This window comes from Sporosarcina sp. NPDC096371, from assembly GCF_044762865.1.
Classification (GTDB): Bacteria; Bacillota; Bacilli; order Bacillales_A; family Planococcaceae; genus Sporosarcina.
This window is the reverse complement of record NZ_JBIWFE010000001.1, coordinates 1,087,454-1,145,124: the sequence shown is the minus strand read 5'-3', so window position 1 is coordinate 1,145,124 and position 57,671 is coordinate 1,087,454. Positions and strand designations below refer to the sequence as shown.

The following is a 57,671-nucleotide window of genomic DNA, read 5'->3' as shown; positions in this document are numbered from 1 at the left end:
CCAGGTGCATCACTTGTATAACGGTCCTCTAATAATCCATTTAATACATTAAGATAAAATGGAAGAGCGTCATCAATACTTCTAACAGCAATTCCAACGTGATCTAAAACATAATCCAATTTAGTTCCTCCGTTCGATATTATTATCCTTCACCCTCAAATGAGTCATGCTGTTCCACTAATCTCCCTATTACTAATCTACGTGAGTTGTTAGATTTCACAGGAATGAACAACCGCAATGATTATTAAATCATGAATTTTGTAAGCCATGCTACATACTTGGCACCGGGTATAAATAATACCTGTGCAAGTAAAGTTCCAAATAGTCTCGAAGTAATCATCATTAAAGAAATACTCTTAAGCTTGAGGTAGCTTCCCCTCTGATTAACTACATCGTCAGCAAGAACAGAAATTTTTGGATCAATAAATATTACTAGAAGAATAGTGGCAACACCATTTATAAGTCCAGATGCCATAATGGCTGTTGAAGCTCTATCAGGTGCCAATAATGATGCGTATAATGCAGATAGTACCCCGATTGTATATATCGCTGTAATTATCATATTTACTAAAAATAATTTAAGAGGGATTTCTTTTACGCTAATATCTTTCAAATAACTTATTTTGGGTAAACTAAAATGCTTTATTCCACGCTTTATATATTCAAAGGATAGTCCCTTTTTAACTAGACTAGGAATCGAGCCTCTTTCTTCAGATAAATGGATTATAGCTCTTGAAAATAATGCAATAAAAGTGGGAAGTAAAAGGATGCCAACTAATGTTCCAAATGTTGAAGCACCAATAAGAAATCTATATTGGTTTTCTACAAAATCTAAAGCATTTTCTGGAGGCGCAGTATCAATGAGACTTCCTGTAAAAGGTTGTTGCATCATATTAGCTAATCTTGAGATGATAACCATTAGATTAAATAAAGATAAAGCAGAAGCAATTAATTTTACCCTTGCACCCGACAGCCTAACAGCATAAGCAAGGGTTTCTATTGAGTGAATGATAAAAATGAACAAAAATATAAACAATAATTTTTCTGAAATAAGCTCCAAATTAATTCCCCTACTTCGGCTTTTGTAATAACTCAATAGTATCATGTGATTAAATGCTCACTTGTTAAACTAAGCTACCCCTTGTTCAAAATTATTAATTGAAAATAGATTCAGCGAGTATACGTTTAATATCCCTATATCCACTGATGTCTCTATATAACCAACTATCTGATCAAACGTAAATACATTAAGTTTTTAACGCATAACTTTCTTATCGTACTCCATATCGCCGAGGACATACGGAATGAATTTTTCAACAACTGCGGATTTAACCTCTTGCAAATCAACGATTGTAGGAGGATAACTGAGCATTTCCCTAATTTCATCTGTAAACACGTAGTATTCTAATATTTTTCCATTCAGTAATCGAAAATCATTATGGTATACATTAAGCATTTCTTTATTTGCTTCCATTCTATTTTTCAACCAAGGAAGATAAAAACCTTTCAGCCATATGTCATCGGCGATTAAATGTGTAAAGTACCCCAATATATAATGATTTTCTACGTGCGAGCTATATTTAAGTAAAAATCCTTTATAATCAACACTTCTTGAATAATCTTGAACCTCAACTTTAAAGAAATGCGATAAGTCCTTAGTTGAAATAGCATCTGGGGCATTGACGCCAAGTAAAAATGATTTTCGCTAATCAAATGCATAATTCTTGAACCCCTAATTCCCATCGCTCCACTCTTCTTCATTTTCAAGTAAGCCTCTCGTTAGCCATACAAGAAACGCACGCCACAATGTCGGTAGAAACAGGTTATTGGATACTGCCTTTTATGAAAACTCAGGTACTATAGAGGCCATCAGTTAGTCTGTTCTCAACGGGCACGGTACATCTTTCAAACAACATCTTAAATCATAACCAGTCTTTCACATAAAAAATTAATCCAGAAATCGCACCTAGTATCAATCCAGTCGATACATAATAACGTGTTTTGATTTCTTTAATACTCCATTTTTCATTCTTATCCTTCATAATTATCCCCTTCGTTATTAATCATTCCATTGATTAATTCCTCCTACCATACATGTTAGGAGGACACTAATTTCCCTTGTCTTTCTCCCTGTCACTTTTTAACAAGCTGTAGACAACTAAATTATGTAAATCTCCATTCAAATAGTAATGATCACGCAAAATGCCTTCCTTAATAAAACCCAATTTTTCAGGTAAGGCCCTACTTCTAACATTATCTTCTGCACAACTAATTTCAATACGATTTAGGTCTAATTTATAGAAGGCATACTTTATTAATTCATTTACACATCTTATGACGATGCCTTTTCCTTCAAATTCAGGCGAAAGCCAATAGCCAAAGCTTGTCTTTTTTCCCTGCCAATCTATTTCAGGAAAAGCTACCATCCCTACAAGTTGTCCTTTAAAGAAGATTCCTGCATTTATTGCTTTATCGGCTATGTATTTATTTCCCCATCTTTCGATTGAATCTTGAACATCTTCAACGGACTTTTTACTATCAATCCACGGAAGCCATTCTCTCAAAAAATCACGATTTTTATTTATAATAGTAAATAGTTCAGTAGTATTATGCTGCGTTAACAACTTTAGTGTAAGATCCTCATCAACATTACAATAAAACATTTGTGTCGGCCCCCAGTCCTTGTTCTTTTCTTGAAGCTACTTCACATACTAGAAATTCTATCCTAGTTTTATATCGAAGCCACTTAATTCAACTTCAAAGTGAGGCTGAAAAAGAGGATGACTAAAATAATCGGAAAGGCTATCCCTATAAGGCTGCAAGTCACACCTGCTATAGCAATACTTCGCCCCTGTCGCTTCATTCTTTTTATTTCACTTAAAGCCAATACACCATATATAAGGCCGATAATACCAAGTACGATGCCTATTATTGCTATTACTGATAACACTAAAGAAAGAATACCTAGAATCAGAGCGATGGTTGCCTTTATATTTTTGTCAGATTGACCAAGATTCTCATGACCTGTTACAGTACGCATTAACTATCTCCTCCATTTTCACCAATATTAAACTCCGCTTTCAGAAGATAAACAACATCATACTTGTCTAACTCACCCATATGCCCCTCAACATCATTATAAAAATCATTGGAAAGACTGCTCATGCCACTGTCATCACTTGAATAACAGATACTCGCCAATACTAATTCTCCTTCAATTGACTTGTTCTCTTCTAGAAAATCGCCCCACACACTTGACATTTTATCTAAACCGGTCAAGTTTTCAATAAGGTTACTTGATGAACCCGTGCTACCATTACTGCTTATTCCAATATTAAATGCTTGGTGTTTTACACTGCCATCCCATTTCGAGGTTGCAAAAACAATAGAGCCACTTGTCTCTACTGGTGTAATGATAGAATTTATTTTATCATCAACCAATTTTCCGAATTCATATTTTTCAACCCAGACAGATAGCTCTTTATATTCGCTATCAATATCGAAATCAAAAACGAATGATTTATCCGAAGTAATTGTCAATATAGCATTTTCTCTTTCTGTTAGCTCAACAGTTGAAATAGTATTTGATTGCGAATCGTTATTCGCACAAGCACTTAATACCAACACCGACAGGGCTACGAATAAAAAAAGTTTTTTCATTTCATTTCCTCCCAAATAATCTCTGGAATATCCTCGTTAACAATTCTTTTTATAAAATCAACAATGTCTTGTTTGAGCAATCCTCTTTGATATACATTCGTCATTTGGACTGTAAAATTCTCCATGTCAAATACTTCATAGGCTGTACTCATTTCACTTGCAAACATCTTAGTGAAACGGGTAATTTCCTCATAGTTCTTACCTTCATCTTCGATTAGGTAAATATAATTTGTTTGTTCGTCATTTTGAATATCTGTAAATAAAACAAGATATCCCAATACTTCTATCATCCTACCATCCCAATATTCACTAAAATTCTGTGCTTCATTTATTCCACGAATAAAGAAGAACTCTAAACTCGGGGTTCTCACCAAGCGAGTAAATGAGTAGGTTTCAAAACTATTCCTTTTAAATTGTTCATAATCATTCATTCTAAACCTCTCCCCATTAGTAGAAGCACGAGACTATTATTCATCAAAGAAATCACTGCTTATAATCCATCACTAAAATGATAGACACCATGCGTTATATACTTATACGTAGTCATACCATCAAAGGAACTTGGTGGCAGTATTTGATCTACGGAAGGATCTTTACCATTCCTACATATTGCAATTCCCCTGATTGAATGGAATACAGCACCAAAATTAAAATAGATGACATCTTTATCTACCAAATCATAGCCATATACGCCAGCAGACCGTTCTAGTTTCTCCATTTTCCCCATAATTTCTTTACTAGAATAATGCTCTCCAACTGATACTTTACCATCATCGTACGCTTGGAAAATTGCATCTGAAACATCAAAAAAATCGTTTTGATACAGTTTGAATTTCCCCTCTGATTTTAATGACGGTACAAAAACAATGATAATTGTCATCGTCAAGGAAAATACAATCGCACGAACGATTTTTTCACTACCTTTTCCTCCATTACTTTTCACCACAATAGTGATAAACCAAATTACTGGAATTCCAAGCAGAATCATCGCAGGAAGATAAAGAAAAAACGTTGAGGTCGAGTCACCCACTACAAATTTTGCATACAGAAGCAAGAAATCGCCTACCCATAAAACAAGTAATGGAATAATTATGCCCTCGATATTCTCTTTCCCACAAATCAATAGCACCGTTGCTCCAAGTAATAATGATATAATAATAACGATAGCTAAAACCATATCTTTCACCTCATAAAATGGTAATAAGGATTGGTTCATTTTATTAAAATACTGAAAAATAAACAGCCAACGAACCCATAACACCCGATAAGTATTAGGGATTAATAATTATTTTCTTTGTCATTTTGCACGCCCGTTATCCAAAAATCATATTCTTAACAAGAATCAGCAAAAATAGAACCCAAATAATCGCTACACTTCTAAATAAATATTTTTTTAAGCGTGGGCAATCCTCGTCAAAGGTTCCAAACCATTCCCCAAATAATACAAAAACAAACATGAAAAACACATATACCATTAATTTGGTCATTTGTGCATCTTGTTGTGGTGTATAAAAGTCATTAGAAAAATATGAAATATTTAATAGGACGAATATCAAAAAATTGGCACCCAATAAAATCAGACGACCTTTTCGAGTTTTCACTGTACCCCTCCAATTATATATTTCACTATTCCGCTAGTCGAAGAAGTTATCAAAAACAGTATATTCCAAGTCAATTCAATAGATACTCCTTCACCTGATATCATGCATTCTTCAAAATTAAAATAGCATAGAAAAAGCCTAATTAAAATTCAATATAAAATGGCTGCATTTCGTCATTTAGACAGTATTCAATTCTCTGCCTAAAATTTTTCCAAGTAACCATTTCCAATGCTGTTTCAATTGGGAAATAACCTACCTCCAGACTCTCAGTACTGGTTGTTGGTTCTCCTCCAATCGGCGTAGCCAAAAATAATGTACTGATTGTGCCACTTACATTTTGAGATATTCCACAAAACTTTATTATTTCAATATCGATTCCCGATTCTTCTTTAGTTTCCCTAATCGCAGCATCCTTCAACGTTTCTCCTTCTTCAACCTGTCCACCAGGCATCCCCCAACCTCTCCTGGGTCCTTTAATCAATAAAATTTCGTTTCGATCGTTTAGTACAATAGTTGCTGCTGAAACACTATGTTTTGGTTGTGTCATTCTCTCAATCTCCATTTCCATGCTTATTTTCTAATCGAACGAACTACTTGATTTTTTCACAACAAAAAGAGCTTTTTGATGGTTCATATTCCATCAAACTCATCGTGATAGCGCTAAGACAACTTCCCCTTTAAAACTCCTTACTTTTGTGCAAAGTTCTATTCTATAATGCACTTACATGCTTAAAAGTTCTGTTTCGTATTGTTCAAGCTTTTCAAAAACAGCATTAACCCATTGTTGTTCATGCCATAATTTTGGATTATCAAGTTTTCTATCCGCAGGATGGCCTGTTACAATGGTATCTACACCATCTTTGTTTCCAAAATACACATCAACAATTTTTAATGACTTGTATTCAGATTGAACCAACATTTTACAACCCCATCCAGACCCTTGGTAAGAAAAAGGTAGAGTTAGGTAGTAAAGATTCTCATCCATTTTCTTGAACTCTACATCCTTAAATTCGTTTTTCAGACCAAAACTTACACCAATGCCACCCTTTAATTCCTTCTTTTTCTCTAATTCCAACATTTTATTTGTAAATTTAAGTAGGTTTTCATTTGAAATATAATTTTTAAATGATACTGTTTCTTGTTCTGCAACTGCTCCGCTATAAAGATTTACGAAAGCTTTTCCAAAGTTTACAATGGTTTCGGATGCATCACTCATCTGATCTTCTTCAATTGAAAATTCCTGATTAGCTAAGTCACGTAATATTTCTGCTGATGATTTCTCTAATGGTTCAGGAGAATTTTCCACATTTGATATTTGTTCTGTCTTATTTTCTTTTATTTCTGTTTCATTCGAGTTATTCTCTTTTGGTGAACAACCCATAAGAATAATAAGTACGAATCCTACTATTCCTAATGTAGATTTATTCAACTTTTTGTTGTACAAAAGTTAAACCTCCCCCGTATATTAGATTTCAAAATCTTTCGCTTTCCGATCAATCTCGGATACTAGCTGTTCTTTTCCTTTAATGTACGATTCAATATCATAAGGAAAGCGTTGAGACAACTCCACCTTTACATCCCCATATTTTCGCGCAACTTCCGGATGTGCTCGTAAATATTCTCGAAATGCAAGATGTCGTTTAATTTCTGAATCACCTTGTGCATACATATGGACATGGTGAGTTCGATGATCTCCGCCTTTTTGGAAATAGCGACGTCCAACTATCCCGTTTTCCCCTTTTAGTTCATAGCCAATGGCAATCATTGCCTTGTTATAGTCATTAATTCGATCTATATCCTTAACGACAGGCATCATATCAATGATTGGCTTTGCTTGTAGCCCGCTCACAGATGTGCTCCCAATATGATGCAATTCAACTATTTCAGAACCGAAGATTTCAAACAATCTTCGCGACTCTTCTTCAAACATTGGACCCCATTGTTCGTCATAAGGTTTAACCTCAACTTTTCTCATTTCAAACCCCACTTTTAATTCTTTTAACTCTCGAATCATAGGTTTGCAATCAAACTCTGTATAGTCGTCAAAGAGTTATTGATGATAATTAACGGAATAGAAATCGTCATAATCAGATTACTTTCCCAGATTGCACGCCACCATTTCTTCCCTACGCGTAATTTTCTAACAAGCAAAAGGATGCAAAAACTACTGGTCGTAAATAGTAGCCATAAAAACTCTTTCTGCCTCTTGATTTGATCACTCATATAATTAATCTTCCAAGCATCATCTTCAGAAAACACTACGGTTGTTGTATCTTTTTCCATACCAATTAGATTAAATGATTTCACGGTGACACTATCTTTTTGCTGTGAAACAATATCATAGCCATTTGGTAAAAATGAGGCCTTGTGCACAGCGAAATAAGACACAGAACCCACAACTACAATAAATAGGATCAAGACTATCATGTTTTTCAGATTACTTCTAACAGAAGAAGTCACTTTATTAATCACCTCATTATTGCGCAAAATAGTCAATCGTTAACAACAGAATAAAAATAAAGCCTATAGCTGACCACACAAAAAATAGCCCACAGACTGTGAAGAAAACGATTTCATAAAGCTTACTCCACCTTTTTTTACCGACGGCCAAATTTATCGCCACCCCTCAATCAAATAACGTTGCTTTGTTAGGGTCCTTTAAAAATTCAAAAAGAGTGTTGATTTGTGACGCAACAACTCTGTCAGTCGATAGGGTGGGAATAGTGCTTTCAGAGAAAAACTGTATATCCGATGTTTCAATGCCCGTCACCGGCTGTCCTCCAATAATTTCACATTGAATAAATATTTTATAATAATGATAAGGCTGAGGAGGGTGCAAATGCTTATTTTTATCCCACAAAGCAAGCAATTTCGTTGGCACCGCGTCATAGCCGGACTCTTCTTTGATTTCCTTGATAATATTTTCGGCAGCAGACAGACCAATATCGCAAAATCCGCCTGGTAATGACCAACGATTATCCAATTTTTCTTTAACCATTAATAGCTTATCATCTTGAAAAATGACGCCCCGTACATCTACTTTAGGCGTTTGGTAGCCTGTTTCATTTAGAAATAAATCCTTGATTTTTTGCATCTCTAAACCAGTATGATCTTGCATGATTTCTGCGCTTATCATACGTAATTCTTCGTAGCGCTCAATATCGTAAATATCCTTTGAAAAGGCTAAGCCTGATTGTGATAAGGCTTGAATTCGTTGTGCCCATTCCAACCATTGATAACTCATAACGTGCACCTGCTTTCATTGTTCATCTGTTATGTAGACGGTTCATTGAATTCTAAAGTTCCTAATTTTTCTTTCAATTGAGGACAACAAAAAAAAGAGGCATAAAAGCCTCCTCTACTTTACACGGTCTTATTGATTGCATACTTTTCGACATATTCCTCGTAATACAGCACCTCAATGACATCCGACCAATGCAAAACCGTCCCGACGAAATCTCCGATGTCTAATCCCTTCATCTCATACGTTACTTCCGTATTGACAGTTCCCGTCGCATTTTCGATAAAGGTCACCTGATAGCCCCTATCAAATGCGGAAATGGCGGTAAACATGCAGCAAAACTCTGTGTTAAAGCCTGTTATGAACAAATGCTTTATGCCTAGTTCTTCTAGCAATGAAGCCAAATTCGTATTAAAGAAGGAGCTTGGCGTTTGTTTTTCAACAATACAATCGGCATATTCTCTTAGCGAAGAATGTAACTCAGAACCAATAGACCCCTCGTATAAGGGACTTTCCTCCGCATCATCAAAATGTCTGACGAAAATAACAGGTTTATCCTGACTTTTGAAGTCCTTGATCATATTCTCCATCAATGCTAATTCTTGCTGAAAATCTCCAAGATTCACGATACCATTCTGGACATCAATGACTAGTAATGCTTGCACTTCTAATCACTCCCTTTTTTCGATACAGACAGTCTTCTACATGAGATTCTGTTTATCCTGCAAATAGGCTAAAACACTACCATTCTCTAGCCACTGCTCCTAACGAAATCGCTCTGATGTGATGATCCTGTTCCAAAGCCAACAATTCCTCTTTCGTCCCCGTTATGACAACGCCTAGTATGAGTCCTTCTTTTTCATTCTGTTTTGCACTCTTTAACAGTCGATTGACAATATGGTCATAGCCTCCGCTATTTTTTAATTCATTGACTAACCTTAGATAATCTTGTTCTGTCTGGGGCTTGCTGCCTTCCCATACTTCTGTTGTAGCAAGAAAGCCATAGACATGGGTCGCTGTATTCCCTGAATCATGCAGGCCTTGTAATTGTTTTTTATCATTTTGATTATAGTCATTTGCCCAATACCACGAAATTTTTTTATGTAAAGGGAAAAACGCCTGCACTTCATCAACGGAATATGGTTGGTCGAATGACAGAGCGACTTCCATCACTGCATCATCTGGCGCTGCATGGATGAGGTCTAAATCATTTTCCATCGTTACATAGTCAAACCATGGATGATAAAACAACATCGAGCGCTGGCCATTAATCGGATTATAATTTCTGTACGTTTCCTCATTTTCCCCTACTCTTATATTATCAAATTCTGTTGAAGGATTATTATGCCCAAATACGTTAAATGTTTGTTGTTCTTCTCCCCATGGAACGACTTTGTCTTCAATGACTTTATATTTATAGTACGCATAACTTCCTGACAAAATGCCATAATCGAATGTCACACCATTTCGTTTTACATTTGGCTGCGAGATTTTATACAATAGCTGATTCTCTTGCATCGCCTTGTTATACGCTCGATTCACGATTTTCCCATTGCACATGATCAAGATGGTTCCAAGCACAATGACTGCTATAGTTGAGCTAATGATAGTGCGTCCTATACTTTTCCTCTTTGCTTGACGCACAATCTTTTCGATAGCGTCTGTTGTAAACGGGGTATTCGTCATTTCATTTCCCTCCTAAAAATAGTGATGAGCTTCTTTCTAGCACGATATAAATAGGTTTTAATCGTATTTTCTTTTATATCGAGTAGCCCAGACATTTCCTTGTAGGAATAGCCTTCTTCGTACTTCATTTTCACAAGTTGCTGTTCGACAGCATTTAATTTTTGCAATGCCCTGTCATATTCAGCCTTTGTTTCTTGTTCAATGACCGCATTTTCCACATCGTTTTTGTCAATCAAATGATCGTCATCCAATTCAATCGTAGGGTGACGCGTTCTTTTCCTGCACAAATCGTAATATTGGTTGATGGCCACTTTGTATAGCCAAGCTCTAAACGCATGCGCCGGGATGGCATCGATGTTCAAAAATCCACGGTAAAGGGATTCTTGCACAATATCACGAGCATCCTGCGGATTAGCCCCCATTGCGCAAAGCTTATAAACGATTTCGTTCGATAACTGAGTTATTTCTTCATTTGAGGGCTGAGTCCCCATACCTGTCCCTCCTTTCACTAGCTATAACGTTACTAGAGGATTTATGTATACAAAAACTTTTCATATTCAGAAATTAACAAGCCGCATTCCCTCTCTTACTGACCTCCCTTTGCTATACTAATCATGAAGATTACCCGGGGAGGTTGAGATGATGGCTAAATTATTTGAACCATTTACAATACGCAATACTACATTCAAAAACCGCATCGTCATGGCGCCGATGTGTATGTATTCGAGTCTGAATGAGGATGGCATGGTCGAGGATTGGCATAAAGTTCATTATGCCACACGTGCGGTGGGTCAAGTTGGACTGATTATTGTCGAGGCAACGGCCGTACAGCCGGCTGGACGGATTTCAGCGCAGGATCTTGGTATTTGGAGTGATGATCATGTCGAGGGCTTAGCAGAAGCAGTACGCTTGATGCAGCAGCACGGAGCCAAAACAGGCATCCAACTTGCACATGCTGGAAGGAAAGCTACAGTAGAGGGCGATATTTATGCACCATCCGCCTTAGCGTTCAGTGATAGCTTTCCAACACCTGTTGAGATGACACTGGAGGATATTCAACAGACGGTGCAAGCGTTTAAAGAGGGAGCCATTCGTGCAAAAAAAGCCGGATTCGATGTCATCGAGCTCCACGGAGCACACGGTTATCTCATCAATGAATTCCTATCACCATTATCAAATAAACGAACAGATACGTATGGAGGTTCAGCGGAAAATCGTTATCGCTTATTACGTGATATCATCGAAGAAGTGCGCACGGTTTGGGAGGGTCCCCTTTTCGTACGTATTTCCGCACATGATTACGCAGACGGTGGCATGACAGCTAACAGCTACGTGGAAATGGCCACATGGATGAAAGAACAAGGTGTCGACCTAATTGATGTTAGTTCAGGAGCAGTCGTCTCTGCTAAAATTGATGTATTCCCAGGTTATCAAGTGCCCTTTTCTGAAACAATCAAAGCAGGTGCCGACATCGCAACTGGCGCGGTCGGGCTGATTACAACGGGTATACAAGCAGAGGAAATATTGAAAAATGGACGTGCGGATGTGGTTTTACTAGCACGAGAATTGCTACGTGATCCGTACTGGGCCTATACCGCCGCGAAAGAACTTGGCGTAGAAATTGAATCACCAAAGCAGTATGCGCGAGGTTGGGTATTTTAAATAGTAGAAATAGAAAACCCACGAAGGGATTTTTCGTGGGTTTTTTCGTATTGAACAATGTCCATTTCTTGATAATGAGATTACTGAAATCCTTCCTATTTCACGGAGCAAACGGAACAAAGTATCTAAACATCATGCCTATAAAAGCAAAAAATGAAATCGTACATATGCAGGCTAAGTGAAGGAAAATCATAATTATTTTACTTTTCCCTTTCATGAAAAATGAATAGATGAATCCACTGATGGGATTTAGCATTAAAAAAATTAAGACAACAGGTATGAGTATTTTCGCCGTCATTCGGATAATCTTTACATCATTACTGACAAACTCGAGAAAACAGACGAATAATAAAAAAACAATAATAGTTGTAAACAAAGAAGTAAATGAAACCTTAGAAGCGTTTTTGAAAAAAGCTTTCATGATAGTCCCCCTATCTTTGATTCTTTTATTATAACGGATATTTTCCGAATTGGTAATCTAAGGTATTAGCGAAATGAAAAGGAAAAAGTCGTGGTCTGGTCGAATATTGTATAATGCACATAAAACTATCTATTCAAATTACATAAAAAAGGAATGAAGTTCATGCAAAAGTTAACAGAGGGTACACAGCAAGTACAAGACAAGTTACAGCAGTTAGGTTACCAGAATGAAGTTGTCACATTGACGGATAGTGCGCGAACGGCACAAGAAGCAGCGGACGCCTTAGGCTGCGAGGTGGCACAGATTGCCAAGTCAATTATTTTCCGTTTAACAAGTACCAATGAGCCGCTGTTAGTAGTAGCGAGTGGCGTTAATCGAATCAATGAGAAGTTAATTGCTCAAAAACTGGAGGATAAATTAGGGAAAGCAGATGCTGATTTTGTCCGTGACACGACTGGCTTCGTCATCGGCGGAGTACCGCCATTGGGGCATAAAAATCCTGTACGCACTTTGATTGATGAAGATTTGTTTCAATATGACACGATTTGGGCTGCTGCCGGACATCCGAAAGCGGTGTTTCAGTTGACGCCTAATGAGTTGGAAAGCATGACTAAAGGACAAGTGATGGCTGTGAAATAATATGAAATAGTTTAAACCCACTTCTCCTAGACAAGGAGAAGTGGGTTTTTGATGACATGATACTCGGCACCAGTAAGGTAATGTTCGTTATGAACTACCTTATGACCGCGACGCAATTACGGACCCGTTCTTCCACTCAAACCGCGCAAAGTCTTCCGCGATATGGAGGGCGGGGAAAATGACTTCGCCTTGTGCCTTCAACTTCGCCACATCACTTGGCATAAAGCGAGCACTAATATGATTGGCGATCAGTGTTTTCACGCCTGCCTCTTGCGCCGTATGTGCCGCATCCCCTATCGTCGAATGTCCATACTCTTTTGCTAAATTTCCCGTGTCCATATCAAATGTTGCCTCGTGGACAAGAATGTCTGCAGCTTGCGCCAACTCAACAGCCGCCTCGCAATAACTCGTATCGCCGACAATGGCCACCGTAAATCCGTCCTGCGGTTCTCCTGTGACATCGTGACTGCGTACAATCTGCCCGTCTTCCAACGTCACATCTTCCCCGTCTTTTAACTGTTTCAACAGTGGTCCATTGGGAACCCCTGCCTCTTTCACTTTGTCAATTAGTAATTTACCTGGCAACGGCTTTTGTTCTATCCGATAACCAAGGCATGGGATCACATGCTGTAAGCTTTTAGCAACAACCAAGAATTCATCATCTTCAACAACAATGCCTTCCTCAATTTCATGAATTCGAAGCTCGTAGTTTAAATGTGTTTTGGTGATCCGCAGCGTCGTTTCCAGCCATTCTTCAAGACCCACTGGCCCGTAGATATCAAGCTGTTCATGTCCACCAAGAAATGACCTCGAGCCGATTAAGCCGGGCAACCCAAAAATATGATCACCATGTAAATGTGTGATAAATACTTTACTGATTTTCCTCGGCTTCAAAGAGGTATGTAAAATTTGATGCTGCGTCGCTTCTCCGCAATCAAAGAGCCAGTAGCCTTGCCCTTCAGCAGATAAATTCAAAACGACAGCTGATGTATTGCGCATTTTGGACGGCATACCTGCACCTGTCCCTAAAAATTGCAGTTCCATATTGGCATCCATCCTTTCATATGTTGCCCCGCTTGACTGAACCAGGACCAAATTTTTGTTCTAACTGCGAAAGAAGATTATCCATTTGTTCTTCTTTAGCATGCTTTTCAAAATTATAAAATGACAGCTGTTCATGCAATTCATGCATCGGGATGACATTAGATACTGTAATGCCAAGCAAACGAATCGGCTCACCATCCCAATACTTTTTGAATAAATTCGCAGCTTCTCTGTAGATATCTTGCTCTTTATAGAGTGGATTTAAAACAGTCCGGCTGCGCGTTTGATTGCGCCAGTCGGCGGTTCTTAATTGAATCATCACGACCGTCCCCGCAAGTTGCCTGTTATCAAGCCGCTTGGCAACACTGCCTGCAAGCTTGTTGAATATTTTGAGACAGGCATCCATATCAGTTTCATCCACAGCTAATGTTGTTGAACTACCTACACTTTTCCGTTCTTCTGCCGCTTCCGGGTCAACAACGCGGTCATCGATGCCATTGGCTCGTTGCCGAAGGCGCAAGCCGTTTTTACCAAGTGTTGATTTAATCGTCACTTCATCCGACTGTGCAAGGTCGCCGATGGTTTGAATGCCAAGTGCTTGCATCTTTTTTTCCGTACTTTTTCCAACACCATGCATATCAATCACAGGAAGCGGCCATAGAATGGCCTTCACTTCCCGCTTACGTAAAATCGTAATGCCCATCGGTTTTTTCATATCGGACGCCGTTTTCGCTAGAAACTTATTAGGTGCAATACCAATGGAACAGGGCAAATCGAGTTCCCGCAACAAGCGTTGTTGCATGTTTAATGCAATGTTAACAGCGTCTGTCAATCCGCCGATTGCAGTAATATCAATATAGGCCTCGTCAATCGACACCGGTTCCACTAGTTCTGTATAGGAACGTAGCAAGTCGAAAACAGCCGATGAGGCAATCCGATATTTTTCAAAATCGGGAGGGACAATAACCAAGTCTGGACATAGTCGTTTCGCCTCTCCCACCGTCATCGTCGTGTAAATACCTAGTGCTCTCGCTTCGTACGAGCAAGTGACGAGTATGCCCCTACGCTCTTTCGGATTGCCAGCAACAGCCATCGGAATACCTTTTAGGGAAGGGTCATGTGCTTGTTCGACGGAAGCAAAAAAACTGTTCATATCCAAATGTAATATCACTTTCGCAGACGGCGCCACGGCTCTTCCCCCCTTGGGATGCCAGGTACTCACTCAATTCGAGGTTTATGAATTGTGTAAGTACCTGGTATCCTCATTCATTGTAAAAACCGGACAGATGACACTGTCCGGTTAGAAACGTTATTGTTCTTGCGCTACTTGTTCTTTCACGAAGTCACTGATCTCATCCATCCCAGAAAGTGTACGGGATAAAATCTCAGGATCAACAACCGTAATCATGCGATTTTCCAAGTTGGCAACCGTTGTGAAATACGGTGTTCTCGAATAGGCCATCAGACCTGTGGATGTCATCACACTTTCCGGAATATCAAGAATTTCTTTTGCATCTAGCACAAGCAATCCGATGAATAAATTCACGGTCTGGACGACCACGACACGCACATCATTATGTTCTTTTGCGCTTCTTCCGTATAAAATTTGTTCAAAGTCTATAATCGGAACAAGTTCTCCGCGGATTCGCATAAGTCCAAGCATATAATCGGGTAGATGTGGAATGGGGTTAACCTGTTCCAAGCGTTCGATCGACACAACCGATTCAACAGCAATCGCATATTCCTCGTTCCCACATTGGATAACGACCGCTTTTAAATCACTCATTTCTTACGCCTCCTTTTGAACATTCACCGTTACACGAACAATTTCCAGCAATAATTCAGCTAACTTATTTAGCTCTTCAACTGGCATCCGTTCATTTTTCGTATGAATCTCTTCGTAGCCCACAGATAGCGTTACTGTCGGGATACCAGCACCGTTGAATATATTGCCGTCACTGCCCCCGCCACTTGTCATTAGTTCTGGAGTACGTCCAATATTCTGGATGGCTTGCACCGCAACTTGGACAACTTCAGCATCCTCAGAGAAGCTGAATCCTGGATACATGATTTCTACCTCTGTTTCAGCTTTCCCGCCCATTAGTTCTGCAGTACGTTCATAAGTACGTACCATATGTTCTGTTTGTTCCTGCAACTTAGTAGGATCAATTGAGCGTGCTTCTGCTAAAATATGCACTTCATCACAAACGATATTCGTTGCTTGTCCACCTTCGAAACGTCCGATATTCGCAGTCGTTTCCGCATCAATGCGCCCGAGTGACATCGCTGCAATCGATTTTGCAGCAATATTGATAGCAGAAACTCCTTTTTCAGGTGCAACACCAGCATGCGCCGTCTTGCCGTGGATAGTCGTCCGTAATTTCGCTTGATGAGGAGCCGCGGTCACGATGCCGCCAACTTTGCCGTCACTATCGACTGCATAGCCGTATTTCGCCGTGATCAATGACGCATCCATTTCTTTCGCACCAGCTAGTCCACTTTCTTCCCCTGCTGTAATGATGAACTGGATCTCGCCATGCGGCTGCTTGCTTTCTTTCAACGTACGCGCCATTTCAAACAACGCTGCAATTCCTGCTTTATCATCTGCGCCAAGAATAGTTGTCCCGTCCGAGTAAATATAGCCGTCATCGCGTAATTCAGGTTTAATGCCAAGACCTGGAGTAACGGTATCCATATGACACGTGAAATAGATTGAATCGACGCCTTCAGCAGTTCCTTTCATTGTCGCAATCAGGTTCCCCGCACCATGTCCGCTGCGGTCGTCCGAATCATCTTCTTCAACGTAAAATCCAAGTGCTTCCATTTTAGCTGTCAAAATATCCGCAATTTGTCGTTCATCTTTTGTTTCCGAATCAATTTGTACTAGTTCTAAAAATTCTTCCAACAGTCTTTGTTTATTCATTCCGTACATCTCCTTATAGTGGGATATTGCCATGTTTCTTTTTCGGTCTTGTTTCTTGTTTATTGCGCATCATATCGAGTGCTTGCAATAATTTAATACGTGTCTCGCGTGGATCAATGACGTCATCCACCATACCATGAGAGGCCGCCACATAGGGATTGGCAAATTTCTCTCGGTAATCTTCAATTTTTTCTGCACGTATTTGCTCTGGATTTTCGCTGGCCGCAATATCACGGGCAAAGATAATATTAGCTGCACCTTCCGCACCCATCACTGCGATTTCTGCGTTCGGCCATGCATAAACGATATCTGCTCCGATTGATTTCGAATTCAGTGCAACATAAGCACCGCCAAATGCTTTACGAAGAATAACCGTCATTTTTGGCACAGTTGCTTCGGAATACGCGTACAAAATCTTCGCACCATGACGAATTATGCCTCCATGCTCCTGTTTAATACCTGGGAAGAAGCCGGTTACATCTTCAAATGTTATAAGCGGAATATTAAAGGAATCACAGCATCTAATGAAGCGTGCGATTTTATCCGATGAATTGATATCAAGCCCACCTGCCATTACTTTTGGCTGATTACAAATGAGTCCAACCGTTTCCCCTTTCATTCGCGCAAATCCAACAACCGCATTCTTAGCAAATTCAGCTTGAACTTCCATGAATGAATCTGTATCGACAACTTGGTCAATGACCTTGCGTACATCATAAGGTCGAACTGTTTCAAACGGCACGATATCTGCCAAATCTGCACGATAGTCCTCCATGTCATCATACCCCGTTACGGGCGTTTTTTCAGTATTATTTTGTGGTAAATAGGAAAGTAATTTCCGTACATCATGCAAGACCGTTGCTTCATCTTTCCCACGGAAATGCGCGTTTCCACTTATTGCGTTATGTACCTTCGAACCGCCTAGATCTTCGGACGAAATTTTTTCTCCCGTCACCGTTTCGATAACTTTCGGACCCGTGATGAACATCTGACTTGACTCATCCGTCATAAATACAAAGTCTGTAATCGCTGGAGAATACACGGCACCACCCGCGCAAGGTCCAAGAATAACAGAGATTTGAGGAATGACACCCGAGTAAATCGCATTACGATAGAAAATTTCCCCGTAACCATCCAGTGACACGACACCTTCTTGGATACGTGCTCCACCCGAATCATTCAATCCAATGAATGGCGCACCATTCTTCGCCGCTAAATCCATCACATTCGCAATTTTCATCGCATGCATTTCCCCCAGTGCTCCACCAAAAACGGTGAAATCTTGAGAAAATAGATAAATTGGTCGACCATCTATTTTACCATAGCCTGTAACCACACCATCGCCAGGACCCTCTAGCTTGTCCATGCCAAAATCCCGTGTCCGATGCGTCACAAACGGATTCAATTCAACAAACGTATCTGGGTCCAACAGCAAATTGATTCGCTCACGTGCTGTTAGCTTACCTTTTTCGTGCTGTTTGGCAATTCGTTCGTCGCCGCCACCAAGTTCAATCGCTCGTTTTTTATCATATAATTCATTAATTTTATCATAAATATCCATGATTTAATCCCCTTTGCCCGTTTTATCGCATAGTTCATATAAAACACCGAATGATGACTTAGGATGAAGAAATGCAACTTGTGCCCCACCCGCGCCCGCTTTCGGCTCTTCTTGTAGCAACTGGACGCCTTTTTCTCGCAACTCGACCATCCTTGAACGAATATCCGTCACGCCAAATGCGATATGATGGACACCTTCGCCACGTTTTTCAATAAACTTTGCAATCGGACCGTCTTCCCCAAGCGGTTCCAGCAATTCCAGTTTGATATTACCGGCGTCGATAAATGCGACACGCACTCCTTGACTGACTACTTCCTCGATGGCTAGCAATTTCAATCCTAGCGTATGTATGTAATAGTCAATCGACACATCAATACTCTTCACAGCGATTCCTACATGATCTACTGATTTCATCCAGATTCCCCCTTTCCCTCTTGTCCATTTTACCTCATAATCTCGCCAGATGTTGTGAAATCCTCAATTTCTGTTAAAATAGAAGTATAAAACATAAGGGGTTTTGACTAATGAGCAATAAGAAAGTACAGAAGATTGTTGTCCTTGTTATGATCGGCGCTATGGTAGCGTCAAGTGTCTTGTTTGGTCTTAGCACATTAATGATGTAACTTAACCTTGTTTCTCAAAAAAACAGTCCGTATGCGCTATGTGCACACACGGACTGTTTTTTCTTACACTTCCTCGCAGAATTCCTCGAACTGGCTTTGTAGGTTCGTCACAACTGACATTGGATCATGTCCTTCGATTTCATAGCGTCCCACTTCAGCTACGAGCTTACCGTCTTTAATCAATGCAAAGGACGGTGAAGACGGCAAATGATCTTCGCCGAAGAGCATGCGTGCTTGCGCTGTTGCTTCTTTATCTTGTCCAGCGAATACCGTTACTAAGTGATCTGGACGCTTATCATAATGGACAGCGTGAGCCGCTGCTGGTCGTGCAATACCGCCTGCACAGCCACAAACTGAGTTGACCATTACAAGTGTTGTACCCGAACGTTTAAATGCTTCTTCAACACTCTCAGGAGTTGTCAATTGCTCATAACCACTTGCTTCCATCTCTGAACGTGCTTGTCTTAGAATGTCATTCATATAAAGATTAAAATCCATATTCATAATTAATATTGCCCCTTTCTATTTACTACTTTATCATAGCAGGAGTAGTGGATTCGTGCAAAAAATCGATTTCAAAACAAACGGACAACACGGCGAATAATTCATCCTAATCATCCATAGCCTAATGCTATACCGTCAAATCGAAAGGGGATCGAGGTTATGCAGATAAAGCATATGTTATCTACCCGTAGCAGACTATTCAAAGCTGGGATTCTGCTTCTCTCATTAGCTATTTGGGACGCCTTGTTTACCGATTTCGGCCTTCGAAATAACCATATTACTGAAGCGAATCCACTTATGCGTTCCGTCTATGAAACAAGTATTTCCGGATTTTTTCTAATCAAAATTAGCCTTCCTTTTCTATTGCTTTTTGTGCTCACCAAGATCGAGCCCAAAAGATACTTGCGGTTTTTACTCAGATTTGCACTGGCACTGTACAGCTTCGTTTTATGCCAGCATCTTTTATGGCTTTCATTTGTGCAATTGGACTAAGGCTTTTAATAGGTTTAATTTCCAGAATAAATAAAATAAGTGAAACCTTTTTCAATACACTTGCGTAAATACAATAAAGGTTATAAAAAAAGGAGGTGAAAGTCATGGAATTTTGGATCATCGGTTCGGTTTTAGCCCTTTACTTTATTGTGATGATTCCCGTGCAATATGGTAATATTACAGAAACCAAAAAAGAATTGAAAAAGTCTGGAAAAACGCATAATGAGATGTATGACGACATGAGTTTTGAGCAGCAGCAAATGCAATTTAATTTGCAAGGTAGTCCCTATACTTTACCTGCATCATTAATTGCAGAGTTTATTTATTATTTACGCCATCGCAAAGAAAAAGTAGCCTAACTAGAAAAGGTGACTTCCGTTGTTCATTAAACGGAGGTCACCTTTTTCATTCAAACAACCGATCCACCGCACCTGTCACTGTCAAATTGCCCTCAAGTAGAGATTTTTCAAGTTTGGCGACTTGTTCTTTCTTCCCAGGCTCTGCAAAAAACGTATCAATCAACCTATCGTTAATCATCGAACGGAACCAGTCTTTTGTCTGAGATTGGCGTCTACCCTCCCAAACGCGACTATCTTCCATTGTCTGTTTAAAGGTCAATATCGTCTGCCAGACGTCTTCGAGCCCGGTATTTTTAATCGATGATACAGGAAGTGCTGTTGTTGTCCAACCTGGTGAAGCCGGTTGAAGAAAATGGAGCAATTGGCGGTATTCTCTTACCGTCTTTTTCGCCAACCGTAAATTATCACCGTCGGCTTTATGAACGATAATGCCATCTGCTAGCTCCATAATTCCTTTTTTCATCCCTTGCAGTTCATCCCCCGCGCCGGTTAAGACCAGCAACATGAAATAATCGACCATGCCACGTACAACGGTTTCACTTTGTCCGACCCCTACTGTTTCAATGAGGATTACATCATAGCCAGCCGCTTCACACAGCAACATTGTCTCACGCGATTTTTTGTGGACCCCACCAAGTGTACCCGCTGATGGTGACGGTCGGATGAAGGCGTTCGGATGTCTAGCCAACTCTTCCATGCGGGTTTTATCACCCAAAATGCTACCGCCTGTCACTGTTGAGCTTGGATCAATGGCAAGAACCGCCACTTTATGACCGGCATTGGCAAGCATTAGTCCAAACGCTTCAATGAATGTACTTTTCCCCGCACCCGGGACACCTGTAATGCCAATGCGTATGCTTTTGCCTGTTTTCGGCATGACATTTAGCAACAATTGTTGCCCCGCTGTTTTATCTTTTGCTGTAATACTTTCAAGTAAGGTGATCCCTTTTGCCAAATGAAGGCGAGAACCTTTTACAATCTTGTCCGATAATTCCTCAATAGGAATGTCACGGTCTTTTTTGACAAATCGTTTGCGTTTCGCAGCAGCCATGCCGTCATGTGAGGACGTGATACCGTCCATCACATGGAGTGCACTTTCGTCAGGAGATAAGCCGTTGTTGTCTGTCACTCCGACACTTCCTCATAGCCGAGTCTCCGGTAAATCTCTTCAATGACTTTTTGCGCTGCAACTGGGATTACTGTTCCTGGACCAAAGATTGCTGCCGCTCCGTTTCCACGTAAAAATGCATAATCTTGGGCTGGAATAACGCCACCCACGACAATCAGAATATCTTCACGACCTATTTTCGACAGCTCTCCAAGCAGTTCTGGAACAAGCGTCTTGTGTCCTGCAGCAAGCGAACTAACACCAATGACATGCACGTCGTTTTCCGCTGCTTGCAAAGCTGTTTCTTCTGGTGTCTGGAACAGTGGTCCGATATCTACGTCAAAACCAAGATCCGCAAATGAAGATGCAATTACTTTCGCACCACGGTCATGCCCGTCCTGCCCCATTTTTGCAATCAGAATGCGTGGGCGCCGACCTTCGTTTTCCAAAAAGTCATCGGCCATCGATTTCACTTCATTAATTTCCTCTGCGTTCGAGAAATTAGAACTGTATACGCCACTCACAGAACGAATCACCGCCTTATGTCTACCTGAAACACTTTCAATGGCATCTGAGATTTCGCCAATCGTCGCGCGTGCACGTGCTGCATCGACAGCGCAAGCAAGAAGGTTTCCTTCGCCACTTCGTGCAATTTCCGTTAACGTAGCTAGAATGCGTGCAACTTCCGCATCGTCACGATCTGCCTTCATCTGGTTAATGCGGTCAATTTGTTTCTGACGCACAAGTGTGTTGTCGATGTCCAAAATATCGATGGGATCTTCTTTATCTAGCCGATATTTATTGACCCCAATGATGGATTCTGCCCGTGAATCGATTTGCGCCTGGCGTTTTGCCGCCGCTTCTTCAATTTTCATTTTCGGAAGGCCTGTTTCAATCGCTTTCGCCATACCACCCAAATCCTCAATTTCTTCAATCAATTCCCAAGCCTTGTCCATCAACTCATCCGTCAGTTTTTCGACATAGTATGAGCCACCCCACGGATCGATTACTTTCGTCATCATCGTCTCTTCTTGCAAGAATAATTGCGTATTACGTGCAATACGTGCAGAGAAATCTGTCGGCAGAGCGATGGCTTCATCCAATGCGTTCGTATGGAGCGACTGTGTATGCCCCATTGCCGCAGCATTCGCTTCGATGAGTGTACGTGTGACATTATTGAATGGGTCTTGTTCCGTCAAACTCCATCCCGAAGTTTGCGAATGCGTACGAAGTGCTAATGTTTTCGGATTTTCCGGTTCAAACGTTGTCATCATTTGTGCCCAGATTTTACGAGCGGCACGCATTTTGGCAATTTCCATGTAATAGTTCATGCCAATTGCCCAGAAAAACGACAATCGTGGTGCAAATGAATCGATGTCGATGCCCGCTTTCAAGCCGGTTCGGACATATTCGAGTCCATCCGCAAGCGTGTAGGCAAGTTCAATATCTGCGGTTGCTCCCGCTTCTTGCATATGGTAGCCAGAAATCGAAATCGAGTTGAATTTCGGCATATTATTCGATGTGTAGTCAAAAATATCGGCAATGATTTTCATCGACATCTCAGGCGGGAAAATATAAGTGTTACGCACCATATATTCTTTCAAAATATCATTCTGAATCGTACCCGCAAGTTTATCTGGAGTGACGCCTTGCTCCTCAGCAGCTACGATATAAAACGCCATAATGGGCAATACCGCCCCGTTCATCGTCATTGACACAGACATTTGATCGAGTGGAATACCATCAAACAAAATTTTCATATCCTCAACAGAATCGATGGCAACGCCGGCTTTCCCCACATCACCTGTGACACGCGGATGATCGGAATCATAACCACGGTGTGTCGCAAGGTCAAATGCCACAGATAACCCTTTTTGCCCCATGGCGAGATTACGTCTGTAAAATGCATTACTTTCCTCAGCTGTTGAAAACCCGGCGTATTGACGAACTGTCCACGGTCTTGCCACGTACATGGTCGGATAAGGGCCCCTTGTGTTCGGTGCAAGTCCAGGATAATCGTTGACATGTTCAACATTCGCAATGTCTGAAGCTGTATAGACCGTTTTAACGTCGATTCCCTCATTCGTCCGAAAAGGCTTCCCAGTAGAAACTGTTCGTTCTTTGTTCGATTGTGTCATTTGCTGTACATTCACTTGACTGAAATTAGGCTTTTTCACCGTCAACGCCCCCTTTCCATGTATTATGGATAGCCATTAATTTGTCTACTTTGTTTTGTCCACTGAATAAGAAGCCATTCAAACCAGCACCTAGCCATTGTTGCTCGATTGCCGTTTCATATTTCCCAGCGACATCTACTATCATATTCTTCGGACATCCTTTAAGCAGTGATTCCACGATGGATTCGGTCATGGCAGGCGTGGCACAAACGATGGCGTAGTCCACTTTTTCACCAGCAAGCCAAGTCTGTGCTGCTTGCACATCTTCGAATGCAGGACTCCATACAGAATGAATGCCCCCCGTCGCTAAAAATCCACCGACAAAATCAGCCCGAGGTTTGAAATCTTTCAATTCTCCAAACGTCAACAGCACCGTTCGCGGTTGTTCTATGCCAAATAAGGATCTAAGCTTTTCAAACGGCTCAGCCAGGCGTCCTTCGACAGTGATGCCACTCCAGTCGGCAAATTCGGTAGCCGTTAAATCCGCATAGACATTTGTGCCAATCAATGACTGTTTTCCTTTTGCCACTTCGTCCTTACGTCGTTCAAGAAGTGTAGCGAGAGAACTACTATCCATAAACACTTCGAAACCACCCGCCGCTTCAATTTCTACAAATAGTGCCCATGCTTTTTCTACTAGCTCAGACGTCAACGTTTCAATGAAGTAAGAACCGGCCGCTGGATCGATTACTTTATCAACATGCGTTTCTTCTTTAATAACGAGTTGGATATTGCGTGCAAATCGAATGGAACTTTCTGATGGCCCCGTCAAAATATCATGCGGATGAACCGTCATCACATCTGCTCCACCTAGCACCGCAGCGAACGTCTCATTGCCTGCCCGTAATAGATTTACATACGGATCGAGCTTCGAATAAGATCTTAGCGATGTCGTTGCCAGTAGCGGAATATCCGGTGTATCCGTAACCCCATAAGCAGCACTAAATGCCTGCCATAGCACTCGGAATGCGCGGAACTTTGCGATTTCCATGAAGAAATGCGTATCGACTGCAAAACGAACAAAGAAATCTTCGGCGAAATGAGTGAACGTTTCATGCTCCGTCGCATACTGTGCTGCTTGTGCCAGCGAAAGCGCCAGTTCAGTAACCGCGTCGGCGCCATTATGATGCGCAGTCCATGTATCTGCACCACTTGTCCGTATGTTTGTGAAACCTTCGGGCAGTGTCCATCCTGAAACAGCAATGGCCCCTTTCACTGCTGAACGGCTCGCTTCATCGACAAATGTAAAGGCTTTCAAAAATGGGTCTTCCTTTGTTGTATTTGTGATGAAAACCGGATAATCGGTCATCAGTTGTGCAATTTCATGAAGAGAGGATTCGTCCAAGTCCAATGGTTGTGTACCATCGTAAACAATCGCATCATTGCCGCGGTCCAATGAATTTCTTAGTTCCGTAACAAATTGTTGTCCATTCGTTGCTTGCGTTTGCTGTGCGATGATCCAGCCAGTCTGTTGTTTAGCTATTCGGCCCCCTTCTTTACAATTATCTTGCGTATACAATGGATGAAGGTCAATCCCTTCCAACGTTTTCGTCATCAGCGATTCTAACGGCTTCCCCTTTAAAGACCGAATGGCTTCAACTTTCCATTGTTCGAAGTCAATTTTGTCAAATGTTGTTAATTTCATAGTATGTATAGTCATATAACACGCTACACCCCTTTAATTATGTATCTACTACTAGTTTACCCGACTATGCTCGGTGATGAAAGGTAAAAAAGACTGTCATTCGACAATCGTACCTTGGTCAACGAACGCACTCTTAAGTACGTATCATTTGTAGTGATGTCCTACTTAAATGTCTCCTCATACTTAATTGGTGTGATTATCTTTCCATTTTTGACCGTCGCCCATTGTTCTATCTTGTTTTCTTTGTTCAAGTGAAACATGTATTCGATATTACTTTCCTTATTATCTTCCGACGGTTTCACCAGATATGTTCTCGTTGCTACCCACCATGCATCGTGGGATTGTCTATCTACTACTGTAATATCAAAACCCAATTTCGACTCTATTTGCTGAACTTCCTTATATCTGTCAATCGACTGCCATGTGATTATCCCGACCAACACTAGAAGTACCGTTCCTATGCCAATAAACTTAATCGCCTTTGAAGTATCCTTCCTAATTTTCTTCACCTTCCCCCATGTTAATTCAATAATTAACCATTATAAAAACCCCATAAAAGAAAACAGCTATGGGAAAAAGAATAAAAAACCAATTTAACCCCTGTAAAATCCATATCAAAGAGCTAGACTTTTTTTCAACAAATTTTCTAATGTATATAAAGGATACTAAACCAAATACGGGAGTTGACAGGCTCCATCCTCCTCCATAATTGGGTTCAGAGGCATCTATTAACTCTTCAATCAAAAATGACAAGAAAATAAAATTTAAAACTAAAAATAACAACGGAATCAATAAGTTAAATTTTTTTAATATCATATCGACAATCTCCTTTTCTTGCTATTAACTAACTTCAAATCTTCCTACTACTATTACGTTCATTTAACTAAAAAGTTCCACTACTCCGAATAAACAATTATTGTCACATGAGTCGAACACCGAAGTCGGATCCCTTCTTTTACGGGGTCTTGTTCATACGAATACTTCTATTTATCCGACAAAAAAACCTCAGTCCCATAGGAAGCAGACTGAGGTACATCATTTTACTTAATATACAAATGTATTATCCGCAGAAACATTTTCAAGAATTTCTTTCACACGTGCAAGGAATTGACACAAACCAAGCTGTCAAGCACTCGATGATCGAGTGAAAGACATAAGTTTCCCAGTTCACGCGTCGCAGTCATACCAACCGCCATAATAACTAGGCATTTAACAATCGTTTCACTTTTCATCGTTCAAGCGAACTTCAACTGTTTTTTGCCTTCTTTAATTGCTTCGAAATATTCACCATATAACCCCATATGATGTACCACCCTAATTCAACTCTTTAAATAAGTTAGCATGTGTAATTACATCTACTTGTTGTGCTCACATGCCCAATTATTTCAGTAAGGAACTCCAACTATAATAGACAAATGTCAACTGCTGATTGTTCATCTCAAACGTTTCATCACTCGTACCTATCATTTCAAAACCATTTTTCTCCAGGACCTTTTGAGACGCTATATTATTAGTTGTTGTTTGCGCTCTTAATTGTTTTATTCTTCCTTCCTCCACTACTTTTTCTATTAATATTTTCAATGCTTTATGCGCAATTCCTTTTCCAGTATGTATTTGCCCCACCCTATATCCTAAATGACCAACACCTTGAGGTTCCTCGATATCCACTACATTCATTCTGCCAAGAATTGAGGCGTCTTTATCCTTAATTAGATAAAAACAGGAGCTTCCTTGATCCTGTTCTTCTAGCAAGGATTCATGCCTACTTTTAAAAAAGTCGAAATTATAATAATCATTACCTCTAGTGGGTACCATTTCTTCGAAATAAGTCCTGTTATCAAGTTCAAAAGCAAATAATTGTTCAGCGTCTGCAAGGTGTAACTTTTCAAGAAATATATCCATAGCTCTCTGCCACCAATCCATATAAAAACTTATATTCTGTTATTCTCCCCTATTCACATGAATCCCTCTATCTATTCGACAAATAAAAACCTCGACCCATATGAAACGGGCCGAGGCATGTTATTTTTCTTATTAAACAAATGGATTACCCAAGAGCCTGAAACAAAAAACTTATAGCTCGATTCGACGACCTTCATCGTGTGATTGCAGCGCAGCTTCATTAATGCGTGTTAAATTAATAACATCTTCTTTTGTAATCGTTGGTGTTGCACCTGTTTGAATTGCATTTACCCATTGTACCATTGGCGCTGGCAATCCAGGTAGAATTTCTGTCAACTCAGCCGATTTTACATTTGTACTATTGATGCGAACTTTGTCATCGTTGATGAACAATGATCCTTCTGTTCCGTACACTTCCAACTGGAATGGACTTCCATTACATACGAAACTTGTTTCAATAATACCAAGTGCACCTGATGCATAATCGACTAACAAAGCAGAGTTATCATCTACAGTTGTACTGATTTCTTTTTGAAGGCGTGCATAAACACCAACTGCTTTTCCAGCTAAACGATTCGTCAAATAAATGGGGTGTGCACCAAGGTCCATCATTGCACCTCCACCGGCTTGCTCCTTATCATAGAAACGTGCTGGCAACCAACCATTCGTTTGCCCTTCTGCCGGAACGCCACCAGCGTGAGCAAAACGACAACGAACCATTGTTACTTTACCAACCCAACCATCATTGATGGATTTTTCAGCATACAAGAAGTTGTTATCTGTTAGTCTTGGTAATGATACCATTAACTGAACACCAGCTTCTTCAACAGCTGCATAAATCTCTTCGCTATCCTTCACTGTAATTGCCAACACTTTTTCAGTGAAAATATGTTTTTTATGTTGTGCCGCAGCAATGATTACTTCTTTGTGCATATTTGTCGGTGTGCTGACAACAACTGCGTCAATGTTCGGATTCGCCAAAACAGCCTGCAAATCTTGTTCAAAAGGAACGTTTAGCTCTTTCGCCCAGTTTTCTCCGCGTTTAGCATCTTCATCCCACACCATTTCGATGGATAGGTTATCATTTGTTAGAATATCACGTGCATAATCATCCGCATGGACATGCCATCTACTTAATACAGCTACTTTAATCATTCGCATCACTCACTTTTCATTTTTTAAATAAGCCAAGTTTATTACACATTTTCTTTTGTCACATACACTTTTTCAAACCGAAATTGATTAGTCGAAATAAACAGCTTTACCTGTTTTGGCAGATTCATAGATCGCTTCTAAAATTTGCGTTACTACAAATGCTTCTTCCGGTTTAACTATTGGCTCAGTGTCATTCAGAATACATTCAATCCACAAACGCGCTTCAAGGTCTGTATCACTTTCTGATGTCTCCTCATAAAATGCAACTCCGCTAGCACCTACTCCTACAGTTGTTGTATACAATTTTCCAAGGTCCTCACCATTAATGCGTAAGCCATCTTTCATGTCTGCTCCGCCTTCTGTTCCACTTAGTGAACATTTTGCTTCGTCAACATCTAGTGTATTTAACGCCCAGCTTGCTTCTAATGTAATCGTTGCACCATTTTCCATCGTGATAAACCCAAATGCAGAGTCTTCGACTGTGAATTTTGCTGGATCCCAAGGTCCCCATGCATTTGCCGCATTTTCTTTTTTACCCAATTTATGGTGAACAGAACCCATAACTGCTTTTGGTTTGTAATTGTTCATCATCCATAGTGTTAAGTCAAGTGCATGCGTACCAATTTCGATAAGTGGGCCTCCACCTTGTTTCTCTGCGTCTAAAAAGACACCCCAAGTTGGAACTGCCCGTCTCCGAACTGCATGTGCTTTCGCAAAGTAAATTTCTCCTAAATCACCACGACTTGCTATTTTATGTAAATGTTGACTATCCGATCGAAAGCGGTTATTATAACCGATTGTTAATTTTTTACCTGTACGTTTTGCGACTTCAACCATTTGAGCTGCTTCTGCAGTTGTTTTAGCCATTGGCTTTTCACATAGGACATGCTTGCCAGCTTCCATTGACGCGATTGAAATTTCAGCATGAGAGACATTCGGTGTTAGCACATGAATAATATCAATTGACATATCTTCGAGTAATTTCTTATAATCTTCATACACTTTTGCGTCAGCAGTTCCATACTGTTTAGCCGCGCTTTCAGCTTTTTCTATTTCAATATCACAAAATGCAACAAGCTCAACCGTTTCTTTTAGTTTGCTTAGACTTGGAAGATGTTTACCCTGTGCAATTCCTCCACAGCCTATGATACCAAGTTTTAATTTTTTCGTCATTTTCATTTCCCCCTCATCTTATGTAGTTATTTCACGTCTATAATTCGACTTTTTTCACAGGAATACCTCTATTCTTTTCGATAAAAAAAACCTCGACCCGTACGAAACGGACCGAGGTGTATCATTTTTCTTAATAAACAGATGTATTATCCGCAGAAACATTTTCAAGAATTTCTTTCACACGTGCAAGGAATTGACCACAAACTAAGCCATCAAGTACACGATGATCGAGTGATAGACATAAGTTCACCATATCACGCGCTGCAATCATACCGCCTGCCATAATGACTGGGCGTTTCACAATCGACTCGACTTGAAGAATCGCTGCTTGCGGATAATTAATGATCCCCATTGACTGAACAGATCCGAATGAGCCCGTATTGTTGACCGTAAATGTTCCACCTTGCATTTCAGCTGATTTCAATTTGCCTGTACGTACTTTACCAGCAAGTTCCTGGATTTCACGTCCAATGCCTTTAATTGTTTTTTCATCTGCATGGTTGATAACAGGAACGAACAATGCGTCATCCGATGCAACAGCGATGGAGATATTGATGTCTTTTTTCAGGACAATTTTATCGCCAGCCCACATGGAATTCATCATTGGGAATTCTTTCAATGCTTGCGATACTGCCTTCACGAAAAATGCGAAGTACGTCAGATTGAAGCCTTCCTTTTGTTTGAAATCATTTTTCAAGGAATCACGATACTGGACAAGATTCGTTACGTCGACCTCTATCATCATCCAAGCATGTGGCGCTTCGTGTTTCGAGCGCAGCATATTGCTGGCAATGGCACGACGTACGCCCGTGATTGGAATTTCGATATCTCCTGCGGCAATTGGTGCATTGACAGGTTCAGCAGCTGTCTGTGTAGGTGCTGTCTGCGTTACTGCCACCGGTGCTACTGGTGCAGATGTTTCCACAACAGGCGCCGCCGCAGCCGTTGGAATATTGCCACTCTCGATAATCGCCAACAAATCTTTGCGCGTAATGCGCCCTTCCTTACCGGAACCTTCTACGAGTGTTAAATCAATGCCATTGTCTTGTGACAGACGAAGGACAGCAGGTGAATAACGTCCAGCTGCTTTGCCTTTTTCACGATTCAATGACTCAACTGGTTTTTGTGAACCAGCAGCTGGCATTTCGTTTGCAGGTTCTTCTTGTGCATGTACCGCAGCAACTGGTGCTTCTGTCGTTGCACTACCTTCAATTTCAATCGTACAAACAATTGACCCCACAGCTAGCGTTTCGCCTTCTTGTGCAATCAATTCCTTGATAACACCTGCAAATGAAGAAGGAACTTCAGCAGTTACTTTGTCCGTGTTCACCTCTGCAAGTGGGTCATATTTCGCCACCGTGTCACCTGGTTTAACAAGCCATTTCTCGATAGTGCCTTCTGTCACACTTTCACCGAGTTGTGGCATTAAGATATTTTCAATAGCCAATTACTTTACCTCCATCCTGAATGTAAATCAATTACGCCCCGGCGTAATTGCGTCCAAATTTTGAATTGCGCTTGCGCAATTCATTCCTCTCAAAATTTGTGACACCCGCCGGCAGCTAACTTGATTCAGCAGGTGTTTGGACTCCCACTGAATGGAATGCATTTTGTCATTCAGTCCACCAATTATAGTTGTGGCGGACTTCTGCTGAATCAAGTTAAAATTCAGCGAGTTCGCGCGCTGCTTTCTCGACTTTGTCTGGATTGACCATGAAAAATTTCTCCATTGTCGGTGCATACGGCATTGCAGGTACATCTGGTCCCGCAAGACGTTTAATCGGTGCATCGAGTTCAAATAGGCAGTTTTCAGCAATAATTGCCGCCACTTCTCCCATGATGCTTCCTTCCATATTATCCTCTGTCACAAGCAGGACTTTCCCCGTTTTTGAAGCGGCTTCAATAATCGCTTCTTTATCGAGCGGATAGATCGTACGTAAATCGAGAATATGGGCGGATATACCGTCTTCTGCAAGACGTTCAGCCGCCTGTAATGCGAAGTGAACACATAGACCATAAGTGATAATGGTAATGTCATCGCCTTGACGTTTAACATCAGCTTTACCGATTGGTAAAACATAGTCATCTGTTGGTACTTCACCTTTGATTAATCGATAAGCACGTTTATGTTCAAAGAACAGCACTGGATCTTCATCACGAATGGCTGCTTTCAACAGACCTTTCGCGTCGTATGGTGTAGAAGGAATCACGATTTTCAGTCCAGGCGTGCTGGCAAACATCGATTCCACAGATTGCGAGTGGTATAATGCGCCGTGTACGCCGCCTCCGAAAGGCGCACGGATGACAATTGGACATGTCCAGTCATTGTTCGAACGATAGCGAATCTTTGCCGCTTCGGAAACGATTTGGTTCACTGCCGGCATGATGAAATCAGCAAACTGCATTTCAGCAATCGGACGTAAGCCATACATTGCTGCACCAATGCCGACACCTGCAATCGCAGATTCTGCAAGAGGAGCATCCAGTGCACGGTATTCCCCGAATTGATCGTAAAGACCCGTTGTGGCTTTAAAAACGCCGCCTTTACGTCCAACATCTTCACCTAGTACGAAAACGCGATCATCACGTTCCATTTCTTCTTTCATGGCCAATGTGATGGCATCGATATAAGACATGATAGCCATTAGACGTTCCCCCCTTGTTCAGCATAGACATGAAGGAGCGCAGACTCAGGTTCAGCGTACGGAGCGTTTTCTGCATAATCAGTCGCTTCGTTCACTTCTTTCATGATGCGTTCTTCCAGTTCTTTTTCTAGCTCGTCCGTTAGTACACCGACTTCTTTTAAATAAGCCGAGAACTTTGGAATCGGATCCATTTTCTTTTCATTTTCAAGCTCTTCTGCATCACGGTACTGTCGTTGGTCATCATCTGAGGAGTGTGCTGTCAAACGATAGCAGATGGTTTCCACTAGACTTGGACCTTCCCCGCTACGCGCGCGATCTGCCGCTTCTTTCACGACTTTGTAGACCTCAAGTGGATCCGTTCCATCAACTGTAACACCCGGCATCCCGTAACCGATTGCGCGGTCCGACACGTTGACACAGCCCAGTTGTTTTTCGACTGGAACCGAAATAGCATATTTATTGTTTTCAACCATAATAACGGTTGGCAATTTATGAACGCCCGCGAAGTTCATGCCTTCGTGGAAATCTCCTTGGTTAGATGAACCTTCGCCAAGTGTAACAAATGTAATGAAATCTTCCTTTTTCATCTTCGCTGCAAGCGCAACGCCGACAGCATGTGGTAGTTGTGTCGTAACAGGTGATGAACCTGTTAAAATACGATTTTTCCGTTGACCAAAGTGTCCTGGCATTTGACGGCCACCTGAGTTCGGGTCTTCCGCTTTAGCGAAAGCCGACAGCATTAAATCCTTTGGTGTCATACCGAAATGAAGGACAACGCCCATATCACGGTAGTAAGGGGCAATCCAGTCTTTCTCTTTATCAAGTGCGTAAGCTGCTCCCGCTTGTGCCGCTTCTTGTCCTTGACAAGAGATGACAAATGGGATTTTCCCTGCACGGTTCAAGAGCCACATACGCTCATCAATTCTACGAGCCATCAGCATCGTTTCAAAAATTTGCAAGACATCTTCATTAGTCAATCCAAGTGCTTCATGACGATTATTTGCCATTTCTATTATCCCCTTTCACTAGAAAACCTATTTACATATGAATTGCTTTACCGTCCACTGCCAGTGCCGCCTCGCCCATCACTTCAGACAAAGATGGATGCGGGTGAATTGTGCTAGCCACTTCCCACGGTGTCGCATCAAGTACCATTGCAAGTCCCGCTTCTGAAATAAGATCCGTAACATGTGCACCAATCATATGGACGCCTAGAATATCGTCCGTTTTGTTATCCGCAACAATTTTAACAAAACCGTCCGAATTACCATTCACCAGTGCTTTACCGATTGCCATGAACGGGAACTTACCAACTTTGACGTCATATCCTTGTTCCTTTGCTTGCTTTTCCGTTATCCCCACGCTAGATGCTTCAGGATTAGAGTAGATACAACGTGAGATTTTCGTATAATCAATTGGCTCATTTTTCAAGCCTGCGATATGTTCTACTGCCGCAATTCCTTCATGGGAAGCCACATGCGCTAGTTGCAATCCACCGATAACATCACCAATCGCGTAGATATGATGTTCTTTTGTCTGGAATGTCGGTCTCGTCTTGATATAACCTTTGTCTACTTCTATTTCGGTATTGTCGATGCCAATTCCTTCTACATTTGCTTGTCGTCCAACAGATACTAGCATTTTTTCAGCAGTAAACGCTGTCGTTTCACCATTTATTTCGGCAGAAATGGTAACGGAGTCTGTAGTTTTTGTTAGCGTATCTGGTAGGACTTTCGCGCTTGTCACAAAAGTAATTCCTTTTTTCGTCAATAGCTTTTTCATTTCTTTGGAAATATCTTCGTCTTCAGTTGGAATAATGCGATCTGCGTATTCAACGACCGTTACATCTACGCCAAAGTCATTGAGCATGGACGCCCATTCAATACCGATGACACCACCACCGACGATAATGATCGATTGTGGAAGTTTTTCCATCGCTAATGCTCCGTCCGAAGACATGATTTGTTGTTCATCGATGTCCAAACCGGGTAACGTACGTGGTCTAGAGCCTGTTGCGATGATTAAGTTTTTCAAAATCAACATTTCATTTTCGTCGCCATTGTTCATTTCCACTGAAATGGTGCCTGGCATTGGCGAGAAAATCGATGGTCCGAGCATTCTGCCAAGTCCTTCAAAAACATCAATTTTACCCTTTTTCATAAGTGCCGTTACGCCGCTATGTAGCTGTTTAACAATACCTTCTTTACGTGCTTGCACCCGACTGAAATCGAGTGTTACTTCTTTTGTATCTACACCAAATGCTGCTGCTTGGTTTTTGGCAGTATCAAACACTTCAGCACTTTTCAGCAACGCTTTACTTGGAATACAGCCTTTATGCAAGCAAGTACCGCCAAGTTTTCCTTGTTCGACAAGTGCTGTTTTCAGTCCTAATTGCGCAGCGCGAATAGCGGCCACATAACCGCCTGTTCCGCCTCCCAAAATTACTACATCATATTCCCGCGCCATAGAAATGGCCTCCTTCACAACGACCCGTCAAGACGGGTAGATTTTAGCTGTTTCTTCACCAGAAAGAACGCGAATTGCACCTTCTGCAAGTGCTTGCAATTCATCCTCGCCTGGATAGACGACAATATCCGTAATCCAAGCGATTTTGGATGAAATATCTTCCACGAACCCTTTTCCGTACGCAAGTCCACCGGTCAGAATGATTGCATCCACTTGACCACGAAGCACGGTAGCCGCACTACCTACTTCTTTTGCAACTTGGTAGGCCATCGCTTCATACACAAGCTGAGCTTCGGCATCTCCGTTTTCAATCCGTTTTTCAACTTGTACAGCATCATTCGTTCCCAAATAGCCAACAAGGCCACCTTGACCGACAAGCTTTTTCATCACTTCATTGCGATACAATTTCCCTGAAAAACATAATTCAACGAGTGCCCCCGCTGGGACCGTACCCGCCCGCTCCGGGCTAAATGGGCCATCTCCATGTAGACCGTTGTTCACATCGATGACTTTGCCGAATTCATGTGCACCTACCGTAATACCCCCGCCCATATGGACAACGATTAACCGTAGATCTTCATACTTTTTACCGAGTTGTTTTGCATAACGGCGTGCAACGGCTTTCTGGTTGAGCGCATGGAAAATTGATTTCCGTTCAAGCGATGCAAAACCTGAAATGCGCGCAATGGGTGCAAGTTCGTCGACGACGACAGGATCGACGATGAATGCAGGAATATCCAATCCACCCGCGATTTCATTCGCCAGGATGCCTCCAAGATTCGAGGCATGTTGTCCAGAATATCCTTTTCTCAAATCCTCGATCATCGCGTCGTTGACGGAATAGGTACCGCCTTCGATCGGGCGGAGAAGTCCGCCACGACCGCAAACAGCGGAAAGTTCCGAAATACTGATTCCTTCTTTTTCAAGAGTTTCAAGAATAGTCTCTTTACGGAAACTAAATTGATTGATAACAGAAGGATATCGTGCAATTTCTTCTGATGAATGGCGTAAAGTAGTTTCAAGCAATAGTGTTTCGTTTTCATAGACGCCTATCTTTGTTGATGTGGATCCTGGATTGATGACCAAGACCCTGATTCTGTTATCATGCACAATAGAACCTCCTTCCATTTCAATCTTTGGTTATTGTCAATTAACGGTTTGATAAAACACTTTTTTCGTTTTGTAAAAACTGTTTACGTGATTTCGCTACGCGGGCAATGCGCTCTTCCGCAAGGCGGTCAGCAGCCACATACGTTGGAATATTATCACGTTTTGAGATTGCGAAGATTTTTAGGATTGTATCGTAAATACCTTCTACACGTTTCAATGCGCGTTCACGATTATAGCCAATCAACTCATCCGCAACGTTAATGACGCCTCCAGAATTGATAACATAATCCGGTGCATAGACAATGCCCATTTCATGGATTCTGTCGCCATGTTCAGGTTCTTTCAATTGATTGTTTGCCGATCCTGCGATCACTTTCACTTTCAATTGTGGAATCGTTTCGTCATTGATGATCGCGCCAAGTGCACATGGTGCGAAAATATCCGCTTCCTGTGAATAGATTTCATTGATGCCAACAGCTGTTGCACCAAATGCATTGACAACACGTTGAACCGCTTCTTCGTTGATGTCAGTTACAATCAGTTTCGCGCCTTCTTGGTGCAAGTATTCGCAAAGTGCATACGCAACGTTGCCGACTCCTTGTACTGCCACAACTTTATCTGTCAGTGAATCCGAACCAAATGCCTCTTTCGCAGCCGCCTTCATCCCTTGATAAATTCCGTAAGCAGTCACAGGTGAAGGATTACCCGAAGAACCTGAACCAGCAGATGTTCCCGTAACATAATTTGTTTCAAGATGAATCAAGTCCATATCCGCTTCGGTTGTACCCACATCTTCCGCTGTGATATAGCGACCGTTCAATCCTTCGATAAAGCGTCCAAATGCGCGGAACATTTCATCGTTCTTGTCTGTTTTTGGATTACCGATAATAACCGTCTTTCCTCCACCAAGATTTAAGCCCGCTGCTGCATTCTTGTATGTCATTCCGCGTGCAAGACGAAGTGCATCTTCAATTGCTTCTTCCTCACTCGCATACGTCCACATGCGTGTTCCACCTAATGCTGGTCCAAGTGTTGTATCGTGAATAGCAATAATCGCTTTCAATCCTGATGTTTTATCCTGACAGATAACAACTTGTTCATAATCATGGCTTTCCATATATTTAAAAAGTTCCATTGTGAATTTCCTCCTAGGGGTTTATATTATTTTTTTGTCCAAGCATCGAGCGCCCGAAATTTTGCTTATTTTACCGAAAGAATGGCTAGTGCTAATGAATACAGCTTACTTTCAGCGCTATCCGCCCTAGATGTTAGGACGATGGGTGCTTTGGCGCCTTGAATCACCGCACCAACCTTGGCATTTGCAAAATACATTAGTGATTTGTATAAAATATTACCTGCTTCAATGTTTGGGACAACTAGAATATCTGCTTTACCTGCTGTGTCGCTCGTAATCCCTTTTTGTATAGCCGCCTGTTCAGAAACCGCATTATCCAATGCAAGGGGTCCGTCGACAATACATCCAGTGATTTGCCCACGCCTATTCATAACGACAAGCGATGCGGCATCTGTTGTTGGTGTCATTATAGGATTGATCGTCTCGATTGCCGCAAGCGGTGCAACGATCGGTTCTTTGACACCACAAGCATGTGCAGTTGCAACCGCATTGCGAATAATTTGCGCTTTCGCTTCAAGGTCAGGAGCAATATTCATCGCAGCGTCTGTCACAAACAGCAACCGGTCATAACCCGGCACCTCAAAGGCTGCGACATGTGATAGCACTTTACCTGTCCGTAATCCATATTCACCATTCAATACAGCCTTCAGGATAATAGACGTCGCTACATTCCCTTTCATCACGACGTGTGCCCATCCGCTTGAAACCGCTTTCACAGAAAGGTTCGCTGCTTGGACCCCGTCATCTGCATGATGAATACTAATGTTTTCATCCTCTAGCAAATGCGGAAATTCCGTTTTGATCAACATTTTCAAGCGATTTTCATCATCGTACAATAAGAATGAGGCGATTCCCTTTGCGATGGCGCCGCTAACGGCTTCTAGAACTGCCCGATCTGCTGCTGATGCAACAGCGACAACCGGTCCTTTTTTCGATGCAGCCCGCGTAATGAGTAAATCGAGTGTAACCATCGTGTTGTCCTCCTTTACTGGGTAGCTCTTAAACGAGGCTAAATTTTTCAAGTTTATAGTACAAAGATCGAAGCGAAATGCCTAGCCTGTTGGCTGTTAGTGATTTGTTTCCATCATTTTCACGGAGGGCTGTTTCAAGGATTGTTTTTTCATAATCATCCATGATTGAAGCAAGTGTGCTTTTTTCCGGAAGTAACGGTTCCTCGTCTTTATCTTCCCTTTGCGAAAAGGATTTCACTATATCATCTAGTCCAATGACGACTTCCCCTGAATCCATAAAAATCATAGCTCGACTAAGTACATTCTCAAGTTCCCGCACATTCCCTGGCCAGTCATACTGCTTGAGCCGTTCCAGCGCCTCATCAGTCATTTTCTTAATGTTCATCCCGAATTCTTGATTCAGTTTCACAAGCAAATGGCCAACAATCAATGGGATATCTTTTGTGCGGGAGCGAAGTGGTGCAATTTGGATGGCAATTCGATTGAGGACATAATAGAGTTCTTCATTAAATGTACCTTCATGCATCGCCTTTTCCAAGTTCTTCGATGTCGCCGTAATGATTCGAACGGATAGGTGTGCAGAGCCACTAGCGATTATCCCATCAACTAAATAGGTCAGTAGCCTCTCTTGTGCTGCAAGTGGCAGGTCCGCGACTTCGTCTAGGAACAACGTGCCTTGATGCGATTCCTCGAACAAACCTTGACTTCTTCCTAGTTCTTCTTGAGATTCGTTCACGCTCGGTCCAAATAATTCCAACTCTAATGTAACCGGATTCATTGTGGCACAATTGACACGAATGAACTTATGAAATCGTCGGTTGCTACTGCTATGAATGGCATGTGCGAACAATTCTTTTCCTGTTCCCGTTTCTCCACGTAGCAAGACAGGCACCTCAGATTTGGCAGCTAATTTAGCCTGTTCAATCGAAATCTCAATATCCGATGAACCGCCAAAAATATCTTCGAATGTATAAGTTGCTTCCAGTTTTCGAATAATCGTTCGGGCACGGTCCAGTTCTTTCATCAAATTGCGCATCTCAGTGATGTCATGAATCACACCGACGCTACCCTTTATTTGTTGGTCAACGATAATTGGGGCAACATTGACAACTACTTCGCGATTATTCTCACCAATACGCATATTAACACCACGGACAGGCTTTCTTGTCTGTAGTACTTTCATATGAATGCTTTCGCCTTCATTGATATCGGCATTGGCAGGCTGGCCAACAATTTCATCTTCTGATAAACCCGTAATCCGTGTATAAGCAGGATTAACAAGAATTCCGTTGCCATGATCATCGACGACTGAGATGGCATCATCACTAGAATGAATAATCGCTTCCAACATCGTCTTTACTTTGTTGAGGTCCGTTATTTCTTCCGCAAGTGCAACGACCTCTGAAATATCTTTGAACACTGCAAACGCGCCAACACTTTTCCCATCAAAATCAATTAAAGGAAATCGAGAAGTAACGATTTTCAAACCATTGGCAAGCACCAATTCTCGATTCAACTCCGACCTACCCGTATGTAAAGTGTTTGGTAACTCGGATAGTGGGATAACTTCTAAGATCGGCCTACCTATAGCCTTTTCTACCGAAACCCCAACCATTCGGGAGGCACTTTTATTAAAAAAGTCGACAGTACCATCTTTGTTGATGGCAATCATACCTTCTTCAATGGAATCGAAGATCATCTGTTGCATATGCATTTCCGCTTGAATCTGTTTAATATACTCTCCATTCTCCTCTAGTAGGTTTACAAGGAGATTTGCGACAGACCCAGGTATCAATACGGTTTGGGCAGGTCTTGCTTTCAACAGTTGAGCGAATTCCGCTTTGTTTCCAGTCACGTCGAAAATGATGTGCAGATCATCCGTTAGATACTGTCTCCAATCCGTTCCGTACGCAACGCCTAGCTTTTTTGCTTGAATTATTCCTGGTGCTTGGTCATCAGTATCGATGATTGCTCTAACATTCATGAATTCTAAGTTTTGGAGAAGGTCCAGTATTATAGATCCGCCTGTGCCCGCCCCGACAATGAGAACGTTTTGCAAGGGTATTCATTCTCCTCTTTTAAATCATGCAATCTTTTGCAATTACAAACCAATCATACATGATTGTTCTCTTCTTGACAATAAAATATGACAAGGTAAAATTAGATTCGTTAAGGAGATGTGATTTATGGCGCGTCTAGCAGCTTTTATCGTCTTGCTAATCCCTGGCCTATTTGCGGCTGGTGGAATAAAGCTTATGAGGGATTCAATTTTCGGAATATTATTCAAACCATTCCCGTTCATTTGGCTTCAGTTTATCGTCGGGTTACTCTTTTGCGCCGCTGGTCTTGCATTTTTTGCAGGCTTCCTATTGCGACGTGATCGAAAAAATGGACGTGTACAAGGTCGATTTGAAAAAAAACAACAAAAAGACTAAGACAATTCCACATGTCTTAGTCTTTTTGTTAGGCTAAAAACGATCTGGATAATCCGTAATCCAACCGGCGATATACGGGGGAGGATTATTCGCCATGTCCTCTTGCCCAGTCATGCCATAGACACGAATTTTTTTGCCAGATTGAATCAATTTACTTAAATAGGGTTCTTTCAAGAATTTCTTACTTACATGGAAACTATCCGCATGAACATACTGCTCGAGATGGTCCCAATCCACACCCTTCTTACGTAGCAAATAAGCTGTTTCAATTGTTGCATCCAGTTCTTTTATTTTTTCAAGTAAGTTGTAATCAAATGAGGAGAAATGAAAATTATCCAAAAGAGTAGCAATATCGACAATTTGCTTTATCGTTTCAGGATGTTCTGATACAGTTTCTTTCAATTCAATATTCAGAATTAGACCATGCTGTTCGCTGAACGTCACTGCCTCAAGCAATGTCGGAATCCGATGCCCATGGAATAGGCGACTAATTTTTTTACCCACCCGCACGTTAGCGATTTCTTGACTTGTCATGGACGATATCGGTTGACGAATGCCAGCAAGCCTTGCAAGATCAGGGTCATGGATCACAATTGGCACGCCGTCCTCCGTCACTTGGACATCTAATTCAATCCCATTCGCACCTTGGGCCAGCGCTTTTTCAAACGCCGGCATCGTATTTTCAAATCGATCAGCAGATGCTCCACGATGTGCAAAAACGTTTGGTCTAGACATTCAAAACGCCATCCCGGAGTTCAAAAATACCTTTAGCTGAATCATAAAGTGTGGCAACTCTTGCTTCAACCTGAATGACAGCCCCAGGATATGCTTCCTTTGTCACTTCGATTTGCGCAGGAACAGCATGTTTAATCTTGTGTATTCCTATTTGAATCCCTCGATCGAGTTCTTGAATGGCTGTTCGATTTAATTCAATCGTTTCTAGAGTCTTCTGATAAGCTTGTGCCTGCGGTCCCCTTGCACCAACCGCTACTTTTTCGAATTGGACGGCGTGCTGTTCCAATCTGTCGAGAATTCCTTGGCGCTCCTTCAAATCCCGCGCCATCTCTTGAATTTCTTTATATAGGACATCCTTATTAATCCCCTTTGCATGAAGATTGGTCGTACGCCCATGATTGTTACCCGCATATGCACATTCAATACGAAACAGTGCTTCAATAGTACCACCGATAATTTTCCCTCTATTTTTGTCTACAAAGACACGCTCTGCAACTACATCTGTTCCGATTAAGTAAAGGCCCGTATGAACGTTCGTGCCATACAATTTGCAATTATTCGCGTGTTTAATGAAAATATCACCTTTTGCCTCGACAATTGTCTCGCCGCCGCCGAATACGCCACCTTTTATGTAAATATCGCCTTGTAAGGATTGGATTTCTTTGGCATTGGTAACGCCTTCATTTCCCTCTATGGAAATATCACCCGTTGCTTTCACCGAATAGCCCGCAAGTACAGTTCCATAGATAGTGACGGCACCATCAAACGTAATCGATCCCGTTTCCGGCCCCACATCACCGTCAATCGTCAGTTGCTTGCCTATGCCAATGACACCATTCGTATATTCCAATGCGCCGCCATGTGTTGCGCGAAGGATAATTTTGTTTGCTTCCACTTCTTCGTTTATGGCTTTACGATCATAGAACAGTTTCTTATCATTCCCTCTACGTGCTGGTAGGGTGTTGCCATAAATATCTTTACCATCAATACCATCCTGAGGAAGAACTTTTTCTCCCATCCAATCACCTTGTTTTACAGGGGTGACAAAATTCATCTCATAATAATCAGCCGATCCATCTTCACGAATAACTGGTTTTCGTTCAGGTATTTCAATATATGTGATAACCGCATCTGCACCTTGTTCTGGCTGTGTTCCAATAGCAGCAATCAGTGGTTCTCCAGGTATAAACGGCACATCCTCAAGTGATTTCCGACCATAAATGATGCCTGCTTCATCCAATGCCTGGTTGACCTGCTGCAGGATTATCTGTTTATTCCCTTCAAATTCCACTATAGACATATTGATAGTTAGTTGAGCGCTCATCTTGTCAGATGCAACAAACACCTCAAAATCGGGAAGCCAGCTACCAATAACATGCTCCCCATCTATCTCTGTCAGTGCCGTACGCAAATTAGCAAACGAAGAAATTTTTATGCGGGGATATTGTTTTGTGATAGCATCAAATGATTTCAGTGGAAAACCACTTTTTTTTGAACGAACTAACACTTTTCCATCTTGTACGAATAGATCAAAATATTCATTTTCAATCAACAAAAATGCTTCACCCTTTCTCTCTATACACATTATAGTGTATTTCAAAACTTTTAGTTAAAGTTTTAGGATTTTAGTCATAATCAATTACGCCTGGGCGTAATTGCGTCCAGATTTCGAATCGAGTTTGATGCCTACAGGGTGTAGGTCATGCAACCATAGCCACAGGACTCTGCGAACTTAGGTCGCCTTCCATTATGCTTTCAGCTGGTGTCTTCCTTTTAATTTAGAAAAAATGCCTACTGACGAAAATAACTTTCCGTAAGTAGGCATGTCATCTATACGATTATATTATATTCAACCAACTCGCCATATGTGCCTAACGAATATTGTCAGCGATCATTGCGATGAACTCAGAACTTGTTGGTTTGAATTGGAAAAGATAATGTAGCCTGTGTTTCTTCTCCAGTATTTATAGATCTGCCACAGCACCCCTATAAACAGATTCCATTTTCCACTGCATATTCTCCCACATCCCTGGCACTCCTTAATTTCTTCAAAAAAACGCCTTCTTTATATAAAAGAACTTTTTTAGCATTCGGCCGATCATGATTATTCTTTATCCATTTTTCTCCCCTTTGAGAATTCCCGATAATTTTACCTTTACCTCTTCGCTTGATCTTCTTCCAATAGAGATATTAAATCTATACTGATTGATCGCTTTATTTTAGCCTGTAAACTCTTCCTCATATGAATATATTTCTTTTTCGACTTCAAAGTAGTTTATAATGCTTTTTTCTAATGGACTGTTTTTTCATCATAAAAAGGTATTCATCCCACCTGCTGTTCAAATCACAGTATCTGTAATTTGAACCCTTTCCCCAATAAATTACTCTCTATGTCCGTTTGTCTTTATGCAGATAGACATACTATTTCATAAAAAATCACCCCACCAACATTTATATCCTGCAGCGAGGATTTGTACAGAATAAAATTTAGAATGCATGTTAGAAATTTCACTTCTCCAATCAAAAAAAACAGCACAAGCCCAAAATATAAAAAAGTGCATCTTACCGGCGTGGAACACGAATGGCCGCCTATTACGATTTTCTCAATCGAATAGACGGCTACCTTTATTTTTTCTACATGCTACAGGGGTGTCTTACCTATCAAACTTATGCCACTTTTTAATCAATGCATCAGCATCTGACTTAAGTGCGTTATACGCCTTCTCGGAAATTAATTCATTTTCTTTCTGATGAATAAGTAACAGTTTAAAGCCTTCCATATGCTTAACGACCTTCTCAACAGCTTCTTGCTTTTCATATAAATTTACTGCCGTCAAATGTAGTTTTAAGGATTGGGCAGCACTAGCATTCTTGAACTCCCCTTCCTTTTCGAAATCCTCTATAAGCGATATCATTGCAGCACTTGAGTTATTTTTCAACCCATCAATGGCACTCTGTAATGCTACTAGAGCTACATTTAACTCTTCCTCTGTTTCTATTGTTGATAGAGCTGATTTTGCTGCCTTAATAGCAATTTGTAATGATTCATAGGAAGATTCTGTATATGTTCCATCATCATTCGAAATTGCCTGAGCCATTTCGATTAAGTCCTGTAATTCTGTAACATCCACTTCTGGTTCCGTTCCTTTAACCTCCAATTGTTCAACAGCAGTTGTTAATGCATCTAGGGCATCATCAATCATTGCTTGTGTCAGTATTTCTTCTTCAAGTACTTTCTTGGCTGCGTTTAGTGCATCAATAAATGCATTCCATGATTGATCTGTATAATTTTCATTCTTTCGATTCTCTTCTTTTTCTACTAAACTTTTCAATTTACTCTTGTCTACATTTTCATTTGGGTGACTTTCTAGCGGCTTCAAGAATTTTGCATCCGCCCAGTTCGCATGATCATTATAATTGTTTTCAATCTCATCAACATACAATTTAATTTCTTTTGCATCTTGAACATCAATAGAGACGAACTTCATTGCATCATCTTCATTCATTTCCTTAGAATCAAATTTTTCAACACCATCTACATAGACATAGAAACGAATCGAACTCGGAACATTTCCTTGGGCAGTTTGCACATAGTCAACTCCGATGTAAGATTCAAATTTCTCCATGCCTTTCCCATCAATATTGTAAACAATAGTCGAAGTCGCATGCGCGCCTAATCCCTTTTCAAAGGTTACTACTTCACCTAATTCATTAGTAAGCCGCAATGGAGCTCCACTTGTTGCTACATCATATTTTAATACATCATATCCATTCTCATTAAATTCTTCTTTCAAGTCAGAAGCATAGACAACACCATTTGCAGTAACATTCATTTTATATACTTTTTTTGTTTTACCATCGTTGCCCGTAACTTCCACTGTAATAGGGTTGTCACCTTCGTATAGCTTAAATGTGGCTGATACAGTACCTCTGGCTTCAGCTTCTTCATGAAGACTATACATACGAATAGTGGCTTCCTTGATTTCAGTTGTAGCATTAAGTGTAATGGTATTTTTATTTGTTGAAATTTCATATTCCGTTTTATCCGAGTCAAATGCTGGCGTTAAAAATTCATTGTCTACAGATAGATCAAGTAGATTTGCATTATCCTCAGAATTCAAAATAACATGTAGCGTATAGTATTGATTTGTCCATAAATCTTCGGCTTGATTGGCAATAATAATTGTATTCTTCCCTTTATTTAAAGTACTACTAGCTTGATGAGAATCAATACGTTTATTATTGATTGTTATACTAGTTCTTTGATCTTTTTCAATATCGTTAGAGACTGCAACGTTAAAATCTGCTGCATCTTTTGGGGTAATATTTATAACATAGTCTGTTTTAGTAGCATCAAAATCATGGAGCGGTTTTCCATTAATCTCAATACCTTTTATGTCCGCGTCATTGTACCCGCTACGATAAACATATATTTTCACATATCTTGTTGTTTCGCCGTCAGCTGCGGTAATCTTTGCATAAAACGCATTCAAACCACTGGTAAGATTTACATCCGCTTTAAATTCATTTTTTTGTTTACTTTGATTCTCTACAGCAATATCAAAAAATGAACGTGTTACAGAAATAGAACTTACTCCATCATCTGCTTTAATACTTAAAGGTACGATGTTTTCATTATCTTGTAGGGCAATATAATAACTATCTGTTCCATCAACAATCTCTGTATCAAGCATGTGATCATTTACAGAGATTTCCTTTATATGGTTGTCACTGCTTTCAATGCTATCTACATTCAATGTGTAGACTGTATTTTCATTACGTACAATTCGCACAATCCCGTCTTCTGGAACCGTTATATTTAAATAATTTTCATTCGTCGCTTCTGCCAATATATTTCCTTTAGAATCCTCTACTTTTGTATACAATCCTGTGTCTTTCGCACTGTAAGCAATATGCAATGTGCGGTATCCAGCTGGTATCGCCCAATTATATTCAAATGCATCAGAATTAAATTCCTTAACTTGTAATCCATTTAGATATAAGTTGGAAATCTGTACATTTTCACCATTTTCCCCTGTTACTTGAACAGTATTACTTTCAACTGGTTTACCAATTTTCCCTCTTGCATCTACTGGATAAACCTTTACCTTTAAAGTTCCAGTATACCTTGGAGCAAATGAAGGAGTATCCGTATACATCACCTCTTCAAAACCATTGTGAGTAGTAGTCCATTCAAAAAGACTTTTGGATTCCTTATCATTATCCAAATCCTCATATTCATAGGATACAGTTGTAGATTCTTCGACAATTATATCTTTTAATTTTACATTATTAACAGTAGGGCGTGCATTTTCTTCAGCTTCAAACATTGGAATAGCGGATTGTTTCATCAGGTCCGCACTATCCAATTCTGAGGCTTTAGCAATACGTAATTCGCCAAATTGAGCAGTTATGGGTACATTTCCTTGTTTCCATGCTGCCATTGCAATTTTATATTTTTTATCTAAGAAAGACGCATCAAATGTATGGGCCACTTTCCAGTTACCATCGGCAGCTACATAACTCATTGTGGCTGTATTTTCTTGGACTGCAATTTCTAAAATTGTTGAAGCCAATCCATTGTCTGCCGTCTTTCCAGCATTTTCTTGTGCAGATGCGTTATTTTCAAATACTGTTGTAATGCCATCCATGTGGGCTTTCTTCCCAACAGAGATATAATTATTTCCATCTTTATATAACATTACCCCAGCGTTATTCCATCCCTCGCCTCTTTCAGGTAATCCTTTCACAGTCACTTGCACACGAAAATCATCCTTCATTGCGTCCGGGATATTATAAGCAATAATATTGTTAACATCTGATTTCCCTGCAAAAAGATCTCCAGCTTCACCAGTTATTGATACACTGTCACGATCAACACCTGACCATGTGGCTGCATTTTCCCTTTCTATTGTAAAACTTTCTCTATTGAATTTTTCCTGACTTCCGTATGTTTTGTCAAAACTATTTACTACTAATACAGAAGATACCCCTGTTTCGTTGGTTGCTCGAATAAGAACGATACCTTCTTTTAAGGCTGTATATATACCATTCTCAACTTTCCCAGCATTTGATATTTTGCCCGAAACCGGGTCTAAAACTTGAATGGATGAAGCTTCACCTTTCACCTTTACTGGCGTTGTTTCACCTTCATTTTTCAACCAACTATTTTCCACCGATATATCAAGTGTTGATTCTCCATTATTGCCCACTGTTACATGAAATACATTTGATAGAAACATAGTTCCATTCCATTCATAGTACGCAACAATATCAGCTTCAGCACCATTCTTCAGTCCGACAACCTCTCCATATTCATCTACATATGCTACTGATGGATCAGAAGAGATATATTGAATCTTATCCGCTGCAGAAGTTGTATTGTTCCCACCATTCATGGTCAATCCCATATCTTTATTTGTAACTTCTTCCTCATCCATTTCAGATGTTGATATGTTCATATTAAATCCATCATCATAGGTATTGCCTGAAATCAAAATATCACGGCTATTTTTAAATTTAAATAGTTCTTTTGGTAAAGTAGCTTCACTAACATCGACTTGTAATGGTAATCTGTCTCCCGTAGCTACATGATTTGTGATTGCAGATAGTTTAATCCCAATATTAGGATTGTCACGTATAATACGGTTGTTTGTAATTTTCATTCCTTGAACAGATTCTGCCGTTACAACATTGTCATTCGCCATATGGAATGTATTCCCATCAATCGTTAGATTGCGGTGTACCAAATCATCTGTCTTCGGGGGAGCTGAAGATGAACCATCTAATTTTCTCCAGTTCCATGGTCTTATCGTTACTGGGTCAACATAGATACCCGATACATTGCCCCATTCAGTCTGTCCGGTTGGACGAATAAAAAATTCATTATTTCTAATCGTCATGTTACGAATAGGGCCTGATTCATACCAGTAATCGGCATCATTTGATAAATAAATATTGGCCATCGTCATATTTTCAAAAATATTATCTTCTATTATTACAGGTTTTCTAGTTGTTGTTAGTATTCCACGAGTGGGTATACTCTTCATTTTATTCCCCTTGATAGTAACCGTTGGTGTATAGGTAACATTTTCAGCAACATATAGAGGCTCAGTTTTCCAGTCTCCACTACGATTGACCTGGATTTTTTCAGTTAGTTGTTCTAAAAGAGCTTTGTCAAATTCTTTCTCAAACGTGACAATCTCTGTGCGCCAATCAAGTGTTTTACTATTATAGTCTTCTCCAGGACCAATAGAGGATGCAACTTTAAAAGCTGTTTGCTCATCCAATCCTTCTGGTAACTCTAAGTAAGTCCGCGAGTAAAACATAACTTCATCACCCGGATGGAATTGCTGGAATCCGCCCTGCTGACTATGGATATAAGCCATTTTTAGGGTTTTACTATCAATAACTTCCTCTACTCGCATATAAGTACCATGAATATTTATAGGATCGTCATGAGCTATTGAAAAGTTACAATTTATTACATTCATATATCCGCCTACACCAGCCGCGTGGATTTGGTCTGCGTTACTTGTAGTATATTTACCCGACCCAAAACGCGGAAGGAAATTAACGCTATTAAACTCAATGTCTTTACTCATCTGTACTAACCAACCAAATCCTGACAGATAATGAACATCAATGTTCTCTACATGGACTTTTTCACTTTCCCAGAAAAGCGCCCCTGCTGTTCTACGTTGTGCAGAGTTAGTCAGCAGAAATATATTACCTACTTCTTGGGCATTTGGCCGTGCCGTTTCATAAGTAAAGCGCAGTGCATTTTCTCCTATATCTTCTATAGTTGCCACTCCATTAAAAGGATCTGAAATGTTTTTTCCATCTACGTATTTTTGATGGCGACTAACAGTCTGATCATGCCCATTGTAAATGACCAAGTAGGCTCCAAAAGAGTCTCTTCCTTCCCAATATGGTTTACCCGTCTGGGAATTTATATCTCCTTGCCAAGTAATATGTTTTTTATCTTCACTAATTTGATAATTGTAATTCTCTGGGACATAGAGATCCGTATAAGGTTTTCCATTTGCTCCATCCCCATGACCAATTACGGTTAAGTCTACAGTATCAGCATCTTTATAATCTAATACATAGTTTTTCAAGGTTATATTTTTACTTTTAATCACTGCAATCGCCATGACATCTCCATGCATGATGAATTTGGAATCATTGCCATCAAGTGTTAGATTCTCTTGTTCTTCAATCAAGATTGAAATCCATTTATTTGGATTAGATAAACTACTAGTATTTGATGTATGTACCATCTTTTCAGTAGCATTTTCTTTATAAAAATGATATTCCCCTTTCGGAAAATCCAACGTAACAGGACCTTGTATTTTCTTTGTCTCTTCAAGAGCAGCAACGATTGCTTTGGTACTATCCGTTTTTCCGCTAGGATCTGCACCAAACTTGGTGACATCAATAACAGTTCCTTTTACCGATGCAGAAACAGGTTGGTAATCTACAATAATTAATGTGAAGATCATACAAATTGACAGAAATATCCTTAATGACTTCATTTAATTTCCCCCTTTTATTTTCGTATACTCTCGGCATTCCTGAGACAGATGGTTCATATTTTTTTCTGATTCTCCCCCTTTATACTTTTCCCTCCATTAAAAAAGAGTGATTTTTCAGTTAGTTTATCCGATAGTAATTACAACACTTACGAGACGTCTTGTTCTGCCAAGTACAGACGAACCTACCACAAAATCAATAAAGTCCATCTGCAATTGTTCTCAAAAATGGCAGGAGAAACAGATACATGGATTCTCGGTACTTACATCAAGAAAATGAATTGGCACCTCTTAAGGAGCACTTTTTTCCGAAGATAGCATATTCACAATTTTTTTGAACAATAAATAACTAAAACTTCTTTGATATGCCTTTGTTGAAAAACCCTATGAACATAACCACCTCCCTATCTGATTCGCTCTAATAACAGTAAATTTATAGAAGCTTATTTGATTTTTTTAGAAATTCCGATTGTCTTCGTGTCTATAGATATTTTTCCCACCAGTTGCTTGTTATGCATTGAAGGTCCTTTTTAACTGTAGATAATCCCCGTGAAATTCATTTTGGTCTTCGTCATTATCTATGAAACTAAACTTCACAACTAGATCCTCTTTCCTCTGGATGGAAGTCCTTTTTCTCCAAATTTCAGGTAAAATATATGCTCATACATAACTTCCCAACTTATACCTTTTAATTCAGCCAATGCAGTTGTAATTAACCATATCAAACTTGTCCACATTGCATAAAAACTCTACTTCGATAAATTTTCCAAGATTCACTGTATTATTACTTTCTGAATCAACCACATAATAATACGTGTCCATAAATACTTTTTTTAGGTAAATTATACACAATCTTGTGAATAATTTATAATTTAACACATGATGGAGATTATGTCTATGAAGGGGTTATTTACCACCCCGAAAAAACACATTGCTGAAATGCCCTGTTTCATTATTTTTTGATTATAGATCCCTGGCAAGGAATGGATTTGAAAAACTGTTGCTAATTTCATTCGTGTTGCTAAAAATAAGTTATAATGGGCAAAAAAAAAAGAAGAGCCGTGAAAACTTGAATTTAATCAAGAATCACTGGCTCATTTGTTTCATTGTCTTCTTTTCGCAAATCCTTACAAATCTCAAACGCTTTCGCTCGTGCTTCTACGGATGATGCAGCTTCCACTTCGATAATACGGCCACCGAAAATAAAGTTGTAGTGTTTTAACATTTGTCTCTCTCCTTTATTAATAAATTGAGTAGTCCTTTAATACGGTTTTTTCTTTCATTATTTTCTAGTTCTTCTTATGTTTTTTTCGTTGCTTCCAGATATTCATCATAATCAACACCTGCATGTTACCAGACTCTGACAACTATCCAATAAGTAGGATCAATGACTTCTTTCTTTACTATAATCTTATTAAATAGTCCTCTATTTGGTTTCATTAGAATGGGACACCTATCAGCAACATCTTTCGCTAATTGATCAGATATTTTTCTTTGCTACTGATGATTTATTAGATAGTGCTACGATCCAATTTAAGACCAGTTGATATCCCCACAACATAAATAACTCATTTTCATCTATGAAAAGCCTAGAAAGAGCCTGTGTGGCCTCACCTTGATATTTCAAGCTTGTCCTTAAATGACACCAAGCTAAATCAACAGCTCTGTACGTGGAGCATCAATTTTTGCAGTTGACAATTCTTTTTCTTTTCTCACCTACGATTTACCATTCTTTTTAAACCATTCAGGAACGATATCATGCTTTTTACTTTTCTTAGGAGTTGATTTTTTCTTTTCAACTGGGCTGAATAATTGTTTAACCCTTCTGCACTTTTCTATTAAGAGAGAGCTGGGTGTCCAAACCAAGTTGCTCTTTTTTATTATATCATTTAGTTGAATATTCGAACACCTTTATTTTTCCAACTTGCTAATGGTGAAACTATTTTCCAGCTCAGTTCTACCATCAGGATTGTTGAATTTCCGACTCTTCTCATTACCGACAATCGTGTACTTCCCTCTCTCTTGAACATACATGACGTATTGTCGAATATGGGCTGGTTTTACCTTCTCTAGGTCTTCAATCTTATGCTTCCTCCATAGATAAACTAGGAACAGCTTAAGTGATTGAATATATAACTTGAGAGTTTTCTCGGACAGGTTCTTTGATTCACAATGAAGAAGGAAATCTTCTCGGTAAAACTCAATTTCCGGTAGCTTTATTTTCCCCACCTGTTTCTGGACGTCAAAAAACCAACTAATCTAATAATTAGTCGGCTTGTTGAGTAGTAGTTTATAGGCTTTGAAATTAAATTATAATATGAATGCTAAAAATAGGTCGGCTTAGTAGTTGTTGAAAACCCTTTCAAACCAACAATCAGCTCGCCATATGTTCCAAACGAATTTTGTCAGCGATCATCGCGATAAATTCTGAATTCGTAGGTTTACTTTTCAGATGATGCACGGTGTAGCCAAACATTTTCGAGATAACGTCATAATTCCCCCGATTCCACGCGACTTCAATCGCGTGTCGAATAGCACGTTCTACACGGGACGATGTCGTATTATACTTTTTAGCGATTTCTGGATAAAGAACTTTAGTGACTGCCCCCAGCAGTTCGATATCTGTGTAGACCATTTGAATGGCCTCACGAAGAAATGCGTATCCCTTAATATGCGCAGGCACGCCAATTTCTTTGATAATTGAAGTAATTGTTGTATCAAGAACTTTCTGACTTACGGCTCCCCCAGTCGTAAAGTCCATTTCAGGTTTTGCTACAGGAATAATTGGTTTTCTTGTTCCCGCTACTTGGAAGATTTGGTTTGCAAGTCGCTCAAATTCAAATGGCTTCAGCATAAAATAAGAAGCTCCAAGGCTGGCCGCCTGCGTCATCACATCTTCTTGTCCGAATGCCGTTAACATAATGATATGCAAATCGGTCGTTTGTGCATTGGCACTTAATGTTTCAAGCACAGCAATTCCGTCTAAATGCGGCATGATAATGTCAAGCAGTAGCACGTCCGGCTTTTTTTCTTCCAACATCGACAAGCATATTTTGCCGTTATGTGCGGTCCAGACAATTTCAATTTCCGGATGTCTTTCAAAATACGTCACCATTGTTTTCACTAATTCCTTGTTATCGTCAGCAATCGCGATTTTCAGTTTTTCCATTCCCATTTCCCTCCAGTACGTTTATGTGTTAGTTTCTAAAAAACGATAGCAACCTTCTCTTTAATTGCATAAAGGAACTTTTCGACAAAGCATAGTGCAATCCTTTTTTAATTTCCAAAAATGTATCTTTGGACATATGTTTTCCCTACACTTCGACCATTTCCAATCATTTCTATCGAATTGTCGAATCGCTAATCATTAGTTTACCACGACAAAAAAAAAAGGACCAACCTGCAATTGCAAGTTGGTCCTTTTTTTTAGTATTTGAACTCTGGATATCCTTCTCTTTTCTTACCGTTCTCCATCTCGCATCGTCTCCAGAAACAGCCCGGCACCTTTTTCTGGATCATCGACAAACATATGCGTAACAGCACCTACAAATTTTCCATCCTGAATAACTGGACTGCCACTCATCCCTTGCAAAATACCGCCAGTTTTCTCCAATAACTTAGGATCTGTCAAAACAAATTGGAACTGGTCTTCTTTAACTTCCATAATTCGAATCGAAAAAGATTCTACTTTCGTTCCTTTAATCGTCGTTAAAATTTCTGCGTCAGCTTCTTTGACTTGTTCTGGATGCATAATCTCCATTGGTTCTGCTAACACTTTCTGTTGAGCGCTATTCCATGACCCAAAAATTCCGTACACACCATTGATTCGAATCGTTCCTAAAAGCTCCTCATCTTCAACAATTGTCGAAATTTTATAACCAGGAACACCGGGTACACTTTTTTTAATCTGTCCAATTTCTGAAAGATAAATGGAGCCAGTGTTAAAAGATGGTGGTGATTTCAATGCACTGTCGATGATTTGATGACCAAGTGCACCGTACGTGCCATTATCCGGATCGACATACGTTAAAGTTCCTGTTCCTTCCGTCCGATCTTTCAGGAATGGAAGGAGACGTTTTAACGCTTCGCCATCTGCTTGGATCTGACTTTTGTCTCCATCTCGATTTACGTGCAATGCGATTTCCTTTTTGCCACGTAGAGTAGACAATGCTGTTTCGAAGTCGGTCAATGTGCCAATCTTGACATCATCAACTTGTTCGACCAAATCACCTGCCTTCAACCATTGATCTTTACTAATCATGACCTCATTCGTAATGAAGACACCCGATAACTCCATTTTTATACCGATTGAGTGCCCCATTGGAATGAGCGATTCTTCTTGTGCAGATGCTGCATCTGACATGAATGGCATGATAAGAAAAAGCACAGAAAACGAAACGGCCAACTTAAACTGTCTACTCCATCCCATACTTCACCTCCCCGTATTAAGATACCAATGGTATGTCCTTTCTGAGGAATGTTATGAAAGGGTAAATCATGAAAAAAAGAAAAAGAACGGTGTAAATGATGGCAAAGAAAAAAACGCGCATACTATCTAAAGGCAAAATTGAAAAACGTATGTTTTTCAATGGCCTCTATTAGCGATGCACGTTTTTGTGTTATCTAAAGGTTTTTTTTCGGTCCTCAGCTAAAGAAAGCAATTCCTCGGCATGTTTTAATGTCAACGGTGTAATTTCCGCTCCCGACAGCATTCTGGACAGTTCTTGTGTTCTATCCGACTCAATAACATCGTGGATAGCTGTTCGCGTTCTGTCATCTTCCACTTCTTTTTTGATAAGGCAATGATGATCTGCCATTGCCGCAACCTGCGGTAAATGGGATATACATAAGACTTGGGAATGTGTTGCAATCATGGCGATTTTTTCAGCAATCGCTTGTGCAACTCTGCCACTAACGCCCGTATCCACCTCATCAAAAATCAGCGAAGTAATGCCTTGATGTTTTGAAAAAATCGTTTTAAGTGCCAGCATAATTCTCGAAAGTTCTCCACCCGAGGCCACTTTTACTAGAGGTTTCAGTGGCTCTCCGACATTCGTTGAGATGAGAAACATCACATCGTCGAAACCATTCGAATCAAAAATCCCTGCTGCTTTACGCTTGATGTCCACTTTAAATGATGCTTTTCCCATATGTAACTGTTGCAGTTGTTCCATAATTGCTTGTTGTAATTGACTAGCAGACGCTTGTCTGATAATCGATAACTCGCCTGCCTCTATCTCTAAGTCACGCAACAATTGCTCCAGTTTTTCCTGCTGTGCAGAGAGCCGTTCATCCCGACTAAGTAGGTTTTCGAGATCATCCGCAATTTTGTCACGATATAAGAGGATATCCTCAACTGTTTTTCCATATTTCCTTTTTAGAGAAATGTGAAGGGCTAGCCGATCCTCAACTACTTCTAGTCTGCCCGGATCAAATTCCATATCATCCAGTATACTTTTTAGTTCATGTGCAGTGTCTTGCAACGTATAGAAGCTGGCTGCTACCGTTTCCGCATGCGGTTTCAAGCTTTTATCGATAGATGCTGCGTCTTCAATATCACTCATAGCCGAACCTACCCAATCCAGCGCATGCGTATCTCCGCTGATGGATTCATAGGCCGTATTTAAGCGTTCATAGAGTCTATTAAAGTTTTGAAGTTTTTGTTTTTCCGCTTCTAGCTCGTCCTCTTCTCCAATAACAAGGGCAGCTGCATCAATTTCTTTTAGTTGGAATGAATACACATCAATGCGCTGAGCGACTTGCTGCTCATTTTCATCAGCGGTATCAAGCTTACGCTTCAGTTTCCGGTAATGGTCATAGAGCTCTGAATAGTTATCCAACGCCCGTGTTAGCTTGTCACCAGCAAAATGATTGAGTAAATGGATATGGCTTCTTTCATGCATAAGTTCCTGGTTTTCATGTTGCCCATGAATATCGATTAATTGAGAACCTATTTCCCTTAGAACAGCAATTGTTACAAGCTTTCCATTGACACGGCAAACGGTTTTACCATTTATATTCAAATCGCGACGCAAAATAATGATGCCATCTTCCACATCAATGCCGAGCTCAGCTAGTTTCCCAATCACAGGGTGTGCAGAATCCGCAATTGTAAACAGCCCTTCTAGCTCTGCCTTCACCGCACCATGGCGGATAAATTCCGTCGACCCCCTCCCCCCTGCAAGTAGTTGGACTGCATCGATAATAATCGATTTTCCGGCACCTGTTTCCCCGGTCAAGACAGTCAAACCTTCGTCAAAGGCAATATCAAGGTCTTCAATGATTGCAAAGTTCTTAATGGAGATTTCACTTAACAATTAAAGTCACCTCTCTTACAGCATCGCAAGCAATTTTTCTTTGACTACCATTGTCAGCGATTCATCGCGACAAATAATGAGGCATGTATCGTCGCCGCAGATCGTCCCCAGCATCTCATCCCATCCAAGATGATCAATTAAAGACCCAACGGCCTGTGCATTACCAGGAAGCGTTTTCAAAATGATGAAATGACCTGCTCCATCGATACTCACGAATGCATCTGTTAGCATTCGATTAAGCTTTTGCTCCGTGTTATAACTATGTACGGCGGGTAGGCTATATTTATAGCGACCGTCTGGCAAAGGGACTTTAATAAGATGCATTTCTTTAATATCACGCGAAACCGTTGCTTGTGTTACCGCCACTCCCGCATCTTTTAAACTATCTACAAGCTGATCCTGTGTCTCTACTTCGAAATTCGAGATAATATCCCGAATACGAATATGTCTATGCCCTTTATTCATACCCATCGCTCCCATACACACTAATTATGTCTAACTAAAATGATAAATAAGTTTCATTAAATCTGTTACGACACTTGCACTTTCACTATATTGTACCACCGAACTTTTCTTGCAACTACAACATCCCAGGGCACCTGCTCAGATACAATACGACTTATGACCCAAGTGCCTCGCGCCGTGAGGATAGATGAGAAAAACGCGCAAATGAATGCGCGCTATAGTAGCTCCTGGTAGGCCTCTTCAATCAGTTTATCATACGATGCATCATCAAAAAGAGTAGTTGGCTTTTCATCCGCAGTTAAATGGAAGAGGAATTCGATATTCCCTTCTCCTCCTGTAACTGGGGAGAATGACATGCCACGTAGGCTAAACCCTTCTTGTAGTGATGCCTCTGCAATTTTTTTCAACACATCGAAGTGAACTGACTTTTCACGAACGACACCTTTTTTACCTACTTTTCCTTTACCAGCTTCAAATTGAGGTTTAACGAGTGCAATTACGTCCCCGCCTTCCGCAATGATACGTTTCAAAGCAGGCAAAATGAGCGTCAGTGAAATAAACGATACATCGATGGTTGTAAATTGCGGTACACCTTCTGTGAATAGTTCTGGTGTTGCATGCCTGAAATTCGTTCTTTCCATTACGGTTACTCGTTGATCTTGACGTATTTTCCAGGCCAACTGATTATAACCAACATCCAACGCATAGCAATGTACTGCGCCGTTTTGCAGTGCACAATCTGTAAAACCACCCGTAGATGATCCGATATCAAGAACTATTTTATCCCTAACATCTACTGTAAACTGCTCAAGTGCTTTTTCAAGTTTTAAACCACCGCGGCTCACATATTTCAATGTGGAGCCTTTCACGGTAAGTGGTGCATCTGTAGGAATTTTTTCTCCGGGTTTATCGAGCCTGGTTTCGGCCGAATAGACGATTCCTGCCATGATTGAACGCTTAGCTTGTTCTCTTGTTTCAACAAGTCCACGTGCAACGAGCAAGACATCGACTCGTTCTTTTGGTATACGATTTGTCATACTTGTTCCCTTTCTAGTGCAAGTTCTTGGACGAATGTTTGTAAATTATCGGCGAGGTGACCTGCCGTCATCCCGATTTCTGCGAGCAACTCATCAACATTTCCATGTTCAATGAACTGGTCAGGAATACCCATCCGTCGAATTGGAACAGCCTTTTGACATGTATCATGCGCATATTCAATAACTGCACTTCCGAAACCACCCGCAAGGACCGCTTCTTCAACAGTCATAATAGGCATGCCTGT

Annotated in this window: 58 protein-coding genes and 5 pseudogenes (2 of these 63 running past the window's edge); 6 read left to right on the top strand and 57 right to left on the bottom strand. The window is 40.5% G+C overall.

The window, feature by feature from the left end; genetic code table 11:
• From ACIQ0H_RS05570 to ACIQ0H_RS05490, 17 genes are all read right to left on the bottom strand, one after another.
• Positions 1-119: the 5' portion of a VOC family protein gene (locus ACIQ0H_RS05570; RefSeq protein ID WP_403412073.1), read on the bottom strand. 295 nt of this gene lie to the left of the window's left edge; only the first 119 of its 414 coding nucleotides appear in the window; its start codon is at positions 117-119; its stop codon lies off the left edge, out of view.
• Between the two features lie 125 nt (positions 120-244).
• Positions 245-1,060, bottom strand: coding sequence for a lipid II flippase Amj family protein (locus tag ACIQ0H_RS05565; RefSeq protein WP_403412070.1), 816 nt, complete (start codon positions 1,058-1,060; stop codon positions 245-247).
• Positions 1,061-1,255: 195 nt separating this feature from the next.
• Entirely contained in the window at positions 1,256-1,549 is a 294-nt protein-coding gene (locus ACIQ0H_RS05560) for a hypothetical protein (RefSeq protein WP_403412067.1), read from the bottom strand.
• 559 nt (positions 1,550-2,108) lie between these two features.
• Positions 2,109-2,663 (bottom strand): GNAT family N-acetyltransferase, encoded by a 555-nt coding sequence (locus tag ACIQ0H_RS05555; RefSeq protein ID WP_403412064.1) that lies wholly within the window; start codon positions 2,661-2,663, stop codon positions 2,109-2,111.
• 83 nt (positions 2,664-2,746) lie between these two features.
• On the bottom strand, positions 2,747-3,040 hold the full coding sequence (locus tag ACIQ0H_RS05550) for a DUF4190 domain-containing protein (protein WP_403412061.1): 294 nt from the start codon (positions 3,038-3,040) through the stop codon (positions 2,747-2,749).
• Positions 3,040-3,660: a hypothetical protein gene (locus ACIQ0H_RS05545; RefSeq protein WP_403412058.1), complete on the bottom strand. Its 621-nt coding sequence runs from the start codon at positions 3,658-3,660 to the stop codon at positions 3,040-3,042. Before ACIQ0H_RS05545 ends, ACIQ0H_RS05550 begins: the two co-directional genes overlap by 1 nt.
• The gene (locus ACIQ0H_RS05540; RefSeq protein ID WP_403412056.1) at positions 3,657-4,091 is read right to left on the bottom strand and encodes a hypothetical protein; all 435 of its coding nucleotides are present in this window, start codon (positions 4,089-4,091) and stop codon (positions 3,657-3,659) included. Before ACIQ0H_RS05540 ends, ACIQ0H_RS05545 begins: the two co-directional genes overlap by 4 nt.
• Before the next feature lie 59 nt (positions 4,092-4,150).
• Positions 4,151-4,837, bottom strand: coding sequence for a hypothetical protein (locus tag ACIQ0H_RS05535; protein ID WP_403412053.1), 687 nt, complete (start codon positions 4,835-4,837; stop codon positions 4,151-4,153).
• Between the two features lie 136 nt (positions 4,838-4,973).
• On the bottom strand, positions 4,974-5,261 hold the full coding sequence (locus ACIQ0H_RS05530; RefSeq protein ID WP_403412050.1) for a hypothetical protein: 288 nt from the start codon (positions 5,259-5,261) through the stop codon (positions 4,974-4,976).
• A gap of 142 nt (positions 5,262-5,403) precedes the next feature.
• The gene (locus ACIQ0H_RS05525) at positions 5,404-5,808 is read right to left on the bottom strand and encodes an NUDIX hydrolase (RefSeq protein ID WP_403412047.1); all 405 of its coding nucleotides are present in this window, start codon (positions 5,806-5,808) and stop codon (positions 5,404-5,406) included.
• A 174-nt stretch (positions 5,809-5,982) separates the two neighbouring features.
• A complete protein-coding gene (locus tag ACIQ0H_RS05520; protein ID WP_403412044.1) occupies positions 5,983-6,705 on the bottom strand; it encodes a hypothetical protein in 723 nt (240 codons plus the stop codon).
• Positions 6,706-6,726: 21 nt separating this feature from the next.
• Positions 6,727-7,236: a GrpB family protein gene (locus ACIQ0H_RS05515; RefSeq protein WP_403412041.1), complete on the bottom strand. Its 510-nt coding sequence runs from the start codon at positions 7,234-7,236 to the stop codon at positions 6,727-6,729.
• Between the two features lie 35 nt (positions 7,237-7,271).
• Positions 7,272-7,688, bottom strand: a complete 417-nt coding sequence (locus ACIQ0H_RS05510) for a hypothetical protein (protein ID WP_403412038.1) — start codon at positions 7,686-7,688, stop codon at positions 7,272-7,274.
• A gap of 199 nt (positions 7,689-7,887) precedes the next feature.
• Entirely contained in the window at positions 7,888-8,505 is a 618-nt protein-coding gene (locus tag ACIQ0H_RS05505) for an NUDIX hydrolase (protein WP_403412035.1), read from the bottom strand.
• A 119-nt stretch (positions 8,506-8,624) separates the two neighbouring features.
• A complete protein-coding gene (locus ACIQ0H_RS05500) occupies positions 8,625-9,167 on the bottom strand; it encodes an isochorismatase family protein (protein ID WP_403412032.1) in 543 nt (180 codons plus the stop codon).
• Between the two features lie 76 nt (positions 9,168-9,243).
• A complete protein-coding gene (locus ACIQ0H_RS05495; RefSeq protein WP_403412029.1) occupies positions 9,244-10,188 on the bottom strand; it encodes an anti sigma factor C-terminal domain-containing protein in 945 nt (314 codons plus the stop codon).
• Positions 10,185-10,679: an RNA polymerase sigma factor gene (locus ACIQ0H_RS05490; protein ID WP_403412026.1), complete on the bottom strand. Its 495-nt coding sequence runs from the start codon at positions 10,677-10,679 to the stop codon at positions 10,185-10,187. Before ACIQ0H_RS05490 ends, ACIQ0H_RS05495 begins: the two co-directional genes overlap by 4 nt.
• A gap of 148 nt (positions 10,680-10,827) precedes the next feature.
• Between ACIQ0H_RS05490 and namA the strand changes: the two genes are divergently transcribed.
• On the top strand, positions 10,828-11,850 hold the full coding sequence (gene namA, locus ACIQ0H_RS05485; protein ID WP_403412024.1) for an NADPH dehydrogenase NamA: 1,023 nt from the start codon (positions 10,828-10,830) through the stop codon (positions 11,848-11,850).
• A 100-nt stretch (positions 11,851-11,950) separates the two neighbouring features.
• On the opposite strand, the gene ACIQ0H_RS05480 is transcribed toward namA, so the two are convergent.
• The gene (locus ACIQ0H_RS05480) at positions 11,951-12,271 is read right to left on the bottom strand and encodes a hypothetical protein (RefSeq protein ID WP_403412021.1); all 321 of its coding nucleotides are present in this window, start codon (positions 12,269-12,271) and stop codon (positions 11,951-11,953) included.
• Positions 12,272-12,433: 162 nt separating this feature from the next.
• On the opposite strand from ACIQ0H_RS05480, the gene ACIQ0H_RS05475 reads away from it, so the two are divergent.
• Positions 12,434-12,910: a YbaK/EbsC family protein gene (locus tag ACIQ0H_RS05475; protein WP_403412019.1), complete on the top strand. Its 477-nt coding sequence runs from the start codon at positions 12,434-12,436 to the stop codon at positions 12,908-12,910.
• Between the two features lie 99 nt (positions 12,911-13,009).
• Here ACIQ0H_RS05475 and rnz read toward each other — a convergent pair whose 3' ends face one another.
• From rnz to mce, 6 genes are all read right to left on the bottom strand, one after another.
• On the bottom strand, positions 13,010-13,954 hold the full coding sequence (rnz, locus tag ACIQ0H_RS05470; protein WP_403412016.1) for a ribonuclease Z: 945 nt from the start codon (positions 13,952-13,954) through the stop codon (positions 13,010-13,012).
• Positions 13,955-13,970: 16 nt separating this feature from the next.
• Positions 13,971-15,143: a DNA polymerase IV gene (locus ACIQ0H_RS05465; RefSeq protein WP_403412014.1), complete on the bottom strand. Its 1,173-nt coding sequence runs from the start codon at positions 15,141-15,143 to the stop codon at positions 13,971-13,973.
• Between the two features lie 120 nt (positions 15,144-15,263).
• Complete coding sequence (locus ACIQ0H_RS05460) at positions 15,264-15,740, bottom strand: chemotaxis protein CheW (RefSeq protein ID WP_403412012.1); 477 nt, start codon at positions 15,738-15,740, stop codon at positions 15,264-15,266.
• 3 nt (positions 15,741-15,743) lie between these two features.
• The gene (locus tag ACIQ0H_RS05455; RefSeq protein ID WP_403412009.1) at positions 15,744-16,877 is read right to left on the bottom strand and encodes a M20/M25/M40 family metallo-hydrolase; all 1,134 of its coding nucleotides are present in this window, start codon (positions 16,875-16,877) and stop codon (positions 15,744-15,746) included.
• Positions 16,878-16,890: 13 nt separating this feature from the next.
• A complete protein-coding gene (locus ACIQ0H_RS05450; protein WP_403412006.1) occupies positions 16,891-18,438 on the bottom strand; it encodes an acyl-CoA carboxylase subunit beta in 1,548 nt (515 codons plus the stop codon).
• Between the two features lie 3 nt (positions 18,439-18,441).
• The gene (gene mce / locus ACIQ0H_RS05445) at positions 18,442-18,852 is read right to left on the bottom strand and encodes a methylmalonyl-CoA epimerase (RefSeq protein ID WP_403412003.1); all 411 of its coding nucleotides are present in this window, start codon (positions 18,850-18,852) and stop codon (positions 18,442-18,444) included.
• Positions 18,853-18,962: 110 nt separating this feature from the next.
• Here mce and prli42 point away from each other — a divergent pair, with 110 nt between their 5' ends.
• Positions 18,963-19,061, top strand: coding sequence for a stressosome-associated protein Prli42 (gene prli42 / locus ACIQ0H_RS05440; protein WP_403412000.1), 99 nt, complete (start codon positions 18,963-18,965; stop codon positions 19,059-19,061).
• A 63-nt stretch (positions 19,062-19,124) separates the two neighbouring features.
• On the opposite strand, the gene ACIQ0H_RS05435 is transcribed toward prli42, so the two are convergent.
• A complete protein-coding gene (locus ACIQ0H_RS05435; RefSeq protein ID WP_403411998.1) occupies positions 19,125-19,565 on the bottom strand; it encodes a BrxA/BrxB family bacilliredoxin in 441 nt (146 codons plus the stop codon).
• A gap of 159 nt (positions 19,566-19,724) precedes the next feature.
• On the opposite strand from ACIQ0H_RS05435, the gene ACIQ0H_RS05430 reads away from it, so the two are divergent.
• Positions 19,725-20,057, top strand: a complete 333-nt coding sequence (locus ACIQ0H_RS05430) for a DUF5658 family protein (RefSeq protein ID WP_403411995.1) — start codon at positions 19,725-19,727, stop codon at positions 20,055-20,057.
• 104 nt (positions 20,058-20,161) lie between these two features.
• On the top strand, positions 20,162-20,416 hold the full coding sequence (locus ACIQ0H_RS05425; RefSeq protein WP_403411992.1) for a DUF3949 domain-containing protein: 255 nt from the start codon (positions 20,162-20,164) through the stop codon (positions 20,414-20,416).
• Positions 20,417-20,462: 46 nt separating this feature from the next.
• Here the strand turns inward: ACIQ0H_RS05425 and meaB are convergent, their stop codons facing one another.
• From meaB to ACIQ0H_RS05325, 20 genes and pseudogenes are all read right to left on the bottom strand, one after another.
• On the bottom strand, positions 20,463-21,497 hold the full coding sequence (meaB, locus tag ACIQ0H_RS05420; protein ID WP_403412390.1) for a methylmalonyl Co-A mutase-associated GTPase MeaB: 1,035 nt from the start codon (positions 21,495-21,497) through the stop codon (positions 20,463-20,465).
• A 44-nt stretch (positions 21,498-21,541) separates the two neighbouring features.
• Entirely contained in the window at positions 21,542-23,701 is a 2,160-nt protein-coding gene (gene scpA, locus ACIQ0H_RS05415) for a methylmalonyl-CoA mutase (protein WP_403411990.1), read from the bottom strand.
• Positions 23,688-25,346: a methylmalonyl-CoA mutase family protein gene (locus ACIQ0H_RS05410; RefSeq protein WP_403411987.1), complete on the bottom strand. Its 1,659-nt coding sequence runs from the start codon at positions 25,344-25,346 to the stop codon at positions 23,688-23,690. Before ACIQ0H_RS05410 ends, scpA begins: the two co-directional genes overlap by 14 nt.
• Before the next feature lie 161 nt (positions 25,347-25,507).
• Entirely contained in the window at positions 25,508-25,855 is a 348-nt protein-coding gene (locus tag ACIQ0H_RS05405) for a hypothetical protein (RefSeq protein ID WP_403411984.1), read from the bottom strand.
• A 16-nt stretch (positions 25,856-25,871) separates the two neighbouring features.
• Entirely contained in the window at positions 25,872-26,162 is a 291-nt protein-coding gene (locus tag ACIQ0H_RS05400) for a hypothetical protein (protein ID WP_403411981.1), read from the bottom strand.
• A 228-nt stretch (positions 26,163-26,390) separates the two neighbouring features.
• Positions 26,391-26,578, bottom strand: a pseudogene (locus ACIQ0H_RS05395) (2-oxo acid dehydrogenase subunit E2); the annotation flags it as partial.
• A 148-nt stretch (positions 26,579-26,726) separates the two neighbouring features.
• Complete coding sequence (locus ACIQ0H_RS05390; RefSeq protein ID WP_403411978.1) at positions 26,727-27,248, bottom strand: GNAT family N-acetyltransferase; 522 nt, start codon at positions 27,246-27,248, stop codon at positions 26,727-26,729.
• 171 nt (positions 27,249-27,419) lie between these two features.
• Positions 27,420-28,403, bottom strand: coding sequence for a Gfo/Idh/MocA family protein (locus tag ACIQ0H_RS05385; protein WP_403411975.1), 984 nt, complete (start codon positions 28,401-28,403; stop codon positions 27,420-27,422).
• A gap of 87 nt (positions 28,404-28,490) precedes the next feature.
• Positions 28,491-29,576, bottom strand: a complete 1,086-nt coding sequence (locus tag ACIQ0H_RS05380; RefSeq protein WP_403411972.1) for a Gfo/Idh/MocA family protein — start codon at positions 29,574-29,576, stop codon at positions 28,491-28,493.
• Positions 29,577-29,706: 130 nt separating this feature from the next.
• Positions 29,707-31,023 carry a dihydrolipoamide acetyltransferase family protein gene (locus tag ACIQ0H_RS05375; protein WP_403411969.1) on the bottom strand — a complete coding sequence of 439 codons (1,317 nt, stop codon included), beginning with the start codon at positions 31,021-31,023 and terminating at the stop codon, positions 29,707-29,709.
• A 214-nt stretch (positions 31,024-31,237) separates the two neighbouring features.
• Complete coding sequence (locus tag ACIQ0H_RS05370) at positions 31,238-32,221, bottom strand: alpha-ketoacid dehydrogenase subunit beta (protein WP_403411966.1); 984 nt, start codon at positions 32,219-32,221, stop codon at positions 31,238-31,240.
• Positions 32,221-33,228 (bottom strand): thiamine pyrophosphate-dependent dehydrogenase E1 component subunit alpha, encoded by a 1,008-nt coding sequence (locus ACIQ0H_RS05365; RefSeq protein WP_403411963.1) that lies wholly within the window; start codon positions 33,226-33,228, stop codon positions 32,221-32,223. Before ACIQ0H_RS05365 ends, ACIQ0H_RS05370 begins: the two co-directional genes overlap by 1 nt.
• A gap of 31 nt (positions 33,229-33,259) precedes the next feature.
• Positions 33,260-34,687 (bottom strand): dihydrolipoyl dehydrogenase, encoded by a 1,428-nt coding sequence (gene lpdA, locus ACIQ0H_RS05360; protein ID WP_403411960.1) that lies wholly within the window; start codon positions 34,685-34,687, stop codon positions 33,260-33,262.
• Positions 34,688-34,714: 27 nt separating this feature from the next.
• Positions 34,715-35,815 carry a butyrate kinase gene (buk, locus tag ACIQ0H_RS05355; RefSeq protein ID WP_403411957.1) on the bottom strand — a complete coding sequence of 367 codons (1,101 nt, stop codon included), beginning with the start codon at positions 35,813-35,815 and terminating at the stop codon, positions 34,715-34,717.
• A gap of 22 nt (positions 35,816-35,837) precedes the next feature.
• Entirely contained in the window at positions 35,838-36,932 is a 1,095-nt protein-coding gene (locus ACIQ0H_RS05350) for a Leu/Phe/Val dehydrogenase (RefSeq protein WP_403411954.1), read from the bottom strand.
• A gap of 65 nt (positions 36,933-36,997) precedes the next feature.
• The gene (gene yqiS, locus ACIQ0H_RS05345; RefSeq protein ID WP_403411951.1) at positions 36,998-37,903 is read right to left on the bottom strand and encodes a phosphate butyryltransferase; all 906 of its coding nucleotides are present in this window, start codon (positions 37,901-37,903) and stop codon (positions 36,998-37,000) included.
• Positions 37,904-37,931: 28 nt separating this feature from the next.
• Positions 37,932-38,066: a helix-turn-helix domain-containing protein gene (locus ACIQ0H_RS05340; protein WP_403412387.1), complete on the bottom strand. Its 135-nt coding sequence runs from the start codon at positions 38,064-38,066 to the stop codon at positions 37,932-37,934.
• 51 nt (positions 38,067-38,117) lie between these two features.
• Positions 38,118-38,846: pseudogene (locus ACIQ0H_RS05335) on the bottom strand (sigma 54-interacting transcriptional regulator); the annotation flags it as partial.
• A gap of 57 nt (positions 38,847-38,903) precedes the next feature.
• Positions 38,904-39,248 (bottom strand): annotated as a pseudogene (locus ACIQ0H_RS05330) (PAS domain S-box protein); the annotation flags it as partial.
• A 48-nt stretch (positions 39,249-39,296) separates the two neighbouring features.
• Positions 39,297-39,602, bottom strand: a pseudogene (locus tag ACIQ0H_RS05325) (PAS domain-containing protein); the annotation flags it as partial.
• A gap of 487 nt (positions 39,603-40,089) precedes the next feature.
• Between ACIQ0H_RS05325 and ACIQ0H_RS05320 the strand changes: the two are divergent.
• Positions 40,090-40,338: a DUF2627 domain-containing protein gene (locus ACIQ0H_RS05320; protein ID WP_403411948.1), complete on the top strand. Its 249-nt coding sequence runs from the start codon at positions 40,090-40,092 to the stop codon at positions 40,336-40,338.
• A gap of 33 nt (positions 40,339-40,371) precedes the next feature.
• Here ACIQ0H_RS05320 and ACIQ0H_RS05315 read toward each other — a convergent pair whose 3' ends face one another.
• The 12 genes and pseudogenes from ACIQ0H_RS05315 to dxs all read right to left on the bottom strand — a co-directional run.
• Positions 40,372-41,073, bottom strand: coding sequence for a glycerophosphodiester phosphodiesterase (locus tag ACIQ0H_RS05315; protein ID WP_403411945.1), 702 nt, complete (start codon positions 41,071-41,073; stop codon positions 40,372-40,374).
• On the bottom strand, positions 41,066-42,658 hold the full coding sequence (locus tag ACIQ0H_RS05310) for a flagellar assembly protein A (protein WP_403411942.1): 1,593 nt from the start codon (positions 42,656-42,658) through the stop codon (positions 41,066-41,068). Before ACIQ0H_RS05310 ends, ACIQ0H_RS05315 begins: the two co-directional genes overlap by 8 nt.
• Positions 42,659-43,727: 1,069 nt before the next feature.
• Complete coding sequence (locus tag ACIQ0H_RS05305) at positions 43,728-49,610, bottom strand: NPCBM/NEW2 domain-containing protein (protein WP_403411940.1); 5,883 nt, start codon at positions 49,608-49,610, stop codon at positions 43,728-43,730.
• Positions 49,611-50,117: 507 nt separating this feature from the next.
• A pseudogene (locus tag ACIQ0H_RS05300) lies at positions 50,118-50,486 on the bottom strand (TasA family protein).
• A 196-nt stretch (positions 50,487-50,682) separates the two neighbouring features.
• The gene (locus ACIQ0H_RS05295) at positions 50,683-50,832 is read right to left on the bottom strand and encodes a hypothetical protein (RefSeq protein ID WP_403411937.1); all 150 of its coding nucleotides are present in this window, start codon (positions 50,830-50,832) and stop codon (positions 50,683-50,685) included.
• Between the two features lie 686 nt (positions 50,833-51,518).
• Positions 51,519-51,836: a phage integrase N-terminal SAM-like domain-containing protein gene (locus ACIQ0H_RS05290; RefSeq protein ID WP_403411934.1), complete on the bottom strand. Its 318-nt coding sequence runs from the start codon at positions 51,834-51,836 to the stop codon at positions 51,519-51,521.
• Positions 51,837-51,981: 145 nt separating this feature from the next.
• Entirely contained in the window at positions 51,982-52,776 is a 795-nt protein-coding gene (spo0A, locus tag ACIQ0H_RS05285; RefSeq protein ID WP_403411931.1) for a sporulation transcription factor Spo0A, read from the bottom strand.
• A 291-nt stretch (positions 52,777-53,067) separates the two neighbouring features.
• Positions 53,068-54,036 carry a SpoIVB peptidase S55 domain-containing protein gene (locus ACIQ0H_RS05280; RefSeq protein ID WP_403411928.1) on the bottom strand — a complete coding sequence of 323 codons (969 nt, stop codon included), beginning with the start codon at positions 54,034-54,036 and terminating at the stop codon, positions 53,068-53,070.
• 190 nt (positions 54,037-54,226) lie between these two features.
• Positions 54,227-55,924, bottom strand: a complete 1,698-nt coding sequence (recN, locus tag ACIQ0H_RS05275) for a DNA repair protein RecN (RefSeq protein WP_403411925.1) — start codon at positions 55,922-55,924, stop codon at positions 54,227-54,229.
• A gap of 15 nt (positions 55,925-55,939) precedes the next feature.
• Complete coding sequence (gene ahrC / locus ACIQ0H_RS05270; RefSeq protein ID WP_403411922.1) at positions 55,940-56,389, bottom strand: transcriptional regulator AhrC/ArgR; 450 nt, start codon at positions 56,387-56,389, stop codon at positions 55,940-55,942.
• 215 nt (positions 56,390-56,604) lie between these two features.
• A complete protein-coding gene (locus ACIQ0H_RS05265; RefSeq protein ID WP_403411919.1) occupies positions 56,605-57,426 on the bottom strand; it encodes a TlyA family RNA methyltransferase in 822 nt (273 codons plus the stop codon).
• A protein-coding gene (gene dxs, locus ACIQ0H_RS05260) for a 1-deoxy-D-xylulose-5-phosphate synthase (RefSeq protein ID WP_403411916.1) crosses the window boundary here: on the bottom strand, positions 57,423-57,671 show its 3' portion. It continues 1,653 nt past the right edge of the window; 249 of the gene's 1,902 nt are visible here — the last part of the coding sequence; its start codon lies off the right edge, out of view; it ends in the stop codon at positions 57,423-57,425. Before dxs ends, ACIQ0H_RS05265 begins: the two co-directional genes overlap by 4 nt.

Bases quoted from the DNA above. Each gene is read 5' to 3' on its own strand.
- ACIQ0H_RS05555 (WP_403412064.1), bottom strand. From the start codon at position 2,663: ATGTTTTATTGTAATGTTGATGAGGATCTTACACTAAAGTTGTTAACG.
- ACIQ0H_RS05550 (WP_403412061.1), bottom strand. From the start codon at position 3,040: ATGCGTACTGTAACAGGTCATGAGAATCTTGGTCAATCTGACAAAAAT.
- ACIQ0H_RS05545 (WP_403412058.1), bottom strand. From the start codon at position 3,660: ATGAAAAAACTTTTTTTATTCGTAGCCCTGTCGGTGTTGGTATTAAGT.
- ACIQ0H_RS05540 (WP_403412056.1), bottom strand. From the start codon at position 4,091: ATGAATGATTATGAACAATTTAAAAGGAATAGTTTTGAAACCTACTCA.
- ACIQ0H_RS05535 (WP_403412053.1), bottom strand. From the start codon at position 4,837: ATGGTTTTAGCTATCGTTATTATTATATCATTATTACTTGGAGCAACG.
- ACIQ0H_RS05525 (WP_403412047.1), bottom strand. From the start codon at position 5,808: ATGACACAACCAAAACATAGTGTTTCAGCAGCAACTATTGTACTAAAC.
- ACIQ0H_RS05515 (WP_403412041.1), bottom strand. From the start codon at position 7,236: ATGAGAAAAGTTGAGGTTAAACCTTATGACGAACAATGGGGTCCAATG.
- ACIQ0H_RS05510 (WP_403412038.1), bottom strand. From the start codon at position 7,688: ATGATAGTCTTGATCCTATTTATTGTAGTTGTGGGTTCTGTGTCTTAT.
- ACIQ0H_RS05505 (WP_403412035.1), bottom strand. From the start codon at position 8,505: ATGAGTTATCAATGGTTGGAATGGGCACAACGAATTCAAGCCTTATCA.
- ACIQ0H_RS05495 (WP_403412029.1), bottom strand. From the start codon at position 10,188: ATGACGAATACCCCGTTTACAACAGACGCTATCGAAAAGATTGTGCGT.
- ACIQ0H_RS05490 (WP_403412026.1), bottom strand. From the start codon at position 10,679: ATGGGGACTCAGCCCTCAAATGAAGAAATAACTCAGTTATCGAACGAA.
- namA (WP_403412024.1), top strand. From the start codon at position 10,828: ATGATGGCTAAATTATTTGAACCATTTACAATACGCAATACTACATTC.
- ACIQ0H_RS05480 (WP_403412021.1), bottom strand. From the start codon at position 12,271: ATGAAAGCTTTTTTCAAAAACGCTTCTAAGGTTTCATTTACTTCTTTG.
- ACIQ0H_RS05475 (WP_403412019.1), top strand. From the start codon at position 12,434: ATGCAAAAGTTAACAGAGGGTACACAGCAAGTACAAGACAAGTTACAG.
- rnz (WP_403412016.1), bottom strand. From the start codon at position 13,954: ATGGAACTGCAATTTTTAGGGACAGGTGCAGGTATGCCGTCCAAAATG.
- ACIQ0H_RS05460 (WP_403412012.1), bottom strand. From the start codon at position 15,740: ATGAGTGATTTAAAAGCGGTCGTTATCCAATGTGGGAACGAGGAATAT.
- ACIQ0H_RS05455 (WP_403412009.1), bottom strand. From the start codon at position 16,877: ATGAATAAACAAAGACTGTTGGAAGAATTTTTAGAACTAGTACAAATT.
- ACIQ0H_RS05450 (WP_403412006.1), bottom strand. From the start codon at position 18,438: ATGGATATTTATGATAAAATTAATGAATTATATGATAAAAAACGAGCG.
- mce (WP_403412003.1), bottom strand. From the start codon at position 18,852: ATGAAATCAGTAGATCATGTAGGAATCGCTGTGAAGAGTATTGATGTG.
- prli42 (WP_403412000.1), top strand. From the start codon at position 18,963: ATGAGCAATAAGAAAGTACAGAAGATTGTTGTCCTTGTTATGATCGGC.
- ACIQ0H_RS05435 (WP_403411998.1), bottom strand. From the start codon at position 19,565: ATGAATATGGATTTTAATCTTTATATGAATGACATTCTAAGACAAGCA.
- ACIQ0H_RS05430 (WP_403411995.1), top strand. From the start codon at position 19,725: ATGCAGATAAAGCATATGTTATCTACCCGTAGCAGACTATTCAAAGCT.
- ACIQ0H_RS05425 (WP_403411992.1), top strand. From the start codon at position 20,162: ATGGAATTTTGGATCATCGGTTCGGTTTTAGCCCTTTACTTTATTGTG.
- meaB (WP_403412390.1), bottom strand. From the start codon at position 21,497: ATGGACGGTATCACGTCCTCACATGACGGCATGGCTGCTGCGAAACGC.
- ACIQ0H_RS05410 (WP_403411987.1), bottom strand. From the start codon at position 25,346: ATGAAATTAACAACATTTGACAAAATTGACTTCGAACAATGGAAAGTT.
- ACIQ0H_RS05400 (WP_403411981.1), bottom strand. From the start codon at position 26,162: ATGATATTAAAAAAATTTAACTTATTGATTCCGTTGTTATTTTTAGTT.
- ACIQ0H_RS05390 (WP_403411978.1), bottom strand. From the start codon at position 27,248: ATGGATATATTTCTTGAAAAGTTACACCTTGCAGACGCTGAACAATTA.
- ACIQ0H_RS05385 (WP_403411975.1), bottom strand. From the start codon at position 28,403: ATGATTAAAGTAGCTGTATTAAGTAGATGGCATGTCCATGCGGATGAT.
- ACIQ0H_RS05380 (WP_403411972.1), bottom strand. From the start codon at position 29,576: ATGACGAAAAAATTAAAACTTGGTATCATAGGCTGTGGAGGAATTGCA.
- ACIQ0H_RS05370 (WP_403411966.1), bottom strand. From the start codon at position 32,221: ATGGCTATCATGTCTTATATCGATGCCATCACATTGGCCATGAAAGAA.
- ACIQ0H_RS05365 (WP_403411963.1), bottom strand. From the start codon at position 33,228: ATGGCAAATAATCGTCATGAAGCACTTGGATTGACTAATGAAGATGTC.
- lpdA (WP_403411960.1), bottom strand. From the start codon at position 34,687: ATGGCGCGGGAATATGATGTAGTAATTTTGGGAGGCGGAACAGGCGGT.
- buk (WP_403411957.1), bottom strand. From the start codon at position 35,815: ATGGAAGGAGGTTCTATTGTGCATGATAACAGAATCAGGGTCTTGGTC.
- ACIQ0H_RS05350 (WP_403411954.1), bottom strand. From the start codon at position 36,932: ATGGAACTTTTTAAATATATGGAAAGCCATGATTATGAACAAGTTGTT.
- yqiS (WP_403411951.1), bottom strand. From the start codon at position 37,903: ATGGTTACACTCGATTTACTCATTACGCGGGCTGCATCGAAAAAAGGA.
- ACIQ0H_RS05340 (WP_403412387.1), bottom strand. From the start codon at position 38,066: ATGGATGATTATGAAAAAACAATCCTTGAAACAGCCCTCCGTGAAAAT.
- ACIQ0H_RS05320 (WP_403411948.1), top strand. From the start codon at position 40,090: ATGGCGCGTCTAGCAGCTTTTATCGTCTTGCTAATCCCTGGCCTATTT.
- ACIQ0H_RS05315 (WP_403411945.1), bottom strand. From the start codon at position 41,073: ATGTCTAGACCAAACGTTTTTGCACATCGTGGAGCATCTGCTGATCGA.
- ACIQ0H_RS05310 (WP_403411942.1), bottom strand. From the start codon at position 42,658: ATGTGTATAGAGAGAAAGGGTGAAGCATTTTTGTTGATTGAAAATGAA.
- ACIQ0H_RS05305 (WP_403411940.1), bottom strand. From the start codon at position 49,610: ATGAAGTCATTAAGGATATTTCTGTCAATTTGTATGATCTTCACATTA.
- ACIQ0H_RS05295 (WP_403411937.1), bottom strand. From the start codon at position 50,832: ATGTTAAAACACTACAACTTTATTTTCGGTGGCCGTATTATCGAAGTG.
- spo0A (WP_403411931.1), bottom strand. From the start codon at position 52,776: ATGGAAAAACTGAAAATCGCGATTGCTGACGATAACAAGGAATTAGTG.
- ACIQ0H_RS05280 (WP_403411928.1), bottom strand. From the start codon at position 54,036: ATGGGATGGAGTAGACAGTTTAAGTTGGCCGTTTCGTTTTCTGTGCTT.
- ahrC (WP_403411922.1), bottom strand. From the start codon at position 56,389: ATGAATAAAGGGCATAGACATATTCGTATTCGGGATATTATCTCGAAT.
- ACIQ0H_RS05265 (WP_403411919.1), bottom strand. From the start codon at position 57,426: ATGACAAATCGTATACCAAAAGAACGAGTCGATGTCTTGCTCGTTGCA.